Below are 57292 nucleotides of genomic sequence, written 5' to 3'. Positions count from 1 at the left end.
GCGCCGATTTCCTCGGCGGCCTCGGCGCCCGCAAGGCTCATGTGCTGCGCACCGTGATGATCGCGGCCCCGGCCAGCCTCGCGGTCGAACTGCTGCTGTGGCCGCTGCTCGGCGCCTCGTTCAGCACCGCGACCTTCGCCTGGGGCGCGGCCTCGGGGGTCGCCTCGGCCGCCGCGTTCGCCCTGCTCTACCGCACCCTGGCGATCGGCCCGATGAACGTGCTGTCGCCCGTGACCGCGCTGGTGTCGGCCGCGTTGCCCGTCGGCGTGGGACTGCTGCAGGGCGAGCACCTGGCCGCCGCCGGAATGGTCGGCCTGCCGCTCGCGCTGGTGGCGGTGGTGCTGGTCAGCGCCGGGCACGGCGCGAGGTCGTCACGCCCTTCGCGCACTGCGCTGCTGCTGGCTTTCGGTGCGGGCACCGCCATTGCGCTCCAGCTGATCTTCTTGCACCAGGCACCATCCGACAGCGGGGTGGCTCCGCTGATCGTGGGGCGGACGGTCTCGTCGGCCGTCGTCCTGGCCGCGGCGGGGCTGATGCGCCGCAGGCTGGGGCCGGAGCGGCCCGCGTACGCGATATCGGCGGCCGCGGGCACGCTGGACTCGGTGGCGAACCTGCTGTTCCTGCTGGCCGCCCGGAGCGGCGACCTCGCCGTCGTCGCGGTGATCGTCGCCCTCTACCCGGCCGGCACGATCCTGCTCGCCCGCGGCGTGGTCGCCGAGCGGATCCACCGCGGCCAGCTCGTCGGCCTGGGCACCGCAGCCGTCGCCGTCAGCCTGCTCGCCCTGACCTGACCAAGCCCACCCTGTCGACGAGATGACCCCGCCGATCACCTCCGCGACTGATCACGCGGCGATCGCGAGGACCAGCGACGCGACGGCCATGGCGAGGAAGACTCCGGGGCCCGCGATCGTGTTGATCTGCCGGGCGCGCACGTGAGCGACGATCGCGCCCACGTAGAACGCGACGAGCCCGATCGCGGCCGCGACGCCGATGGCCTGGAATCCGAGCAGGCCCAGCAGGAGTCCCACCGCGCCGGCCGCCTTGAGCGTTCCCAGCATCGGCAGCCACGATCGCGGGACGTCCACCTTGGCCGAGTTGGCGAGGACGAAGTCCGCCTTCGCCAGGTCCGCGACGGCGATCCCGGCGTTCGCCGCGATGGTGACGGCCGTGACGACGACGTAGGTGATGAACATGGTTTCCCCTCGCTAGTCGGTGATGTGCAGCCGGGCGAGGCGGGCGGGATCCCCGACGACGTCGTAGTGGACGATTCGCCCGGCCGCGATGCGGAAGAGCAACGCGATGCGCGGGCCGTGATCGGCCATGACCGCGATTCCGGGCCGCCCGTTGATCGACACCACGCGTGCTTGCCGGGCATTGGCCCGCAACGCCCGCGTCTCGTCGACGACGGTTCGCGCGCCCCGCACCCGCAAGTCCGCGCCGGGCGGAAGCGCCTGCGGATCGGCCGTTCTCGTCACCTCGGGGTGCAGGACCTCGACGAGGCCGTCGATGTCGCCCTGCTGCGCCGCTTTCAGGAAGGCGGCCACCACGTGCCGCGCGGCGCCGGGATCGGCGTCCGCCGCACCGGCCGGCCGCACCCGCGCCCGCGCGCGGCTGGCCAGCTTCTTGGCCGACCCCGGCGTCGTGCCCAGCACGTGCGCCACCTCGTCGAACGGCGTGCCGAACACGTCGTGCAGGATCAGCGCGACCCGTTGCGGCGGCGTCAGCTGGTCGAGCAAGATCGCGATGGCCTCGCTCAGGTCTCCGGCGAGGAGCGCGACCTCCTCCGGACCGTCGACGGGGTCCGCCGGTTCCGGCATGTCGGTCGGCTCCTGCGGAACCTCGCGCGATCGGCGCAGGAGGTCCAGGCACAGCCGGGTCACGACGGTGGTCAACCAGGCGGGCAGGTTCCCGATGCCATCGACATCGGCCCGCAGGTACCTGATCCACGCCTCCTGCACGACGTCCTGGGCATCGGCATCCGACCCGAGGAGGCGGAACGCCACCGCGAGCAGGTGCGGCCGCTCGCGGTGGAACACCTCGTCCCCGCCCGACGCCGTTTCGAACCCGAACATGCGTTCCTCGCCTCCCGCCACGCACAGCTCCTACCCGTCTGACGGGCGAGAGGCGCAAAAGGTGACTCACCCCGCGCGGGGCGGTGCTCAGTACTGGGTCTGGGTGCTGGAGACGGCGCAGGAGTCGCACCAGAAGCCGAAGAGCAGCTCCTCGAAGCCCATCCGGCCGAACGGCGTCGGGCCACCTTCGATGGACACCAGGAACGGCATGAAGTTGCCGCACACCGGGCAGATCGGGTGCGTCTCCGGCGACGGCCAGCGCGGCAGACCGCCCACCTGGTGCTTCGTCCTCGGCAGCGCCGGAAGGCTCACGCCGTGCTGGTTGGGGTGCGGCTCCAGGACCAGCGACCGCTCCCCCGGGATCAGGCGGGATTCGCCGCTGCTCGGCCCCTGGGGGTTGAAGTAGACCTCCGTGCCCGCCGAGGTGAAGCGCACGGTGATGCGATCCACTTCGGCGCAGTCGCAGGTGAACCAGTAGAACGACGGGTCCCGGCTCAGCGCGTTCGGCATCGCCTCGGCGGACAGGGTCAGAATCCGCTCTGCGGGCATCCGGCAGTCCGCGCAGAGCGGAACATCCCCGCCGGGGTCTCCGCCCATGACGTGGGCGCTCTCGCCCGCATCCGCCACGAAACCCAGGAAAGCGGGCGGGAAACCCGCGGGCTTCCGGGTGTCCGGCAGGCGGCCGGCCAGCGGCATCAGCCAGTCCCAGTCGACCGGATCCGCGACCTCGTCCACCACGGACTCGATGAGATCGGCGGCGTGCGGGGTGCGGATCAACGCGAGCGTCCAGAGGTCGTTCAGGTCCTGCTCCGCGCGCCACCTCTCCAGCAGCGAGTCGGCGAACTCGTCGGGCGCACCGGACAGCAGACTCCGCTTCATCGAAGCGCTTTCGACGCGGTCGGCGTAGGGCCGGAGGCGTTCCGGGCGGTGCATCGCGATGGTGAAGACGACGCTGGACACCGGGGATTTCGGGTCCGGCGACGCCAGGTGGTCCTGGATGAACGCGTCGATCAGTGCATCCGGCATCCAGGGCACGAGCCTCGCCGCCGACGCCGCGACTTCGCCGGCACCGCGCAACCTCTCCGCCACGCGCGCCTTCTCCTCGCGCGCCCCGTGGATCAGCTCCAGGTAGGCGGCGACGAACTCGGAGACGCGGCGATCGGAGGTCGTCATGAGGCACTCGACGGCCGCCGGCACCCCGCGATCTTCCGACTGCGCCAGGAAGGCGATGATGCGCTCGTCCTTCTCCGGCACCGACAGGGCCGGATCCAGCGCGATCCGTTCGATCTCCTCGGCCGCACCCATGCCCGCCCCACTTCGCCACGTCTGATCGGCATCGAGTCTAGGTCTCCGGTTCATCGGTCACGTTCTCCCTTCGCCAGGTGTCGACGTGGTGGAGTACTTCGAGCGATTCGGGAGGCTGTCTGTGGACGTGTACGAAGCGGTCCGGAGTCGACGGGCGGTGCGGGGATTCACCGACGAGCCGGTGCCGAAAGAGCTGCTTGAGCGCGTCCTCACCGCTGCTGCCCGCGCGCCGTCCGGAGGGAATCTCCAGCCGTGGAAGGCTTTCGTGCTGACGGGCGCAGCGCTGGCCGAGGTGAAGAAGCGAACCGCCGAGCGCCTGGCCGCGGGAGATCCCGGCGACGAGCGCGAATTCGAGATGTATCCGCCCGATCTGAAAGCCGCCTACCGCGAGCGCCGGATCGCCGCCGGTGAGCAGCGCTACGCCGCGCTCGGGATCCCGCGGCGGGACGAGCAGGCGCGGCGGGAAGCCGTTGCCGCGAACTGGAATTGCTTCGGGGCTCCGGCCGCGCTGTTCTGCTACATCGACCGCGGCATGGGCTCGGCGCAGTGGGCCGACATGGGCATGTACCTGCAGACCGTCATGCTGCTGCTCCGCGCCGAAGGACTGCACAGCTGCCCGCAGATGGCGTGGTCGGTCTACCGCCGAACCGTCGCGGAAGTCGTTTCGCCGCCGGACGAACTCGTGCTGTTCTGCGGCATGTCGATCGGATTCGAGGACATCTCGGCGAAACACGCCCGCATAGACCGCGCCCCGCTCGCCGAGACGGTCACCTTCCTCGACTGAGGACGCCTCGGATTCCGCCGCACCGCACCGAGAATCCGCCTTCTTCAGCGTGCGGTTCTGATCGTGGGTTCAGGGCGATCTTGTGGCGTCCTGCCAGGGGCTTCACGCCTGGTCCCCGCTCAGAGCGCGATGAGACCCGCGTTCGTCGGCTCGAATCCGCAGGCGTCGAAGTAGAACGCCCGGAGGTCGTCGTCGAAGTCGACGTGCAGCCATTCGCACTGCGCCGCCCGGGCGCCCCGGACGGCCGCCGCAACGAGTCCGGCCCCGATCCCGGATCGGCGCAGTTCTCCCCTGACCACGGTGTCCAGGACGAAGGCGTGAACACCACCGTCCCACGCCACGTTGACGAAGCCGACGAGTTCACCGGCACGCCGGGCGCACACCCAGCCGAGGCTGTGGCGGTGGACCTGCGCCAGCCAGTCGATGTCCAGGACCGGGTGGTCGAAGCCCTCCGCGTGCAGCGAGTTGACGGCGGTGTTCTCGAAGTCGCCGCGCCACTCGTACGTGATCGTCATGCCACGAGCGTATGCGGCCCCCGGATGCCGCAATTTCCATTGAAATCGAAGGTTCGATTTCAATGGAAATTGCGGACCCGTCAGACCAGCAGCGGGAGGAGGGCGTGGCGGCGGCGGACCACCGCGCCGTAACGGGAGTCCAGGCGGAGCCAGGCGTCCGTCGCGCTGACCCGGACGATCTCGGACTCCGCCGGCTTCGACACCAGGAAACCCATGCCCGACAGCACGAACAGGCAGCGCAGCGGGACCTTCACCTGAAAGCCCGCGCCGCTGACCGTGAAGACCTCCTGGTCCAGCAGGGAAGCCGGTGGTGTCCCCTTCGGACCGACGTTGTCCTTGGCCACGTCGATGCCGCGCTCCGCGACCTCGCCGACCAGCTTCGCCGGCAGGTCGTCCACCCGCTGCCAGCCCACCGCCGGCGGCAGCTCCGAGCGCCACAGCAGATCCCGCGGCGGGCCCGGATCCATCACCGAAGCGCCCGCCACCGTCAGCGCCGCCAGCAGTTCGTTGCCCGACACCGTCAGGTCCGCCGGCTCCACCTCGCCCTCGACCGACCTGGTGGACAGGGCGTCGAACGGCGTCGCCGCCCAGACGTCGACGCGGCCCGTGCCCGGCCGGTTGCGCAGGCGCACCAGCGCCTGGCCGTCCAACCGCACCGCGCGGGCGACGAACGCGCCGAGGTCCTCGCGCTCCACCGCATCGGGCATCCGCAGCTCAGACACGACCCAACTCCGGCTTCTCCGCATCGAGCTGCCACTCCGCCAGGAAGTCGCGCTCCTCCTTGGTCATCCGCCGGGGCCGCCCCGCCCGCAGGTCGTAGGGCACCATCAGCGTTTCCGCGGTGGCGACCGCTTCCTGCGCGTAGGCGGTGTAGTCGACGATGAACGACGCGGCCTTCAGCTCGCGCACCGACATCTGCACCTGCAGCGACTTCGACGCGTAGACCAGCGGGCTGTGGTAGTCGACCACGACCCGGGCCACCACCATGCCCTCCGCCATGCCGAGCAGGCCCTGCCGCTCCGCCTCGGTGAACAGCAGCTCGGCCCGCGCCTCCTCCAGCAGCGTGATCGTCCTGGCGTGGTTGACGTGACCGAACGCGTCCATGTCGGACCAGCGCAGGGCCACCTCGGCTACGAACGCGCCCACCGGCGAGCTTCCTTTCTGCCGTTCGGGTGGCTTGCGGCCGGTGCGACCGCAAGCCACCCGATCATGCCGTCACCGCACCATGCTGCGCAGCTGGCGGGCCGCCACCGACAGCGTGGCCAGATCCAGCCGACCGGAGTTCTTGATCTGCTCCAGCGACGAGTTGGCCCGCGCCAGTCGCGACTCGTTGGTGGATTCCCAACGAGCGATCTTCTCCTCCGGGTCGTCCTCCGGATCGCTGGTCCGCAGGACGTCGATGGTGATCGCACGCAGCGACGCGTAGAAATCATCCCGCAACGCCAACCGGGCCAGCGAGTGCCACCGGTTCCCGCGCTCCAACTCGTTGACCGCCAGCAGCATCCGCTCGACGTCGAGGTGCTCGGCCAGCGAGTAGTACAGGTCGGCGCTCTCCCGCGGGCTGCGCTCGGCCGCGACCCCGGCGTCGCGCTCCGCGAGCTCGGCGATCTCCCGGACGTCCAGCAGCGCGAACGAATCCAGCAGCACGCCGACGCGTTCCGCCAGGTCCTCCGGGACGCCGGCCGCCGTCCAGCGGTCGATCATCTCGGTGGCGCCCTCGGCCGCCCGGCCGCGCAGCAGGCCGCGCACCGAAGCGGACAGCTCCGCGACCACCGGCTGGAAGCGGGCGATCTCGGCGCCGATCGCCAGCGGCTGCGGCCGGTTGGTCAGCATCCAGCGCGCCGCCCGGTCCAGCAGGCGGCGGCTTTCCAGCACCAGCTCGTCGGCCACCGAACTCGGCACCGAGCCGCCCAGCGCATCGATCTGCGCCCACAGCTCCTGCAGCCCGAAGACCTCGTCGACCACCGCGAACGCCCGCACCGCGTCGGTCGTCGAAGCGCTGATCTCCTCGGACAGCCGGTACGCGAAGGAGATGCCGCCGCCGTCGACCATCTCGTTCACCAGCAGCGTCGTGATGATCTCCCGGCGCAGCGGGTGAGCCGCGATCGCGTCGGCGTAGCGCTCCCGCAGCGGCTTCGGGAAGTACTCCGGAAGCCGGTTGCTGAACGCCTCGGTGTCCGGCAGGCCGCTGGCCAGCACGTCGCGCTTCAACGCCAGCTTGACGTGCGCCATCAGCGTCGCCAGCTCCGGCGAGCTCAGGCCCTCGCCGGCCTTCTCGCGGTCGCGGAACTCCTTCGACGTCGGCAGCGCCTCCAGCACGCGGTCCAGGCCGGCGTTCTTCTCCAGCGCCAGGACCTGGCGGGCGTGCACCGACACCATCGGGGCGGCGTGCGCCCGCGAGATGCCCAGCACCGCGTTCTGCGCGTGGTTGTCGGCCAGCACCAGCTCGCCGACCTCGTCGGTCATGTCCGCGAGCAGCTCGTTGCGCTGCTCACCGGTCAACCGCCCGTCGGCCGCCAGGTGGTCGAGCAGGATCTTGATGTTGACCTCGTGGTCGGAGCAGTCCACCCCGGCGGAGTTGTCCAGCGCGTCGGTGTTGACCTTGCCGCCCGCGCGGGCGAACTCGATGCGGCCCAGCGACGTCAGACCGAGGTTGCCGCCCTCGCCGACGACCTTCACCCGCAGGTCGGCGCCGTTGACGCGGACCGCGTCGTTGGCCTTGTCGCCGACGTCGGCGTGCGTCTCGGTCGCGGCCTTGACGTAGGTGCCGATGCCGCCGTTCCACAGCAGGTCCGTCGGCGCCAGCAGGATCCGCTTGATCAGCTCGGCCGGCGCCAGCTTGCGCACCGACTCGTCGATGCCCAGCGCCTCCCGGATCTGCGGGTTCAGCGGGATCGACTTCAGCGACCGCGACCACACGCCGCCACCGGCGCTGATCTTGCTGCGGTCGTAGTCGTCCCAGGTCGACCGCGGCAGCTCGAACAGCCTGCGGCGCTCGGCGAAGGACACCGCCGGGTCCGGGTCGGGGTCGATGAACACGTGCATGTGGTTGAACGCGGCCACCAGCCTGATGTGCTCGGAGAGCAGCATGCCGTTGCCGAACACGTCGCCGGCCATGTCGCCCACGCCGACCACGGTGAAGTCCTCGGACTGGGTGTCCACGTCGAACTCGCGGAAGTGCCGCTTGACGCTCTCCCACGCGCCCTTGGCGGTGATGCCCATCGCCTTGTGGTCGTAGCCCACCGAGCCGCCGGAGGCGAACGCGTCGCCCAGCCAGAAGCCGTAGGACTTGGCGACGTCGTTGGCGATGTCGGAGAACGTCGCGGTGCCCTTGTCCGCCGCGACCACCAGGTAGGTGTCGTCGCCGTCGTGGCGCACCACGTCCTTCGGCGGGGCCACCTCGCCGCCGACCAGGTTGTCGGTCAGGTCCAGCAGGCCGGAGATGAACATCCGGTAGCAGGCGATGCCCTCGTCGAGGGTGGCCTTGCGGTCCACCGCCGGGTCGCCGGTGGGCGCCGGCGGGCGCTTCACCACGAAGCCGCCCTTCGCGCCGACCGGCACGATCACCGCGTTCTTCACCGCCTGCGCCTTGACCAGGCCCAGGATCTCGGTGCGGAAGTCCTCCCGCCGGTCCGACCAGCGCAGACCGCCGCGGGCCACCGAACCGAACCGCAGGTGCACGCCCTCCACCCACGGCGAGTACACGAAGATCTCGAACTGCGGGCGCGGCTCCGGCAGCCCCGGGATCTCCCTGGGCTCCAGCTTCAGCGCCAGGTAGGAGCGTTCCCGCTCCCCGTCGGCGGCGAAGTAGTTGGTGCGCAGCGTGGCGCGGATCAGGCTCAGGTAGCTGCGCAGGATCCGGTCCGCGTCCAGGCTGGTGACCTCGTCGATCAGCTTGGTGACCGCGTCGGTGAGATCCGCTTCGCGGGCCGCCCGGTCGTCGGCCTCCAGCGCCGGGTCGAACCGCGTCTCGAACAGCCTGACCAGCGTCGTAGTGGTGAGGCGGTGCGCCAGGATGGCGTCCTCGATGTAGTCCTGGCTGTAGGCCACGCCGACCTGCCGCAGGTACTTGGCGTAGGCGCGCAGCACCGACGCCTGCCGCCAGTTCAGCCCGGCGCGCAGCACCAGCGCGTTGAACCGGTCGACCTCGGCGTCGCCGAGCCAGGCCGCGCGGAAGGCGTCCTCGAAGCGCTCCCGCAGGGTTTCCAGCAGGCCGTCGCTCGTCGCGGTGTCCAGCGTCGCCGGGTCCAGCCGCAGCCCGAAGTCGTAGATCCAGAACTGCTGGTCGGTGTCGCCGACGATGACCTCGTAGGGCCGCTCGTCCACGACCTCGACGCCCATGCTCTGCAGCACCGGAAGCACCCGCGACAGGGTCACCCGGCCGCCGACGTAGAGCTTGAAGCGGCGCTGCCCCGCGCTGGCGTCGCGCGGCGCGTAGAACGACATCTTCAGGTCGCGCGGACCCGACAACGACTCCAGCCGCCGGAGGTCGGCGAGGCCCTCGCTAGCGGTGAAGTCCTCCTTGTAGGCCTCCGGGAAGCTCGACGCGTAGCGCTGGCCGAGCTGGCTGATCGCCTCCGACAGGCTGCGCCCCGCGTGACCGTCGCGGCCGCCGCCGGACTGCTCGGCGTCGACCTCCTCGATCATCTGGTCGTCCCAGGTGTGGATGGCGTCGGACAGCCGGCGCTGGATGCGCACCAGGTCCGGCTCCACCTGGTCCTCCGGGTCGGTGTGCACCACGAAGTGCACCCGCGCCAGGGTGGATTCGCCGACCCGCGTGCTGTACTCCAGGCCGGTGCCGTTGAGCTCCTCCAGCAGCACCTCCTGCATCGCCAGTCGCGAGCTGGTGGTGTAGCGGTCCCGCGGCAGGTACACCAGGCAGGAGTAGAAGCGGCCGTAGGCGTCGCGGCGCAGGAACGGCTTGAGCTTGCGGCGCTCGGCCAGCGCCAGCACGCCGGTGATGGTGTCCTGCAGCGTGTCCGCGTCGGTGGAGAACAGCTCGGTGCGCGGGTAGTTCTGGATCTCCTCCAGCATCCGCTGGCCGGAGTAGGACTCCATCGGGAACCCGGCGCGGTGGATGATCTCCCGCACCCGCCGCTCGATGAACGGGATGTCCAGCACGTTCTCGTGCAGCGCGGTGGTGGTGAACAGACCGAGGAAGCGGTGTTCCCCGTTGACGTTCCCGGCCTCGTCGAAGGTCTTGACGCCCACGTAGAACGGGTGCACCGGACGGTGCACTGTGGACGGTGCGCTGGCCTGCGTGAGCACCAGCAGGTCCTTGGACAGCGCGCTGGCGCCGGCGTCCGGCCCCGCGGTCAGGCTGCGCGCGGCGACGCTGTCGCTGCGCAGCACGCCCAGTCCGGAGGCCAGCACGGCCTGCAGCGCGGGCTCGGTGCCGTCGTCGACCAGCTCGTAGTGCCGGTAGCCGAGGAACGTGAAGTGCCCGTCAGCCAACCACCGCAGGAGCTCGGCTCCATCGTGGACGTCGGCGCCCGGCAGCGGCGGCGGGGTCCGGTCCAGCTCGTCGGCCAGCGACCGGGCGGTGGCGTGCATCCGCTCGGTGTCCTCGACGACCTCGCGCACGTCGTTGAGCACGTCGGCCAGGCCCTGCTTCAGGTCGGCGATCCGGTCGGTGTCGACGACCCGGTCGACCTCGACGAACATCCAGCTTTCGGCCATCGCGTCGGCGGGCGGGGCCGCCGGGTCAGCGTCCGGCAGCACCTCCAGCAGCTCGCCGGCCACGTCGCGACGCACCACGACGATGGGGTGGATGATGCGCTGCACCTCGGCGCCGTAGCGGCCGAGCTCGGCGATCACCGAATCCACCAGGTACGGCATGTCGTCGGTGACGGTCTGGACCACCGTCGCCTGGCTCGCCCAGCCGTCCTCGGCCCGATCCGGGTTGAAGATCTGCACCAGCGGGCGCCCCGCGACCCGCTCCGCGGCGAGCCGGTGGTGCGACCGCAGTGCCCCGACGAGGTCGGCGGGCTCATCATCGACGAGCTCCTCGGCGGGCACGTGCCGGTAGTAGGCGCGCAACAGCTCGGCGAGTTCCGGTGCGGACTCAACCGCTCTGTCCAGTAGACGGCGCTTGGCCAGTTCGGGGTTCTCGGACCGCTCGCCGACCGCGTCGTCCCCAGCGGCTCGCGGGCGTTCTCCGGTCTTCAACTGTCCGGGATTCGAGGTCATCTTCAGGCAGCTCCACGCTTGACGGCACCTCTTTGTGCCAACAGGTTCCACCTTAAGACTGCCAGTTCCAGCGCCCGGCAGAGGGCGGTAGCGCGGTCGGGCACGTGAAAAGCGGCACAATGATCGATGACTTTGACGTTTCAGAAACGGTCTTGATCGCGATTCCCACCCGGCCACCGGAAGGTGGCGTGGAATGTCGCGCGTCACGTCCGCGCAGGCCGCGGTGCACGTCGGCGCGCGCCTGCGCATTCGGACCAAGTCGTTGCGCCGCTTCGGTGAAACGGCTTCAGAACAGCGGATCCACCGCCGTGGAGTCGCCCGCCGCCCGGCGGTGCCGAGGGGCCACGGCGGGCCCCCGATCGTCCGATGTGGACGAATGAGCGGAGCGGGAAACCTGGGAACGGCCGGTGACTCCGGACACACGCGCTTCGCTGTGCCGGCCCGACGGCGCGGCCTCCTCGACCTCTGGTTGCTCGCGCCGACCGCTCTCGTAGGCCATCAGCGCCTCGGTGAGCAGCTCCGCGAGACCGATCTTCTCCGCTGCCCCCGCATCCGCCGCCGGTGGTTCCACCGCGGGCAGTGTTGCGGGAGGTGTCATTGCGGCGGGCGGTTCCGGGGCCTCGCGGTCGCCTGCCGGTTCGGACGTCCCCGCGGCGGGCAGTGACGGCTGCTGTTCGACGACCGGGAGGTTGGGCTCGGTCGCCCAGTCCTGGCGGTGCCTGCCGAGCAGCTCTGCGGCGGGAGTCGGCGATGTGACCACGGGGGCGGACGGTTCTGGTGGTTCGATCGGTTCTGGTGCTTCGGCCGGTTCGGCGTGCCTGGCGCGGCGGCGTCCTGGGCGGGGCTCCGCGGACAGCTGGAGACCGGCGCGGATCTCGGCCAGCGACTTGCCGCGCGATCGGCGGCCGCCTTCGCGCTGCCCTGTCCCCGCCACAGCAGCCCCAGCCGACTCGGCCGCCGGATCGTCCGCCACCGGTGTGCCCGGGGTCAGGACGTCTGCCGACGATGTCTGGATCGTCGGGGGCTCGGTCGCCGGGGCGGCTTCACCCTCGCCGTAGGACGGTTCGAGCGGCAACGCGTCGTCGGCCCGGTGCCCTCCCCGCCGTTCGGCGGCGGGTTCGGTCGCCGTCGGGTCCTGGCCGTACTGCGATTCGAAATCTGCTCGCGCTTCCGGCGGCGGATCGGCCACCGGAGAATCCGCCGCCGACCCGGTTCCCGACCAGTCGTCCAGCCCAGCCGGAACCCCGATCACCGGCATGATCGCGGTGACATCCGCGGCGCTCGAGTCGCCGCCGGCAGCGGCCGCCGTCCGGCGGAGGTTGTCCAACGTCGCGGCGAGCGCACTCGTCTCGGCCTGGAGACCTGCGTCACCCGGCTGGTCCTGCTGCGGCTTGTACGCCACAGGCACCTCGGGAATGGTGCGCTCGGCGCCGGACGGCTGGTCCGAGGCCTCCGAAGGCCACCAACTCGCCTGCGACGAGGCCGAAGCCTGCTCGGCGTGCTCTTCCGGCTCGGGCTCCCCGCCGGGAAAGCCCTGGTCGGCGGGCGGCGGAAAGGCAACCGTCTCGGTGCGTGCGAACTGGCCGCCCTCGGCCTCCGCCGTCTCGGTCTGTGCGAACTGGCCGCCGCCCTCGGCTTCCGCCGGCTCGGCGGCCAGGAACGCCGCTGCACCGGACTGGTCCGACTCGGGCTCGGCCGGTTGGATCGTCGCCGGGTCGAGCACGACCGTCGGCTGCGCCGACTCCTCGGAAATCCGGGGCTCGGGCATCTCCTGCCGACGGCGCCCGCCCTCGCTCCGTCCTGCGGCCCTGCTGGTGAGGGTCTCCATCAGTCGACGTGCCGCGTCGTGCGCATCCCCGTGCTCGGACTTCGCGTGCTCCGATTCGGCCTGCTCGACAGCGTCCTGCTCGGGCTGACGAGGTTCCGGCGGCCAGTACGCCGGCTGCTCCGGCACGACCGCTCGGGCCCCAACCGGATCGGGGCCCTGCGGCACCGGCTCGTGCGGTGCCGGCCGGGACGGACCGTTCGAACGCGGAGGCGCCTCGACGTCGCCCGCGAGCACCGGGTACTCCGCGAGCAACCGGACCCGCGCGTTGTGCACGGCCGCGCGCCAGCGCCGGTCGGCGGCGTACGCGCCCCTCAGCGCGCGAAGCGCTTCGGGGAACTCCGCTCCCCGTTCGTGCACGTGGGACAGGGCGTTCAGCGCCTCAGCGAGCAGACCGTCCAGCTTGTGCCGCTCCGAGATGGCCGCGGTGTCGTTGAGCGTCCGCACCGCCGCGCCGTGGTTGCCGTCCGGCAGGTGCACGCGAGTCGCCATCGCGAGCCCCAGCCAACCGACCGGCCCGGCCGCCGCGGCGCGAACCGGCTGTGCCAGCACGGATTCCGTCGCCTGGACGGCCTCCGGACGGCGCCCCAGCTCCAGCAACGACTGCACCCGCTCCAGGACGAGACGGGTCCGGATCTCCCCGCTGTCCGCGGCCGGATCGCCGAGTTGCCCGAGCAACGCGAGACCGGCGTCGGCCGCGGCGACGGCCTCGCCGAACTCGCCCAGCCTGCGGTGATGCCCCGCTCGCGCAGCGCGAACCCGAGCCTTGAGCAGCCGGGCGGTGTCCCGGTTGAGGCCGCACGTCTCGTACAGCCGCTCGGCCTCGTCGAGCGCCTCGGAGCGCTGCCCGTCCTGCTGGTGCGCGGGCAGCGACGCGGCCAACGCCAGCAGGGCGTGCGCCCGCACTTCGGGCTCGATCCGCTCCTGCTCCAGCACCGGGTTCAGCACCCGGACCGAGACCTCGCAGTTTCCCGCGCTGCGCGCGCACCACGCCAGCTCGACCCGCAGCTCCGCCACGACCTCGGCGTCGCCCGCCGCCTCCGCGTCGCGGACCGCCGCGAGCGCCCGGACGGTGGCCGGGACGCCCCGGCCCAGCCGGTTCGAGGCGAACAACGCCAGGGCCTCGGCTCTCAGGCGAGCGGCCTGGTCCCCGGTGCGCCTGGCGAGCGCGACCGCACGATCACTGAGCACCAATGCCAACTCGGGCACTCTCCACCGCATCTGCCGTGCGGGTTCGAGCAATCCCTGTGCCGAGCTTGTGTTCGGTGAAGCGGGCACGCTCGCCAAAGCGCCTCCGTTCAGCCCCTGGTCAGCTTGCGATGCGTCACTCGGTGCGGACGGGCCGCCTCCGCGCCCATCCTCTCGATCTTATTCGCTTCGTAGCCCTCGAAGTTGCCTTCGAACCAGAACCACTTCGCCGGGTCCTCGTCGTCGCCCTCCCACGCGAGGATGTGCGTGGCGACGCGGTCCAGGAACCAGCGGTCGTGGGAGATCACCACAGCGCAGCCGGGGAACTGTTCGAGCGCGTTCTCCAGCGAGCTCAGCGTCTCCACGTCGAGGTCGTTCGTCGGCTCGTCCAGCAGGATCAGGTTGCCGCCCTCCTTGAGCGTCAACGCCAGGTTCAGGCGGTTGCGCTCACCACCGGAGAGCACCCCGGCCGGCTTCTGCTGGTCCGGGCCCTTGAACCCGAAGGCGCTGACGTAGGCGCGCGACGGCATCTCGACCTGGCCGACCTGGATGTAGTCCAGCCCGTCGGACACGATCTCCCAGACGTTCTTGGCGGCGTCGATGTTCGCCCGGTTCTGGTCCACGTAGGACAGCTTGACGGTGTCGCCGACCTTGACCGTGCCGGCGTCCGGCTGCTCCAGGCCCACGATGGTCTTGAACAGCGTCGTCTTGCCGACCCCGTTCGGGCCGATGACGCCCACGATGCCGTTGCGCGGCAGCGTGAACGACAGGCCGTCGATGAGGAGGTTGTCGCCGAAGCCCTTCTTCAGCTTCTCGACGTCGACGACGACGTTGCCCAGGCGCGGGCCCGGCGGGATCTGGATCTCCTCGAAGTCGAGCTTGCGAGTGCGCTCGGCCTCCGCGGCCATCTCCTCGTAGCGGCCCAGTCGGGAACGCGACTTGGTCTGGCGCGCCTTGGCGTTGGAGCGGACCCACTCCAGCTCGTCCTTCAGGCGCTTCTGCAGCTTCGCGTCGCGCTTGCCCTGCACGGCGAGCCGCTCGGCCTTCTTCTCCAGATAGGTCGAGTAGTTGCCCTCGTACGGGTAGGTGCGGCCGCGGTCCAGCTCCAGGATCCAGCCGGCGACGTTGTCCAGGAAGTACCGGTCGTGGGTGACGGCGAGGACGGCGCCCGGGTAGGTGGCCAGGTGCTGTTCCAGCCAGAGCACGCTCTCGGCGTCCAGGTGGTTGGTCGGCTCGTCGAGCAGCAACAGGTCGGGCTTGCTCAGCAGGAGCTTGCACAGGGCGACGCGGCGGCGCTCACCACCGGAGAGGTTCTTGACCTCCGCGTCCGGCGGCGGACACCGCAGGGCGTCCATCGCCTGCTCCAGCTGGGAGTCCAGTTCCCACGCGTCCGCGTGGTCCAGGTCCTCCTGGAGCTTGCCCATCTCCTCCATGAGCTCGTCGGAGTAGTCGGTCGCGAGCAGCTCGGCGATCTCGTTGAAGCGGTTGAGCTTCTGCTTGATCTCCCCGACGCCCTCCTCGACATTGCCGAGGACCGTCTTCTCCTCGTTGAGCGGCGGCTCCTGCTGCTGGATGCCGACGGTGTAGCCCGGCGTGAGGAACGCTTCACCGTTGTTCGGCTGGTCGAGTCCCGCCATGATGCGCAGCACGGTCGACTTGCCAGCCCCGTTCGGCCCGACGACGCCGATCTTGGCGCCCGGGTAGAACTGGATGGTCGCGTTGTCGAGGATGACCTTGTCACCATGCGTCTTGCGCACGTTTTTCATGGTGTAAATGAACTCGGCCATGCCATGAATCGTAGTTGCGCCCCGTGGCGGACCGCGCACGCGGTCCCCCAGCACCTCGCCGACGGCGTCCGGCTGCCCCGCAACGGCGGTTATCACCTCCTCGGAACCGAATTCCGCAATGATCGGGAAGAAAAAATCGCAATCAACCGCCGGGCAGCGAGACGAGCCCACGGTCCGTCGCCGACCACGGTCGGGGCACGCCGGGCGCCTCCGGTGGCGCGGCCCGCGCCAGGTCGAGGCCGATCGCGGTGGCCTCCAGCTCGACGACGGTGCGCCACTGCCCGCCCGCCTCGTACTCGCGGGTGCGCAACCGCCCGGTCGCCACCACCGGATCACCCTTGCCCAACGCCGCGGCGACCCCGTCGGCCAGCCGCTTCCAGCAGTTCACCGTCGCGAGGAACCGGTCGCCGTCCACCCACTCCCCGGTGTCCCGGTCGAACCGGCGGGAGGTCGCCGCCACCCGGAAGCTCACCACCCGGTTTCCGTTCTGCGTCTCCCGCACGACGGGCTCGGTGATGACGTAGCCCACCACCGTCACCTGGGTCTCGAACATCTCTGCCGCTCCTCTCGGTCCTGCGCGGCCGACTTCCGGCCCGCGAACCAAGACTGCCCGAAGATCGTCACGCAGCGCGATCGATTTACCGCGTTCCGTGACAATTCCGGCCGATCGGCCAGGTCAACTACGCCGAGGGGTGTCCTTGTCGGAGAGCTGCTTGAGCATTTCGTTGTAGGCGGCCAGATCCGCGTCGCCGTCCGCATCGGCCTTCCGGTCGATTCTCCGGGCGGCCCGGGAATCCGCGCGGGACCACTGGATCAGCAGCGCCAGCATCACCACGACCAGCGGCACCTCGCCCGACGCCCAGGCCAGCCCGCCGCCGAGCCGCTGGTCGGCGAGCAGATCGGTCATCCAGGGCAGGTCCAGGCCGCGGTAGAAGCTCGCCCCGATGACGGTCTGCGACATCATCAGCGCGATCCCGAAGAACGCGTGGAACGGCATGGAGGCGAAGACCAGGCCGACCTTGCCCAGCGCGGGCAGCGGTCGCGGCGCCGGGTCGATGCCGATCACCGGCCAGTAGAAGATGTAGCCCACCAGCAGGAAGTGCGCGTTCATCGCCAGGTGCGCCCAGTGCTCGGTCAGCGCCACGTCGAACAGGCCGGTGAAGTACAGCGCGTAGAAGGACCCGACGAACAGGGCCAACGCGACGATCGGGTTGGTCAGCAGCCGCGTCACCGGCGAGTGCACGAAGGCCAGCAGCCACTCGCGCGGCCCCGGGGGCTGCGACTTCCCTGCGGGCTTGAACACCCGCAGCGCCAGCGAGGTCGGACCGGCCATCACCAGGAAGACCGGCGCCAGCATGGACATCAGCATGTGCTGGCCCATGTGCACGCTGAACACGGCGGGCGCGTACTTGCCGATCCCCGACGAGGTGGCCACCAGGATCGTCGCGCAGCCGCACAGCCAGGCGATGGTCCGGCCGACCGGCCAGGCATCGCCGCGCTTGCGCAGCCGATGGACGCCCACCAGGTACAGCGCGGCCAGGGTCAGCGCGAGCGTGCCGTAGACCAGGTCGAACCGGCCGTCGAACAGCAGGCGGAGGAACGTCGGCGGCTCGTCGAGCGGATAGCCGATCAGCAGCTCGGTCCGGCCGGGCACCTCCTTGGCCCCGTCCGGCGGCGGCGTGCGCCCGAGCGCGACGGCGATGCCGATCGTGGCGAACATGACCAGCACCTCGCCCGCGCCCAACCGCAGCAGCGCCGACCTGCCGGCCCCGTCGTCCAGCCGCTGCACGACGCTGCGGCGCTGGAAGAAGCCGAACACGCCGAGCGCCACCAGCCCGACGGTCTTGAGCACCAGCAGCACGCCGTAGGTGGAGGTGAACAGCTGCTCCGGCGAAACCCGGACCAGCGAGTTGATCACGCCGGACAGCGCCATGGCCGCCCAGCAGACCAGGGCGACCAGCGAGAACCGCCTGGCCACCAGCGGCAGGTGGGCGCCGCCGCGGGCGGCGTGCGCCAGCAGCGCCACCAGGCCGCCGACCCAGATGACCGCCCCGAACAGGTGGAAGAGCAGGCTGTTGGTCGCGATGTCGTGCGCGCCACCGCTGGCCGAGTGGCCGGTGGCGATCACCGGGAACAGCCCGGCGAGCCCCAGGCCGAAGGTCACCACGGTCCAGCCCCAGGACAGCACCACCCGGCAGGCCAGCGCGACCACGAACGCGAACAGCGCGGTCAGCGCCCATGCCTTGGCTTCCTCCAAGGCATCGACGAGGCCGAACAGCACTTCGGCGCTGAGCACATCGGACACCGGGCGCCCGGTGGCGTCGGCGGCGATGAACGGCACCATCAGCGCCGCGCCCAGGCACCAGACGGCCGCCGCCCAGCCGGCGGTCCGCACGGCCGCGTACCCATCGGCGGCCAGCGCGCCCGAGCGCTTCGCCGGGATCCCGAACGCCGCCAGCAGCAACGAGCCGATGCACACCACCGCACCGGACTCCGCCAGCACCCGGACCACCGGCAACCCGTACTTCGTGATCGGCCCGGGATCGGGCAGGCCGAGCAGGGCGTATGAGGCACCGGCGGAAAGCGTGGTGAGGGCGGCGGCGATCAGGGCCGCCAGCACCCCGGCGGTGACGACCAGCACGCCCACCGCGCTGGCCGTGCCGCGCCGTTCCGGTGCTGGTACGGGGGTTTCGGATGGCACACACCGAGCGTAACGGCCGACGCGTGGCGGCCACGCCGCAGGATGGCGCGCGGGAACGTGGTCTGCCGCACCCGCGGGCCGCTACGGTTACCGCGTGACCATTGTCCGTCGCTGTGCGTTCCTGCTGCCGATGTTGCTGCTGTTCGCGGCGACCGCATGCGCCGCGCAGGTTTCCGGCGAGCCGGTACCGGCAGCGGGGTTCTACGACAACACGACGCCGCCTTCGCAACCGCCGTCGACCGTCGTGACCCAAGTGCGCATCGCCACCCCGCGCAACATCGAGGGGATCGACGCCTGCGGGCTGCTGACGCCGGTGGACCTCGCGGAGGTCGGCGGCCCGGTGGGACCGCCGCACGCGGACAACCCGATCGCGGGCGCCTGCGCCCACCTGCTGGCCAGCGGCCCGGAGAACACCGCCGCGGCCGGCTTCTACGAACCCTTCGACGTCGCTTTCCGCCGCCAACCGCGCGGCGTGCCCAGCGACATCGAGGGGCATACGACCTTGTTGTACTGCGAACTCGTGACCAACCACCAGACCTGCACCGCGGCCACCGCGATCCGGTCCGACCGGACGCTGCTGACGATGCTCTCGATGCAGGGCGCCTCCGCGGCCGATACCGCTGACCAGCTGTTCCGACTCACCGCGGCCGCCCTGCACAAGCTGCCGCCCGCCTGATCGGGTCGCGTTCGGCAGTCGATCAGCTTGCCGTTAGGTACCGGCTCGGCAACGGTGCGGCGTCAGTCCCACACCTGCTCCCGCGTACGGCTACCCTGCTTGCTGCAGCTCAGGCGAGCCGCAAACCCGATCGGCCCCCATAGCTCAGCTGGATAGAGCAAAGGACTTCTAATCCTTAGGTCGCAGGTTCGAGTCCTGCTGGGGGCGCAACGGCGCAGGTATGCGTAGCGGGGGTTGCTCCGGTTCAAGATCAACCCCCACTTAATTCGCTTCAGCCACCCGCTCGCAGGTTCGAGCCCCTGCTGGGGTCGCCGGGAACTCCGGCGAGGGGCGATTTCCTTCCTCTGGGCCCACCAGGGGATCAGCGGACCGGTTCGAGTTCTTCCTTGCCGTCGGCTCCGACGACGATGTTCCCGGCCGAGACCGCGCCGACGTAGCTGTAGGTCTGGCCGATGACTCCGGCGGGGGTCGACCGGACGTCGGTGAGCTTCCACGTCGTCGGGGCGACGCCCTGCTCGAACAGGCGCTGGCCCTTGCCGAGCGTCACCGGGAAGGTCAGCAGCCGCAGCTCGTCGACCAGCCGGTTCTTCAGCAGGAACTGGAGGAGCCTGCCGCTGCCGTGGACCTGCAGGGCCCGTCCGTCCTGCGCCTTGAGGTCCGTCACCTGCTGGACCAGGTCACCGCCGGCGAGGATGTGCGTGTTGTGCCAGTCAGCACTGGTCAGCGTGGCCGAGGGGACGTACTTGGGCAGCGTGTTCAGCTTGGCCACCGCCTGGTCCGCCGGGTCGGTGACGTTCGGCCAGTGCGCGGCCATCAGCTGGTAGGTGCGCCGCCCGAGCAGGAACGCGTCCGCGTCCTCGAACCACGGCCCGACGATGGCGTTGAAGCCCTCGTCGACGTGCGGTACGAGCCAGCCACCCAGGTCGAACCCGAGCGAGTTGTCCTCCGCCGGCCCGCCCGGGCTCTGCAGCACCCCGTCGAGGGAGATGAAGGTGGTCGCGGTGAGCTTCATCGTTGGTTGATCCTGTCCTTGTTTCCCGAGAGATGACGATCGGCAGAACGGGGCGCCCGAGCCGGGGTCGGCACGGTCCACCACCCGCCGCTCGCCGTCCCGATCGGCTGCGCAGCGGTTGTTCCGATGGAGGGCGGTTACCCGGCGGAATCCGCTAGCGCGGACCACGGCTGACGCCCTCCTGCCGTGCGATCGCCGATGCTGCGCAAAGCCTGCGGAATCGCGATGCGTCCGAACAAGACGACAAATCGAAACGTCCGTTTAGCCGCGATCAACGATCGGCACGTGCCCGAGCCGCGCTGGAGAAACCGGACCTGGCTGCATCGTTGAGTTCGAATTCCCGATCGCGCATTGATCGTTCCGACCCCGGACGCGATCGTTGGTCCCGGCAGCGAAAGATCCGGTCGGAGGAGGGACGTCGCCACCGGGCGGCCGGGCCGTTCGAACAGCGGGGCGCCGATCCGGCGTTCCTGCTCCTTCACCGATCGGCTGATCCGGGCCGGGGTCAGGTGCAGCCGATCGGCCGTCCTGCCGAAGTGCGGTTCCTCGGCCGAGGTGAGGAAGATCTCGATCTCACGCAGTTCCACGCCCCATCGGTTCGAGAAATGCACCCAGCCGATTCCGGCGTTGTCCCTGGCAGATCCGCTGAAGTCCGCGGCACGGCCACCGCTGGAACGGGCCCGTCCGGATTGGGAAGTTCCTCGCGCGGAAACGCCTACGTCGTCAAGGCAACACCGCGGAGGAGGGCAGTCGTGTGACGCACGACCATTCGGATCGACTGGGCGGGATCGCGTTGTCCGTGACGCGGATCGTCGTGTCGTTCATGTTCATGCTGCACGGTGTGGCCGGCCTGTTCGGCGTGCTGGGCGCGCCGTACGCCGCGCCGCTGTTCGCTTGGCCGTCCTGGTGGGCGGGGGTCATCCAGTTCGTCGGCGGCGGCCTGGTCCTGCTCGGGCTCTTCACCAGGCCGGCCGCGCTGGTCTGCTCGGGCGCGATGGCGTACGCGTACTTCTCCGTGCACCAGCCCCGGGGCCTGTTCCCCATCCAGAACGCCGGCGTTCCGGCCGCGCTCTACGCCTGGTTCTTCCTGCTGATCGCCGCGCTCGGTGCCGGACCGTTCGCGCTCGATGCGCTGTTCCGCCGAGTCCCGCGCACACCCGAGCACGCGGCGCGCTCGGACTGAGCGCGTCAGGCGTTGACGCCGGTGAGGGCGAAGAACTCCTGCCGGGAGCGCGCGTCCTGCCGCAGGGTGCCCAGCAGCGTCGAGGTCACGGTGTTGGAGCCGGTGGCCTGCACGCCGCGCAGGGTCATGCAGGTGTGCTCGGCTTCGATCACGACGCCGACGCCCTTGGGGTCGAGCTGCTCGCACAGCCAGTCGGCGACCTGCTTGGTCAGCCGCTCCTGGACCTGCGGGCGGCAGGCGAAGTGCTCGACGATCCGGGCCAGCTTGGACAGCCCGAGGATCCGGTCGCCCGGCAGGTAGCCGACGTGCGCGACGCCGACGAACGGCAGCAGGTGGTGCTCGCAGACCGAGCGCACCGGGATCGACCGCGCGAGCACGAGCTCGTCGTACTGCTCCTCGTTCGGGAAGGTCGTCAGGTCGAACGGCCGCGGCGAGAACAGCTCCGCGTACGCACGGGCCATACGACCGGGCGTGCCGACCAGGCTCTCGGAGTCCGTGGAGATCCCCAGCGCCCGCAGCAGGTCGCCGGCGGCCTTCTCGGCGGCGGCGAGGTCGATCTCGCCATCGGGCTCGTGGACGACGTGCGGGGAGAGGGCGGACATCGGGCGTTCCTCCGGTCGGTTGCGCCAGGCCGGACCTGGTTTCACCAACGAACGTTAGTCTTATTCCGGAAGCCGGGTCAATGCAGCAGCATGCCGATGTTCCGGAGCGATTTCGGACACCGCAATGGGCGCGGGAAGCGTTACCGTTAGGACATGGTGCCCAGCGACGAGCCGGTGGCGGGCTCGATGGCGGCGATCGCCGTGTTGGCGGACGACCTGCGACGCGGGATGTACGAGTTCATCCGCCGCGCCCGGCGGCCGATCGGCCGGGACGAGGCCGCCGCCGCGGTCGGCATCTCCCGCAAGCTCGCCGCCTTCCACCTGGACAAGCTCGTCGACGCGGGGCTGCTGTGCGCGCGGTTCGAGCCGGTGGGCGGCATCCGCAAGGTCGGCCGCACGCCGAAGGTCTACGAGCCCACCGATGCCCACATCGGGGTGAGCATCCCGCCGCGGCGCCCCGACCTGCTGGCCGACATCCTGCTCGACGCGGTGCTCACCGAGGGCGACCAGGAGACCGCGATCGAGGCGGCGATGCGCACCGCGCACGAACGCGGGCACCGCCTGGGCACCGAGGAGCGCATCCGCAGCCGCCCCGGCCGGCTCGGCGCCGAACGCGCGCTGACCAGGACCGAGGACGTGCTGGCCCGCTACGGCTTCGAACCGGACCGGGAGACGCCGACCTGCGTCCGGCTGCGCAACTGCCCGTTCCACCCGTTGACCGCCAGGTCGCCGCAGCTGGTGTGCGGGCTCAACCACGCCTTCCTGCGGGGATTCCTCGCCGGCCTGGAGGCCCGGTCCGTGGAGGCGGTGCTCGAACCGCGGCCCGGGGAGTGCTGCGTCGCGTTGCGCAGCACCTGAGGGTTCACCAGCGGGCGCGAGACTGGGGGTGCGCCCGCTGATGAACGGCTCAGCCCGCGGACGCCGGCTCCTTCACCTCGGGTTCGGCGACCTCGCGCCGGAAGGGCGCGGCGAGGGTCGGCAGGATGTGCCTGCGGTTGCGGATGAGCGCGGCGATCGCGATCACGGCGTAGATGCCGCACAGGACGTAGCGAGCGGTCTGGCCGGGCAGCGCGAACTGCGCCGCGAACAGCGCGAGCAGCGTCCACGCCGCCCAGCGCGGGAAGCGCAACGCCAGCAACGCGGCCACGCCGAGCACCGTTTGCGTCGCGGTGAGCAGGAACTCCTCCACCTGGCGGGCATCGAGGTGCAGCGCCGTTCCGCCGCCGCCGAGCAGGTAGGCCACCGGCAGGCTGCCCACCAGCAGGGTCCACTGGTTGACCTTGCTGGAGATCAGCGTCCCGATGGCGTCGGCGCCCTTGCCGCGGACCGCGAACAGGATCGCCACGATGAACTCGGGCGCCTCCGAGGCCAGCGGCGCGAGCCACTGCACCAGCAGGAACTGGTCGATGCCCAGTTGGGTGCCCGTTTCGATCAGCGAGTGGGCGAACGGTTCGGCGCAGGCGACGATCACCGCGGCAGAGAACACGAACAGCGCGATCACCAGCGGCCGGCGGACGTGCTTGGGCAGCCCGCCGATGGTGGCCGCGGTGCCGACCAGGTCGGGTTCTTCTGCCTCGGCGCGCGAGACCTTCCACAGGTAGAACACGAAGAAACCGAGCAGCGCGAACCCGAGCAGCAGGGAGATCTGCCCGGTCGCGGGCACCACGAAGGCGACCACCGAGGCGATCGCGAGGAACCCGAGCTCCACCCGGTTTCCGGACTCCAGGGTCAGCTCCCGCACGGTCTTGCCGGTGCGCCGCTTGGCCAGCGCGAGCGCGACGATCACCACCAGCGGCCAGCCCAGGCCGAGCAGCAGCCGGTTGGAGCCGGTCATGTTCGCCGCGGCGTAGGCGACGTAGGTGGGATCGCTGCCCGCGGTGTAGGCGAAGAAGAGGTCGACCGCGTACTCGGGCAGCACGGCGATCACGGCGAGGATGGCGATCGCCAGGCCGCCGGAGATGTCGACCTGCGCCGCCTCCGCGGCCCAGGCCAGGACGAACGACGAGGCGACGACGGCCATGCCAAACAGCAGCAGGCCGAGCACCGGGCTCACCGGCAGCCCGGCGAACCGGATGATCAACGCGGGCACCGCCAGGGCTCCGCAGAGCGCGAGCGGACGCAGCAACTTGGTGGACATCGAGCACCTTCCCGGACCACGGCCTGCCTCGGCCGGGACGTCCAGGGGTCTCGGCCAGGCACAGATCAGCTGGCCGAAGGTCTCGTCCACCCGCATCGCGGGCGCCACCGCCGGAGACGGATCTCAGCGTGTCGACGGTGGTCTTGCGGACTACTCCCCTTCGGAACGAGGAGCACCCTCGCAGTCATTTCGTAGTTTTCGCAACCAACGAAGTGTTTGCGCGACGGCCACCCCGGGGTTGTGCGATGCGGAAGAATCGAACTCGCCATGCCGAAAAATCCCGCGCTGCCCACCGCAGAACCCGGCCTGCCCAGGCAGGAAGCCGAACCGACCGAGGCCCAGCTGGCCGCCGCAGCGGCGACGTTCGCCCTGCTCGCCAGCCCGCCGCGACTCCACCTCGTGTGGTTGATCACACACGGCTCGTACGACGTCGGCACGCTGGCGAAGCGGGTCGGCATCAGCATCGCGACGGTCAGCCAGCACCTGAGCAAGCTCCGGCTGGCGGGCGTCATCACGGCGCGCCGCGACGGCCGCCGCCACCTCTACACCGTCGACGACCCGCACGTGGTGGCGCTGGTGGACCAGATCTTCGACCACATCGCCCCGGACGGAACCCTCGCCCCGGACCCGCCGCAGGAGCGCTGAACCGGCCCCGAGCCATAAGCGCGGCTTATGCCCACCTCGGGAATCGGCCCCTACTCGGGCCCGGCGGCCGGAGGTTTGATGCCTGCTATCCCTACGAGGAGGTAGCGCGATGGCATCACCCCCGGACACGGCATCGGCGGAGCACGTGGTTCCCGCCGAGCGGCACCGGTCCATCTGGTCGGTCCGGATCGGCGTCATCCCGCTGCCGTTCTACGCGCTGCTGGTCGCCGTGCTCGCGGTGCTCGCCTGGCAGGACGACCTGAAGGCCGACATCCCGACGATGGCCGCGCTGCTCGGTGTCTGCAGCTACACCTGCTACGAGGTCGGCAGGCGCATTCCCGGCTTCCGCTCGATCGGCGGGCCCGTCATCCTGGTGACCTTCCTGCCCGCCTTCCTCGTCGCCGCGGAGTGGATCCCCGCCGACCTGGCCAAGAACATCTCGACGTTCTACAAGTCCACGAACTTCCTGTACGTGTTCATCGCCGGGATCATCGTCGGCTCCATCCTGAGCATGAACCGCACCGTGCTGATCAGGGGCTTCCTCAAGATCTTCGTGCCGCTGGCCGCGGGCTCGGTGGCCGCGCTGGTGGTCGGTTCGCTGGTCGGCTGGGCGATCACCGGCGACCTGCACCGCACCGTCTTCTTCATCGTCGTGCCGGTGATGGGCGGCGGCCTCGGCGAGGGCGCCATCCCGCTGACCCTCGGCTACTCGCAATCCGGCGCGGGACCGGCGGAAACGCTGCTGGCGCAGGTGCTTCCGGTGGTGCTGCTGGCCAACGTCTGCGCGATCGTCTTCTCCAGCGTGCTGTCCATGATCGGGCAGCGCTTCCCGCGGACCACCGGCTTCGGCAAGATCCAGCCCGCCGAGGGCGACGGGCTCGACGTCGCCGCGAGCGAGCAGCCCGCGTTCGACATCCGGCAGCTGGCGGCCGCCGGGTTCATGGCCGTCGCGCTGTACCTGCTCGGCGAGGCCACGCACGCGCTGTTCGGCTGGCCGGCGCCGATCGTGATGCTGGTCGCCGCGATCGCGCTGAAGCTGACCCGCTGGCTGCCGCGCAGCCTGGAGCACCACTCCGGCCTGGTCTACGGCTTCATGTCGACCGCCGTGACCTACCCGCTGCTGTTCGCCATCGGGGTGTCGTCCACGCCGTGGAACGAGCTGCTCAAGGCGTTCACCGTCGGCACCGTGGTCACGATCGTCGCCACCGTGATCACCATGATGGCCACGGCATTCCTGGTGGGCCGGTGGATCGGCATGTACCCGGTGGACACCGCGATCGTCGTCGGCACCCACACCGGCATGGGCGGCACCGGCGACGTCGCGATCCTCAGCGCCACCCGCCGGATGGCCCTGATGCCGTTCGCGCAGATCGCGACGCGCATCGGCGGCGCGATCACGGTGACCATCGCGCTCATCGCGCACGCCAACCTGTCCTGAGAGGTGGAAAGCCAGTGCAACCCCTCCGCGGCGTGACCGTGGTGGCCCTCGAACAGGCCATCGCCGCGCCTTATGCCAGCAGGCAGCTCGCGGACCTCGGCGCGCGGGTGATCAAGGTCGAGCGGCCGGGGGCCGGCGACTTCGCGCGCCAGTACGACTCCCGCGTCAACGGGTTGAGCTCGCACTTCGTGTGGGTCAACCGCAGCAAGGAATCGCTGACGCTCGACATCAAGGACCCGCGCGGCATGGCGGTGCTGCGGCAGCTGCTCGGCACCGCGGACGTGTTCATCCAGAACCTCGCCCCGGGCGCGGCGGCCCGCATGGGCCTCGGCGCCGAGGAGCTGCAGGCCGGCAACCCCGGGCTGGTCGTGTGCGACATCTCCGGCTACGGCAGCGGCGGCCCGTACGAGTCGATGAAGGCCTACGACCTGATGGTGCAGAGCGAGGCCGGGCTGCTGTCGGTGACCGGTTCCGGCGAGGACATGGCCAAGGTCGGCATCTCCGTCTCCGACATCTCCGCCGGGATGTACGCCTACAGCTCGATCCTCGCGGCGCTGCTGGAACGCGCGAACACCGGCAGGGGCGCGCACATCGACGTGTCGATGCTGGAATCCACGGTCGAGTGGATGGGTTTCCCGCTCTACTACACCTACGACGGCGCCCAGCCGCCGCCGCGCGCGGGCGCGGCGCACGCCACGATCTACCCGTACGGCCCGTTCACCGCGGGCGACGGCAAGGTCATCATGATGAGCATCCAGAACGAGCGGGAATGGCGGGCGTTCTGCGACCGGTTCCTCGGCAGGCCGGAGCTCGCCGAGGATCCCGACTACGCGGGCAACGCCAACCGCAACGCCAACCGCGAGGAGCTGGGCCGGATCATCGCCGCCCGCTTCGCGGCCCTGACCGGCGACGAGGCGACCTCGCTGCTGACCGCCGTGCCGGTGGCCTGCGCCCGCGTCAACACCCTCGCCGACGTGTGGGAGCACCCGCAGCTGGCGGCGCGCGGCCGGTGGCACGAGGTGCAGACGCCGCGCGGCCCGGTTCCCGCCCTGGCGCCTCCCGGGCCGGTGAATCCCGCGCCGCGGATGGATCCGATCCCGAACGTCGGCGAGCACACCAGGAAGATCTTGGCCGAGCTCGGCCATGGCGAGTCCGATGTGGACGAACTCGTTCGAGATGGGGTGGTGTGATGGAGAACGCGGTCACCTGGCTGTTCGTGCCCGGGTCGCGTCCGGAGCGGTTCGCCAAGGCCGTCGGCGCGGGGGCGGATGCCGTCATCGTCGACCTGGAGGACGCGGTCCCGGCGGACGCCAAGGCATCGGCGCGGGAGAACCTGCGCGCCGCGTGGCCGATCGGATCCGGCGTGGCGGTGCGCATCAATGCGCGCAGCAGCCCGGAATTCGACGCCGACGTGCAGCTCTGCCGGGAGCTCGGCCCCGACGCGGTCGTCCTGCCGAAGACCGAGAGCGCGGAGGACGTGCGGGTGACGGCCGAGGCCACCGGCCGGCCGGTGCTCGGGCTCGTGGAAACCGCACGTGGATTCGTGAACCTCGGCGAGATCTGCGCGGCTCCCGGCCTGGCCAGGCTGGTGTTCGGGAGCATCGACCTGGCGCTGGACCTCGGCGTGACGGCCGACGCGGCGCTGGACGCCTCGCGGGCGGACCTGGTCCGCTGGTCCGCGGCGAGCGGACTGCCCGCGCCGGTCGACGGTGTCACGCCGTCGATCAAGGACACCGAGGCCGTCGAACGGGATTCGCGCCGCGCCAAGGAATGGGGCTTCGGCGCGAAGCTGTGCATCCACCCCGCGCAGCTGCCGATCGTCCGCGATGCCATGCGCCCGAGCGTCGACGAGATCGCGTGGGCGCGACGCGTGGTCGACGCGGACGAGCAGGCGAACGGCGCGGCGGTGTCGCTGGACGGCGCGATGATCGACCGACCCGTGGTCGAGCGCGCCCGGCGGTTGCTGCGCGCGGCGGAGTAGCCGAGCGGAGATCGGTTCGGCGGTTTCGCGCGAAACCGGCGTCCTGGGACGGCGCGGGCGATGCGTGGTTGAATCCCGGACGAGTGGACAGGCGGCTGGAACGGGGGCGACGTGGACATCGCTCACCTGCGCGACTTCATCACCGTCGTCGACTCCGGCAGCCTCACCCGCGCCGCCGGCCGGCTCTACGTCTCGCAACCGGCGCTGAGCCAGCGGATCGCCCACCTGGAGGCCGAGCTCGGCGTCCGGTTGCTGGAGCGCGGGCCGCGCGGCGTGACGCCCACCGCCGCCGGCCGCGCCCTCTACCGCGACGCACAGCGGCTGGTGCGGCAGTTCGACCGGATCGCCGGCGACGTGCTCAGCGGCGACCAGATCCACGGCCCGGTCGCCGTCGGGCTGCCGACGACCGTCTCGGTGCGCCTGGCGCCGGCGCTGTTCTCCTGGACGAAGGCGCACCACCCCGGCATCCACCTCCAGCTGTTCGAGTCGATGAGCGGCTACATCCAGGAACTGCTCACCCTCGGCCGCCTCGACCTGGCGGTGCTCTACCGCGACGACGACACCGTCCGACCGGCCGAAACCCCGCTGTACTCGGAAGACCTCTTCCTCATCGGGCAGCCGAAACCGCCCGCGGCCGACGAGGACGAGATCCGGCTGGTGGACCTGCACGACACGCCGCTGGTGGTGCCCGGCGGCCGCAGCAACCTGCGGGCGCTGATCGACCGGGCGTTCGCCGCGCAGGGCCTGGTGCCGTCGATCGTCGCGGACGTGGACTCGCTGGGCTCGATGATCCGCATCGCGGCCGGCGGCGAGGCGTGCACGATCCTGCCGCTGTCGAGCGTCGCGGACCAGGAGAACCACCGGGAGCTCGGCGTTCGGCGAATCCGCAACCCGGTCATCTCGCGCAGCGTCGCGGTCTGCAACGCCGTCGAGTACTACCCGTCCCGGGACGCGGTGGCGGCGGTGCAGGAGGGCATCACGGTGGTGACGCGGCAGATGGCCGCCGCCGGTGAGTGGCCCGGGATCCGGCTCGCCTAGCACTTTTCCGCGCACCGGTCTGGCAGTCTGTTCGGGTGCTGGAGATCGCGGACAAGCTGGGCTCGGTGCTCTCGGCCCTGATCGGGGTCGTCGGACTGGTCCTGACCGTGTACGGGCTTCGGCTGCAACGCCGCGCCTCGCGGCCGACCGCTCCCCCGCCGATCGCGAACGCCCCGCTTCCGTCAGACCCGACCCGGCTGGAGATCCCGGACCGCTCCGCCTGGGTGCCGTCGTCGGAATACCTGCCACCCGGGCAGTCCACGGGGATGGATCAGGGCTTCGGCTACCCGCCGATGCAGCAGCCGTACGCCCCGGGGCAGGCGGCGCCGCGCCGAACGGTCCTGGTTATCGGCCTGGTCCTGCTCGCCATCGCGATCGCGCTCGGCGTCGCCACCTGGCTCCTGTAGCGATGCCGGCAGATGTGCCCGGAGGCGGCTTCCCACCGCTGAGCCTGCTGCACCGAACGCTCAAGGCCAGCCAGATCATCGGCGGCCCTGCATGGGCTTGCACCGTTCAGGGCTTGCGGGCTACTCCGCCGAGGAGGTTGTGCTCCGCGTCGGAGGGTTCGTTCAGGCGGGGGCCGTCGGGCCACCAGTCGAACAGGTACGTCAGGCCCGGTTCGATCATTTCCAGGCCGTTGAACAGCGCCTGGATCTCGTGGCGCTTCCGGTAGAAGCAGGTGCCCATGGTCTCTTTGAAGGCGGCTTGGGCGTCGTCCGCCAGCTTGCCCCGGGATGTGCCGTCGTCCGGGTGGTAGAGGTGCGAGATCGCGAGGAACGAGCCCTGGGCCAGGGCGTCGACGTAGGTCGACATGATGCCGGCCGGATCCCGGTCGGTCGCCACGTGGTGCAGGGTGTTGCCCTGGATCAGCGCCACCGGGCGGCTCAGGTCCAGGTACTTGGTCACCACCGGGTTCTGGAGGATCTCCGCGGGGTTTCGCATGTCCCCGAACTCGAAGTGCGTGTACTCGTTGTCGACCAGCAGCGCCCGGCCGTGCGCGACGACCGACGGGTCGATGTCGAAGTAGACCACCCGCGCCTCGGGGTTGATGCGCTGCGCCGCCTGGTGGGTGTTCTCCGCGCTCGGCAGGCCCGAGCCCAGGTCGAGGAACTGGTCGATGCCGGCCGGCCCCGCGAGGTAGCGGACCACCCGGATCAGCCAGCCCCGGCACTGCTTCCCGACCTGCACCGCGTCCGGGGCGATCTTCAGGATCTGCTGCAGGACCTCGCGGTCCACCTCGAAGTTGTCCTTGCCGCCGATGAAAGCGTCGTACACCCGCGCGATGCTCGGCTTGGAGGTGTCGATCTGCGTCCTGTCAACAGCTGCCATGGTCGAATCCGCTCGGTCCGGGTGGCGATGATCACGACAGGTTAAACCCGTTCGGACGATTCCCAAGGCGTTTCGGGAGAAATCCTGCGCACTTGGCAAGGGCGGGTAGGCAGCGCGGCCGGGCAGCCGTCATGGGCCGACGGGGTCTGCGCGCGTGTTGCGGGAGGCAGGATCGAAGAGGGCGGCGTGACGCAGGTGTTCGGCGAGCGAGGCGACGGCCGTCGAGGCGGCATGGTCCTTGACGCCCCAGGCCAGCAGATGGTGGCGGCGAGCCCAGGGGTCTTGCAGTTCGCACACCTCGAGTGGCTGGTGGGGGTCGATGGCGGGACGCGGTACGACGGCGAGTCCGACTCCGGCGGCGGCGAGGGCGACGAGGACGTTGAGATTGGCGACAGTGGTGCGGTAGCGCACCACCGGGGCGTGCGGCGCGAGGTGCTTCTCGATCCAACGGCGCAGCGAGGAGTCGGCGTTGAGTCCGATGAGAGGGTGTTCGGCGACCTCGCTGTAGGTCAGCGCGGTCCGCTCGGCGAGGATTCCTCCGGCCTGGCCGATCACGACGAGGGAGTCGTCGCCGAGGGGCTCCATGTGCAGGCCGCAGGCACGGGCCTCGCCATCGAGGACCACGCCCAGGTCCGCCTCGCCGTCGGCGAGCATCCGGACGGTCTGCGGGGTGCGGCTCTCGGACACCGTGACGTCGACGTCCGGGTGTGCTCGGAGGAACGAGACCAGGGCCTTCGGCACGAGCCGGTGCATCGCGGAGCCACCGCCCAGCAGGGTCAGGGGAGCGGTGGGCGACCGGGTATAGCTCGCGACGGCACTTTCGAGTCGAGCGGTCTGGGCGAGCACGTCCCGTGCGTGGCGGGCCAGGGTCGTCCCGGCCGGTGTCGGCCGCACGCCCCGCCGGCCGCGGATCAGCAGTGCCACGCCGGCCTGGCCTTCCAGCGAGCGCACTCTCGCGCTGGCCGAAGGCAGGCTCAGGTGCATCCGGCGAGCACCCGCCGTGATCGACCCCTCGGTCACGATGTGGAGGAAGAGCCGCAGGTCGTCCAGGTCATAGCGCACCGCCTCAGCCTAAGTCCCAGCCTTAGGCCGGGTACGTCGATTACGCATTGTGGACCCACTGGTCACGGGACGATGCTCGGGCTGTGATCGAGATTTTGCTCGTCCTGCTGACCGGCATCGCCGCAGGAGCGCTGAACGCCATCGGTGGCGGGGGCACGTTCGTCGCGCTGCCCGCTCTCGTCGCGTTCGGCCTGCCACCGGTGACCGCGAACGCGTTGTCGCGGGTCGCCCTCGTGCCTGGGGCCGTGGCCAGCGCGTGGGTCTACCGACGCGAGCTCACCCCGGTCGGGGGAACGTCCACGAAGGCGCTGACGGCGATCAGCATGGTCGGCGGCGGGGTCGGCGCCGGCCTGCTGCTGGCACTGCCGGCATCGTCGTTCGACGCCGCGGCGCCCTGGCTGCTCGCCTCCGCCACGCTGATCCTCGCTTTCGGGCGGCGCCTCCCCCAGGCATTGAGCACCGTGCTGGGACGCTCGTTCCGCATGAGTCCCCGAGCCGTCCTGATCGGTCAGTTCTTCCTCGCCATGTACGGCGGATACTTCGGCGGTGCCGTAGGCATCACGATGCTGGCACTGTGGAGCATCGGGCTCGGACTCGACGCCGCGGCCAGCAACCCGATGCGGGTCGTGCAGCTCGCGGCCGTCTTTCTCAGCGCGGCAGTGCTGTTCCTCTTCGCTTCGGACGTGCTGAGCGCTCCGCTCGTCCTCGCCGCCATGCTGGTCGGCGCGGTGGCCGGCGGCTGGGCCGGCGCCCACCTCGCCCGCCGTCTCCCCGCCTCGCTGCTGCGGGGCAGCATCCTGGCCATCGCTGTGATCATGACTGCCATGTACTTCTTGCGCGGCTGAGCATGCGGGGAGCGAGCTACCGCACCGAGAGCCGGCCGTTCCGCGCGTAATGCCGATCCGATCGGTGAGCGCGAGCAAAAGCCCGACGGCACCACCTGTTCCCCCTGTCACCGCGCCGATTTTCGCCGGCCCGGTCCCAAATCGACGACATACCGGGAAGCACTCCTGATCGCTCGGAGGAGAGAGATGGCCACACCGTCGTCCGGCACACCGTCCGATGTTGCCCGGCTGCAGCGACAGTTCGCCGTGCGCGCTTTGGCCCTCGCGCTCCTCCTCGGCATCACGGGCGAAATGCTGCTGACCATTCTCGCCGCGCTCATCGGTCTCGGACTCCTCGTGCTATCGGCCGAGTGACCCGCGGGCGACCGACCCCGCCCGAGGCGTGCCCATGCGTCTGAGAGCACCGGTACCTCCGCCTCGGCCGAGACCGGTTCGAAGCGCACCGGCAGGCTGCTGATCCCGGCGCGGAGGTTGGAGCAGATCGGCGGACTGACCGGCGATCCCCGTGGCTTTTCGGGAGAAACCCGGCCCGGGAGGTTCCCGGGCCGGATCTCACAACCCTTCAGCGAGGCACGCTGTAGAGCACGCGTTTGCCTGGGTGCTCCGTCACCGTCCAGACCTCGTTCTTGCCCGGCCAGTACGACAGATCCTCCACGCCGATCGCCACCTCGCGATCCGGACCGTCCACTGTGAGCACTCCTGCTCCGGTCGCCTTGTCCGGCAACGCGGCCTGGAAGTGGCCCGGACCGGTTGTTCCTCCGCCGGTGCTGCTTAGGTACCAGCGGCCGTCCGTCGCCGTCGCGCCTTGCACGCGCGGTTTCGGCAGGCGGAGCGCCGACTTCGCTCGCCAGATGCCGTCGCCGTCCGGGCTCGGCAAGCCCGTTGCCCCGTCCAGGTTCCAGCGCGCTACCCGGCCGTTCAGGTTCGGGTCGCCCTGGTCACCGCAGTACTCGCCGGTCAGCAGCGTGTCCGGGTTGGTGCTGCGGTCCAGCGACACGTACGAGTAGCGCTGCCTGCCTCCCGCCAGGCATTTGTAATCGGCCGGGTGGTCGACCACGCCCTCCGGGTTCGACCAGCCCGCCACCTGCGGCATCACGTAGCGGTAGCCGAAGCCGTAGTACACGTTGTTCTGGCGGCCCACCTGGTTCTGGTCGGCCGTGTCGCCGTTCGTCGCCGACTTCAGGTCGAAGATCGACCGCATGTCGAACACCCGGATGCCGCGGGCCGTGTCGACGAGGTAGAGGTAGTTGCCGTACCAGACGATCCCGCCCGCGTGGACGCTGCCGCCGTTGCCCGCCTGCGGCGTGGTGACCGCCTCGTAGGACGGGTTCCCGTTGCTGTTGATGTACGGGTAGACGAGCAGCACGTGCTGGTACTTGCTGGTCGCCGGGTCCAGGAAGGAGACCCGCACGCCCTTCACCGGGCTGGTGTCCTTGTTGTACCAGCTGACCAGCAGGGCCTGCTTCGTCCCCCACTGCTGGTCTTCCTGCGCGTCCGCGACGGTCGTGACGCCCTGCGGCATCCACTCCGTCGTATCGGTGTCGCCCGCGTTGAAGCAGAACTTGCGCAGCGTCGGTTCCTTCATCGTGTCCAGCGCCGGGGAGGTGCAGGCACTTCCGGTGCTGCCCTGGCGGTTGGCCTGGTCCAGGATGTTCTGCACGCCGAGCTTCGGCAGTTGGGCGTCCAGCTTGTCGACCCTCGACTGCAGGTCACCGCTGGTGTTGTTGAGCACGAAATCGTTGAGGTTGGGCGCATCCGCCGGGGCCGCCGCGGCGGGTGAGGCGGCCAACGTCGTCGTCACCACGGCCGCCGATAACGCCGCGGCCAACAGGTTTCGTCTGCTCACCGGTGTCTCCTTCTGGTCGAGAGCGGCGAACATCGGGAGGCTACGCGGACAAACGCTGCGACAGAACGGAATTCACCTGTTCGCCCGCCACCGTTCGGCCGCGTGGCGGGCGCCGGTTGGGTGCCTGGCTGGTCCCCATTCCGCAATTTCCATTGAAATCGAACCTTCGATTTCAATGGAAATTGCGGACCGACCTCGGGGTGGGGGCGTCGGCGGGGCCTTAGGGTGGGTTCTCGATCGGTTCGGGGAGGTTCGGTGACTGGCGATCCGGCGGAGCTCGACGAGGCCATCGCGCAGCGGTACGCGCAGCTCACCGAGGAACTCGACGACGAAACCGCCTACCAGGTCCTGGTGGAGCTGGCGGACTTGCTGCTGCACCGTGCCGAGAGCGCCGACATCGACGACGTCATCGAGGTCGCCGGGAACCTGCTCGACGCCCTCGCCGACGACTCCCCCGCCCGCGCCGCGCCGCTCTACCAGCTGGGCCTGGCGCACGCGATGCGCGCCGAGCGCGGCGCCCAGGAGGAATTCCGCGCCGCCGTCGGCTACCTGCGACAGCTGCGGCCGCTGCTGCCCGACGATTCCGCCGAGATCGTAGCCCGGATCGGCCTGATCACCGCGCAGGCTGCGCTCGTCCTGGAAGCCTTCGAGCACGTCGACGACGCACTGGCCGATCTCGACGCTGCCTTCGGACAGTTACCGGACTCGTTGCTGCGGAACCAGATCCGCTTCCGGCGCGGCGCGATGCACCTCACCCGGTACCTGTCGATGGGCGGCGGCGAAACCGATCACCGGACCGCCACCGAGGACCTCACCGCGACGCTCGACGTGCCGTCCGACGTGCGCACCTCGGACGCCTGCCACATCGGCCTCGCCTTCCTGCTGCTGACCGCGGAAATGCCCGCCGAGCTGCGGCAGGGCCCCATCGCCGCCGATGTCGCCGACCGGATCACGCTGACGGCCCCGGCCGAGGACCTCGCGGAGGTGCGCCGCCACCTGGACGCGATCTCCCCCGACGGAGCCGGCGACGGCTCCGTGACCACCTTGAAGGTCATCGTCAACGCAGTGGGGAACCTGGACGGCTCGACCACCGAGGACTGGACGACCGCGATCGGCGAACTCGACGACGCGAAGAGGTCGTGGCCCGACGAAGAACCCGGCAAGCGGGAAATCGCCGCGCTGCAAGCGGGTTTGGCCACGAAGCTCGCCGAGGTCAGCGGCAGCGCCGAGGACGCCGACGCCGCGACCGCCCAGATCGCCGCGGCAGCCGCGGCCTTGCCCGCCGACCACCCCATGCGTTCGCTGCTGCTCACCGGGCTGCGCTTCGCCTCCAACCCGCCCGGCAAGGCCGCCCCGGACCTCGATCCGGCCGAGAACGCCGCGGTGATCCGGCGGCTGGAGCAGGCGCTGGAGCAGTTCTCGGACGACGACCCGGACCGGGCGACCGTGCTCACCCAGCTGACGTCGACGCTGTTCAGGTCCGTCGCGACCGACCGCGCGCAGTCGCCGGCGTCCCTTTCCCGGGTCCGGGAGCTGAGCGAACAGGCGATCCGCCGCGGCGGCGCCGACCGGGTCAACGCCGGGATCAACCACTTCCTGCTGGGCGCCGCCGAGAGCTTCCAGGTGATCAACGACCGCGCTGAGGAGAAGCTCGGGGCCGCCGTGGCGAACATGCGGCGCGCCGACGAGCTGCTGCCCGCCGACCACAAGTTGCGGCCGCTGATGATGCCGTGGCTGAGCTGGCTGCTCACCCAGCGGTTCATGGCCTTCGGCGGCCAGGAAGACCTAGACGCCGCCCGCTACTACGCGGCGGCCAACGACGGGAACGACCAGGTCACGCGCTTCGCCGCGGCCGTGAGCCGGCTTTCGCCGAACCGGCTCGACGCCGCCACGCTGGACGGAGTGGCCGCAGAGCTCGAAGCGCTGGCATCGGAGATGTCGCCGGGGGACTTCCTCCAGCCCAGGATCGCGAGCGCACTGGGAACGGCGCGAATGCTTCGGAACCTCCTCGACGGCGACGAGTTGAGCTTCGACGGTGCCCGCTCCGGCGAGGCGCGCGACGCGATGAACGCCGTCCTCGACGCCGTGGCCCGGGTTCCGGAGCACCACGTCGACCAGCCGAACGAGACCCTCGGCGCCGCGAACGCGCTGGTCGTGCAGGGCATGGCCACCCGGGATCTCGCGCTGCTCAACCGCGGTGTCGGCTTGATGGTCGAGGTCTGCGGGAAGACCGACCTGTTCCCGCGCGAACGTCGGCACGCGCTGGACATGCTGGGGACCGCGTTGCGGGTCCGCTACGAGTTCACCCGCGATCCGCGCGATCTCAACAACGCCGTCGACCGGTTCGAGCAGGTGCTCCGCGAGTTCGAGCTGGAGCCGGGCGCGTTCGAGACCGCGAACCTGTTGAACTCGCTGGCCGACTGCTACGCGACCCGCGGCGACGTGGTGCGCCGCGATCCGCAGCGCGCGGTGCAGAACGGGCTTGAGGCGTTGCGCGAGCGGGCGCGCAACGTGCTGCTGCAATCCAGCGCCCGCCGCGCGTTGGACACCGCGAACACCGCGTCCGGCGAGGCGGTGCAGGTGAGCCGGTGGTGCCTGGCGTCGGGCCGGCCGGAGGCCGCGGTGCAGGCGCTGGAGCTGGGGCGCGGCATGGTGCTGCACGCCGCGACGGTCGACGCGAACATGCCGGCCCTGCTGCGGGAGAACGGCCACGCGGACCTGGCCGAGCGGTGGGAATCCGAGGTGGGGCAACAACAACCGTGGGATGTCGGTGGTGCCGGCACGGCCAGCGTCGCCGATGCCGCGCTGCCCAGCGACCTGCGGTACCGGGTGCTGCGGGCCTTCGACGGCACCGCCGCCGAAGCGCACCTGCTCGCTCCGCCGCCGGTCGCGGAGATCGCCGCCGGGTTGCGCGCCGCGCGCACCCAGGCCCTCGTCTACCTGCTGCCCGGGGCCGCGGTGCTGGTCACCGCCGATGGGCGGGTCGAGCGGGTGGAGTCGCCGCAGCTCACCGAGGACGGCCCGGTCGCCCGGTTCGACCGGCTGCAGCGGGAGCGCGCCCGGGGCGACGACGTCGAGGAGCAGTGGCGCGCGGCGTTGGCGAGCGTCTGCGACTGGGCGTGGACCGCGGTGCTGAACCCGGTGCTGGACCTGGTCGCCGCCGGTCCTCGCGAGCGACCGCTGCGAATCGTGCTGGTACCGACCGGAAAGCTCGGAACCGTGCCGTGGCACGCGGCGCGACGGCGGGTGCCCGGCGGCAAGGTCCGGCACGTCTGCCAGGACGCCGTCATCTGCTACGCCGCGTCGGCGCGGCAGTTCGTCGAGGCCGGTCGGCGCGAAACCCGTTCCTGGGCAAGCGAACCGGCGCTGGTGCGGACGCCGGACCTGCACTTCAGCCGGCACGAACTCGGCCACATCCACGAGGCGCACTACGGGCACGGCACCTACCTGGGCAAGCCGCCCGACCCGCGGCGCCGCCGGCAACGCCGCGAGCCGCCGAAGCCCGCCGAGGTGCTAGCGCTGCTGCCCACCGCCTCGCTGCTGCACCTGGCCTGCCACGCCACCCCGGCCGAGCTGCCGATCGAGTCCGCGCTGCTGCTCGGTTCCGGAGAAGTGCTGCCGGTGCAGGACATCCTGCGCCAGGCGCGGGACCGGCCGCGGGATGCCGCCGGGGCGCTCGTCGTGCTCGCGGCCTGTGCCAGCGACCTCACCGACCGGCAGCACGACGAGGTGCTGACGCTGTCCACCGCGTTCCTCGCCGCCGGTGCCGCCGGCGTCGTGGGCACGCGCTGGGAGGTCGAGGACCTGCCCACGGCCATGTTCATGATCGTGTTCCACCACTACCTCAACGCCGGCTACGCCGATCCGGCGAGCGCGCTGCGGGCCGCGCAACTGTGGATGCTCGACCCGCGCCGCCGCCCGCTGCCCGGCCTGCCCGAAGAACTCTCGCTGTTCTTCGCCGACATCGACCCCGCCGAGCTCGCGCACTGGGCAGGATTCACTTACCAAGGCCGGTAAACGTCGGCCCTGATCGAGAGGAGTCCCATGGCGTCGGCGACGTTCGGCATCGACCTCGGCACCACGCACTCGTGCATCGCGCACATCGACGAGGCCGCTCGCCCGGTGATCGCCAAGAGCGCGGTCGGCGAGGACACCACGCCCTCGGTGGTGTACTTCGAGCGGCCCGGCACGGCGCTGGTGGGCACGGCGGCGAAGAACTCCGCGCTGCTCGCCCCGCACCTGGTGGCGCAGCTGGTCAAGCGCGACATGGGACGCAAGAACACCGAGTTCACCTACCACGGGAACCGCTACACGCCGGAGAAGATCTCCGCGCTCATCCTGCGCGAACTCGCCCGCGCGGCCGAGGAGAACACCGGGCACACCGTGCGCGACGTGGTCATCACGGTGCCCGCCTACTTCGGCATCGCCGAGCGCGACGCGACCCGCAAGGCCGGTGAGATCGCCGGGCTGAACGTGCTCGACGTGCTGGACGAGCCGGTCGCCGCCGCGCTGCACCACCACGCGCTGGACAACGCGCCGCAGACCCGGCACGTGCTGGTCTACGACCTCGGCGGCGGCACCTTCGACACCACCGTCATCCGCGTTTCCGGCGACGACATCAAGGTGGTGTGCACCGACGGCGACGGCCGGCTCGGCGGCGCGGACTGGGACGAGCGGATCACCGACCACCTGCTGGCCGCGTTCCGGGACGCGCACCCGAACCTGGATCCGAGCGCGGACGAGCTGGCCATGCAGGAGTTCGCCGACCGCGCCGAAGAGGCCAAGAAGGCGTTGAGCGCCACCATGTCCCGCAACGTCGCGCTGCGGGCCGCGGGTGCCGCGGTGACGGTGCCCTTCACCCGGGATCAGCTGGAGGAGCTCACCGCCGACCTGCTCGACCGGACGATGACGATCACCGAGCGGATCATCGAAACGGCGCGCGGCAAGGGCGTCGAGCGGTTCGACGAGGTCCTGCTGGCGGGCGGCATGACCCGGATGCCCGCCGTGGCGGCGGAGCTCAAGCGGCGGTTCGGGCTCGACGCCCGGCTCTCCGAACCGGACCTCGCCGTCGCCAAGGGCGCGGCGCTGTTCGCGCTGATCAGGCAGGCCAAGAAGGTCCAGGGCGCGCCGGCCGAACGGCAGCTGGGGATCAGCGCGGCCGACGTCGATGCGATGGCCAGGAAGCGGGTCGCGACGGTGGTGCCGCGGGCATTCGGCGTCAAGGCGCTGGATCCGCGGGACCCGCTGGCGCTGACGGACCCGATGCGGGCGCGGCAGATGGTGGCGCACCTGCTGCACGCCAACACCGAGCTGCCCGCCGACACCGGCCCGTACCCGTTCCAGACGGCCATCGACAACCAGCGGATGGCCGAGATCGAGGTGTGGGAGCAGGCCGGATCGACGCCGTCGGACGAGCTGGCCGACAACACCAAGGTGGGGCACGGCATGCTCACCGGCATCCCGGCCCGGCTCGCAGGGTGCCGGATCGAGATCACCTTCCACATGTCCGAAACCGGGGCGCTGACGGTGCACGCGAAGGAGTTGGAGAGCGGCAACGACGTGCGCTTCGAGCTCGAGATCGGCGGCATGGACCAGAAGGCGGTGGCCAAGGCCCGCACCGACATCGCAGGCCACCAGGTGAGCGGCTAGAGAGTGTTTCGAAGTTCGTTTTCCACCGCAAGCGGCGACCGCCGCTTGTAAAACACGATCTAGCCCAGCAGCGCGGACAGTTCCGCGACCTCGGCCGTCACGCGGCTTTCCGCCTTCGCCAGCGAATAGCCCTCCGGATGGTGCGTGAGCACCACGACGATGTACCGGTCGCCGCTGCCGACCAGCCCGCTGGTGTGCACGTCCACGCCGCCGCGCCCGGCCGCCCACGCCTGCTTGACGCCCCACTCCTCGCCGGGCAGCGCGCTGGGGATGCCGAAGTGCTGGTCGGTGCCGTCGGCGGCGGTGCGCGCGGCATCGCGCAGCGGATCGAGCAGCAGGGCGCGCTTCTCCTCCGGCAGCTCCAGGACGTGCTGGTACACCTTGACCACGTCGTTCGCGGTGATCAGCGTGTCGCCCCAGCGGCCCGGCGTGTCCGGGGGTTCGGTGTCCGACAGGCCGAGGTCGGCCGCGACGCGGGTGACGATCTGCGGCCCGCCACCGGAGGACCACAGTTCGCTGGCGATGCCGTCGTCGCTGTGCGAGAGCATCCGGGTCATCCGTGGACTCGGCCGCTTCGGCGTGACGATCCCGCGCTCGACCAGGTCGAGCCCGATGAGCAGCTTCACCAGCGACGCCGACCGGAACTGCCGGTCCGCGTGGTCGGTGTGCAGCGTTTCCTGCTCGACGCGGTCGAAGACCACCGTGCTGGAGTCGGTATCCCCGGATGCCTGGCCGAAGCCGAACGCGATGGCAAGGGTCGCCACCACGACCAGCGCTGCGACGACCGGCCACCTGCTCCGCCGCCGGGGGCGCTGTGCCCGCAGCGGCCTGGTCTTTGCTTCCAACATGGCTCCAGCGTCGCGACGCGATGTCGGCGTCAGGCCTTGGTCATGTCATGGTTTCGCTACAGAACCACATGGGTGCCGCGGTGGAGATCCATAATCGGCCGGTGCCGAATGTGCTGCTGATAGAGGACGACCCGGCCGTCCGGGCGGGACTTTGCCTGGGCCTTCGCCGGCACGGACACGCGGTGGAGCCGGCGCCCGACGGGGAAGGTGGCCTGCGGCTGCTGGGCGCCGCGGACATCGTGGTGCTGGACGTGATGCTGCCCGGGATCGACGGTTTCGAGGTGTGCCGCCGGATCCGGGCCGCCGGCAACCTGCCGATCATCATGCTCACCGCCCGCGGCGACGACATCGACGTGGTCAGCGGCCTGGAGGCGGGCGCCGACGACTACGTGGTGAAACCGGTGCAGGCGCGGGTGCTGGACGCGCGGATCAAGGCGGTGCTGCGCCGCAACGGCGGTGGCGCGGACCAGGACCGGGAACGGCACGGCGACCTAGTGATCGACCGCGCCGCGCTGGAGGTGTCGAAGGCGGGCGAGCCGGTCCCGTTGACGCCGACCGAGCTGCGGCTGCTGCTGGAGCTGTCGAAGGTGCCCGGCCACGTGCTCAGCCGCCAGCAGCTGCTGAACCTGGTGTGGGAGCACGAATTCCTGGGCGATTCGCGGCTGGTCGACGCCTGCGTGCAGCGGGTGCGCATGAAGATCGAGGACGTGCCGGGCTCCCCCGTCTACATCCGGACCGTGCGCGGTTTCGGCTACCGGTTCGGCCCCCTGTGATCGGGCGCTTGCTCGGCAGGACGCGGGGAATCCGGCCGCGGATGGTCCTGATCGTCACGTTCGTCGCACTGCTGGCGACGGTCGCGGCGACCGGGGCGAACTACGTCTCGGCCCGCCGCACCGTGCTCGCCACGACGCAGGACCACTTCATGCAGCAGCTGCGCGACGACGTCGACCGGCTGGCCCCGGACCTCCGGCTGCCCCTCGACCAGGCCGCCCTCGACGAGCTCGCCGGCCGGCTCGGCAGGCACACCGTCGTCGTCCAAGGGAACCTGACCACGAAGAACGCGATCTACCCGGAACTGGAGATCCCGGCCGACCTGCGGGCGACGGTGCGCGACGGTACGAGGATCGTGTTCCAGCGGGTCGAGGTCCGCCGCACCGTCATGCTCGTCGTCGGCATGCCCGTGCTGACCACCGACGAGCACTTCCAACGCCACCCGTCCGGGCTGGAGGTGTACGGCTGGCTCCCGCTCTACGAACAGCAGCGGCAGATCCAGGAGTTCGCGACGAACGGCTGGCTGACCGGCGCCGTCGCGGTGCCGCTCGCGGTGATCGTCGCCTGGCTCGCCGCCAGCGCGGTGCTCCGGCCGGTGCGCCGGCTGCGCGATGGCGCCCGCAGCCTCGCCCGCGGCGACCTGACGACGCGGCTGCCCGCCCGCGGCTCGGACGAACTCGCCGAGCTGGCGCGGACTTTCAACGACAGCGCGGCCAGCCTGGAGGCTTCGGTCGGCGAGCTGCGGCGGATGGAGGCCGACTCCCGGAGGTTCGTCGCCGACGTGTCGCACGAGCTGCGCACTCCGCTGGCCGCGATGACGGCGGTCAACGAGGTGCTCGACGAGGAAGGCGCGGGGCTTCCCGGCGACGCCGGCACCGCCGCCCGGTTGATCAGCTCGGAGACGAAGAAGCTCGCGCGGCTGGTGGACGACCTGATCGAGATCTCCCGGTTCGATTCCGGCACCGCGCGGCTCGACCGGCAGGGAACCGACCTCGGGGAGCTGATCACCGGGACGCTGCGCACCCGCCAGTGGGGCGACCGGGTGGAGGCGGACCTGCCGTCGGGGATCGTCGCCGAGGTCGATGGCAGGCGGGTGGACGTGATCGTGGCGAACCTGGTGGGCAACGCGCTCCGGCACGGCGAGCCGCCCGTGCGGGTGCGCCTGCGCAGCGCCGACGGGCAGGCCGTCGTCGAGGTCACCGACAACGGCCCGGGACTGCCGGAAGCCGTGCTGCCGCACGTTTTCGCGCGGTTCTACAAGGCCGACGCGGCGCGCACCCGGTCGGAGGGCAGCGGGCTCGGACTGTCGATCGCGATGAAGAACGCGGCGTTGCACGGCGGCACCATCGAGGCGGGCAACCAGCCCGGCGGTGGCGCGAAGTTCACGCTGCGGTTGCCCCTGGAGGTCTCGTGAAACGCATCGCCTTGGCGGCCGTGCTGCTGGTGCTCGCCGGTTGCGGCGTGCAGCCGACGGACGTGGTGCTCGCCGGGAAAGCGCCGGACGGCATCGCGCGGGGGCCGGTGCTGTACTTCGTGACCGGCGAGCCCGGCCAGGTCAGGCCGACGATCCGGGAGACCGGCCGGCTCGGCACCGTGACCGAGGCGCTCCGCCTGCTCGCCGCCGGGCCCACCCCCGCCGAAGGCGCGGCCGGATTCCGCACGGAACTGCCGTTCCTCACGACCGAGCAGGTGTCGGCCGGCACCCCGGACGACGGGATCGTGACCGTGCAGCTCCCGGTGCCGCCGAGCACGTTGTCCGCTCTCGCATCGACGCAGCTGGTCTGCACGGCCGTCGGGGTCAGCGCGATGGCCGGGGCGAACGCCAAGAAGCTCATGGTGCAGCTCAGCGGTTCGGGCGAGGTCGGGAAACCGGTGCTCTGCCCGGCCGACGGCTAGGCCGCGCCCGGAACTCCCAAGCCCGGCGGCAGGGGCTGTCCGGGAAATCGCCACAGCCCACGCGCCACTTCGAGGGCACAAGCCCCTACCCGCCACAGCCTCTATAGCCTCGCGGTCATGGCGGACTGGGAGCTTCGGGACTCGTCGGCGGCGGACGTCGAGGCGGTGGCCGAGCTGCGGGCCGTCGTGCTCCGAGCGGATCTCCAGCGGCTCGGCCGGTACGACGAGCAGCGCGTGCGGCAGCGGCTGCGGGACGGGTTCGAGCCGGCGCACACCTGGGTGATCGAGGTGGGTGGCGCCTTCGCCGGCTGCGTGGCGCTGCGCCCGGCCGAAAGCGCCTACTGGCTGGAGCACTTCTACCTGGCCCCGGACCTGCAGGGCAGGGGCATCGGATCTGCCGTGCTGGGCAGCCTGCTGGAGCGGTGCAACCGGGAGGACGCCTTGGTCCGGCTGAACGTGCTGCAGGGCAGCCCGGCCCGGAAACTGTACGAGCGGCACGGGTTTTCGGTCGAGACCGAGGACGCCGTGGACGTCTTCATGGTGCGCGCCCCGGCATCGCGAGCGCCCGGCAGTCGGCCGGGCTTCCGCGATCCCGGCCCCGTTTCGTCGGATCTTGGTGTTGACTGAACCGCGGACACCGGACGCGCACCGGAGAGGAGGTCGACGTTGAGTCAGCAGCGGATGTTGGACGTGCTGGCGACCGAGTGGGACGACGTCGCCGACCGGCTCGACCCCGAGACGTTCACCAGGCTGGTCGCGCTGGTCGCCGAGCTGCAGGACGCGGCGGATTCGGAGACTTCCGCGCTGATCGCCGAGGACATCGCCTCGCTGCTCGGGGACGTGCTGCCGGTGACGCACCCGGTGCGCCGGGCGCTCGCCGAACCCGTGTCGCGGTTCCGCCGGCCGGAGGTGGACTGGCAGCGGCTGAGCACGGACCTGAGCGACCGGCTGGCGGATTCCGCGCCGCGCGCCGACCTGGACCGGCTGCGCGCGGCGGATTCGCTGGACGCGCACCAGGTTTCGGCGGGCGGCGGCGACCCGGCCGACCCGGACCTGATCCGGCTGCCGGGCGCCGACGGACCCGCCCGGTGGCCCGCGTTCCAGTTCGACGCCGCGGGGGCGCCGCGCGAGCTGGTGCGCACCGTGAACCGGTACCTGCGCGCCGCCGACGACCCGTGGGGAGCGGCGGACTGGTGGCTCGGGATCAACGACTGGTTGGGCGGGGTGCCTGCCGAGCTGATCGGCCGGGTCACCGACCGGGCGTTGATCGACGCCGCCCGCGAAGACTCGGCGGAGGTGTGACCGTGCCGATGGCCACCCCACCGCTGGAGTTCGAGGCCGCCCCGACCCGGTACGTGCTGCCCGCCGACACCACTCTGTTCCGGCTGCACGACCGCAGGCGGCACGCGGCCGAGTTCAAGCCCGCCCAGGCCGGCAACGCGCCGGGCGGCCGGTTCGACGGCACACCGTCGGACCCGTTCCCCAGCTACTACGCCGGATTGCAGGTGACGACGGCGTTGGCTGAAGTGCTGCTGCGCAACCTGGGCTTCGGCGGCAACGGGCAGCGGCTGATCCGCCGGGCGCAGATCGCCGAGCGACGGCTCAGCGCCGTCCGCACCGCCCGCGAGCTGACCCTGGTCAGCCTGCTGACCGGACCCGATCTGGCCGCGGTCGCGCAGGATTCCTGGCTGGTCGACACCGAGGGCAAGGACGCCTACGAGCGGACCCGCGACTGGGCGGCGTGGATCCGGGCGCAGGCGGAGTGGGCGGACGGGCTGATCTGGCCGTCCAAGCGGGACACCGGTAATCCGGCCCTGGTGCTGTTCGGCGACCGCTGCGGAGCGGACGGCCTGGACGGCGAAGAACCGGAACTGCAGATCGACCTGGACACCCCGATCGGAGAGGCCTGGCTGGCCAAGATGCTCGCCCCCTACCGCGCAGTGGTAGCCCCCAGACCGAACTGACACCCCGGCGGCCACGAGCCCGTGGGGCGCTGCCGTGCGGAACGAGCGAACGGCCCGTCCACCTCGTCCGTCGAGGCGAACAGGCCGTTCGCGAAGTGGGTATTCGGCAGGTCAGGAAGGTTCCGTCAGGCCTGTGGGGACCTGCCATTCGTAGCGGCGCCCCTTGTTCGTCATGCGCAGCCCTTCCTTGAGCGCCACCCGACCGAACTCGCTGGCGAGCGTTCCGGCCAACGGCACCTTGTCGCCGGTCTTGCCGTAGCCGAAGCTCAGGCCGGACTGCAGCTGGAGCCCCAGGGACGTCCAGTCCGCAGGCGGCACCGCGAGGATGTCGGCGGTCCGGTCACCGGCCAGGTGGCGCATCAGGCTCGGGCCCACGCCGGCGAAGGCCGGGCCCGGGAGCACTTCGCGGATGAAGTCCAGCAGGGCCTTGGTCATTTCCCTCCCGGCTTCGGAAGGGGCCTGCTGCCGTTCGAGGATCCGGTCCTTCAGCGCCACCGCGGAGTCGAAGTCGGACGGGTTGAGCCGCTCGTCGACGCCCAGGACGTGGCCGATGACGCGCCAGATGTGGAAGAAGTCGTCCCGGTCCCGGGCGGGCAGCTCCACGCCCAGCCGCTGCAGGCCGAGCGGGATCACGACGGCGAAGCTCAGCAACGTCCCGGCGAGGTCTTCCTGGTTGATCGGGATGCCACCGTTGTTGTCCCAATCACCCAGGCTGGAGACGTGGTAACGCATGGTCGCGTGCAGCAGGCGGATCTTCTGCGCGGATCGCACGCCCCGGCCGTCTGCGCCGAGCCCGCCTTCGTCGAGCACGTCGACCACGAACTGCGAGGTCTCCACCAGTCGCCGGTAGACCTGCCCGGTGAGCCGCTGCGACCGGCGCAGGACCTGCACGCCGTTGGCACAGGCGTAGCAGAGCGGGAGCGATCCGCACAGCAGGGTCGAGAGCACGTGCGGCTCGTAGCGGCCCAGCAGATCGTTGCCGCGCTCCATCCGGGCCGGATCCGCCCAGTCCGGCAGCACCGAGGACCGGTCGAGGTAGTCCCGCAGCTTCGGCGGCAGGCCGTCGGGTATCGCCTGCCCGTTCCGGCCGAACCCGAGCAGTGCCTGTCTGACCGGTTCCTCCTGCCCCGCCGCGTAAACCTCGGCGATGGCGTCGTCGGCTCCCGGGTCACCGGCACCGCGCATCCGGTCCAGCAGGTCATCGGTCCAACGGACATCCGGCATCTCGAACTCCCGTCACGTGCCGCCCGGCCCGACCCGCTGCCGGGCCGTTGCTCACACGCGGGGTCCTACCGGCAACCTGAGGAGGGCGCGCCCCACAACACCTGATCCAGCGACCGGAAGCCACCGGGGTTGGGGACGCGGGAGTTCAGCGCTGGGACCAGGTTCCGCCGTGTTGGAGGAACGCCCATTCGCGTTCCCAGGCGCGCATGCACATGCGGCGGGCCAGGTGCTGGGTTCCCGTGATCAGGGCGATGCAGGCCAGCTCGATCACCAGCAGCATCAGCAGTGCCGCGAAGATCGCCGACGCCGTGATCGCTCCTCCGCTGGCCGGGGCCGGTACCCGGTTGCCCGCCTGGTCGACCCACACGGTCACGGTGTCGCCCGGCGCACTGTCGGCCGGGACCTGCACCGTCGCGCTCTGCGTCCGGGCCAGCCCGGCGCGCCACTCGACGACCGCGGTCGAGTTCAGGGCGTCCTGGCTGTAGGCCTCGGAGACCGGGACGCTGAGGGCGGGGCGGGTGGTCAGCACCGCGTCCACCGGCCGCGTGGTCTCCGCCGCCGTCGCCGCACGCTGCGTGAGATCGGCGTGCAGGGACGCGCCGAACAGGCCCGACGCGGGGATCGCGATCAGGGCGACCATGAGCAGCAGCACCGAGATGCCCGCCGCGAGCCGATCGATGGGCCTTCGCAACGGGTTCCGGTTCACCCCCAGTGCGTTGACCAACCACGCTGCGTGCGCTTTCAGCGCCGCGACCATCGCCGACCTCCAGACATCCGGTGCACCAAAGAGCCGCGAACGACCGTCGTCTTGTTTTGCCTCGATGGTTGTGCGCAGCATCCGCCAATACGAGTATCCTCCCCACCCGCCCCATCGTTATCACAACGTGACCAGACATACACCAACGGTGTAACAGATCACGTTATTCACAATCTGTTATCCCACCGACCGGGACAAGCGAGTCGGACTATTGGTGCGCGGGAATTCAATTCCGGCAATTCGAACGACGACCGGCAGGCGTTCGGTGGTCCCGCGACCGGCAGCCGCGGGACCACCGGGTCAGCCCTGCGTCCTCAGTGGACGGAAGAAGGCGCGCAACTCCTCCGCCACCTGCGCCGGTTCCTCGTGCGGCATGAAGTGCCCGCCGCGCCCCGGCCTGCTCCAATGGCGCAGGTCGCGGTAGATGCGCTCCGCGAGGCTCTTCGGGAAGTCCGCGAAGATCGGCTCCCGGCTCAGCGTCACCGCCCCGGGCACCTCGATCGGCGGGACCGGCGCGTTGCGGTGGTAGTCGTAGTACTGCCGGAACGACGTGCCGATGGTGCCGGTGGCCCAGTACAGGGTCGCGACGGTCAGCAGCGCATCCTTGTCCCAGCGCCGCTCCAGGTCACCGCCGCAGTCGCTCCAGTCGCGGTACTTGTCGGCGATCCACGCGACGAGACCGGCCGGCGAGTCCACCAGCGCCGCCGCGACCGTGTCCGGCCGGGTCAGCATGATCTCGCTGTACCCGCCGTCCGACTCGTCGTAGGCGGCCACCGCGTCGAGGTATGCCTGCTCCTCGGGCGTCGGCGGCCGTTCGCCGAAGTCGGTGGCGATCACCGCGGTGGTCACGTGGACTCCCGCCACCTCGCCCGGGTAGAGCGCGCCGAGCCACTGGGTGACTCCGCCGCCGATGTCGCCGCCGAAGGCGCCGAACCGCCGATAACCCAGGGTGCCGGTCATCAGCTCGTGCCAGATCTCGGCGACGCCGCGGCGGGTGAACGGCCCCGCCGGCAGCTCGGAGAACAGGAAACCCGGCAGCGAGGGGATGATCACGTCGAAGGCGTCGGCCGGATCGCCGCCGTGCGCGGCGGGATCGGTCAGCGGCCCGGCGACCCGCAGCATCTCCACGAAGCTGCTGGGCCAGCCGTGGGTCAGGACCAGCGGCAGCGGCGCGGGCGCGCCTTCCGCTCGCTTGCCGCGCAGGTGCACGAAGTGCACCTTCCGGCCCGCGACCTCGGCGAGGTAGTGCGGGTAGGCGTTGAGCGCCGATTCGGCGGCGCGCCAGTCGAACCCGTCCGCCCAGTAGGCGACGAGCTCGCGGAGGTAGTCGGGATCCGTCCCGCCGGCCCACCCGGCGCTGTCGGACGCGGTCGTGAAGCGGGTGCGCGACAGGCGGATGCGCAGGTCGTCGAGGACTTCGTCGGGAACGGAAATGCGAAAGGGCTGAACAGTCATTTTTTCCTTCATCCAGTGCACGTTTCGTGGAACGAGCTCTCCTGGATGTCGGTCAGACCGCCGCCGCAGCCAGGAGCGCCCGGATGGAACGGGTCGTCGTCATCGGGCTCACCTCCTCGCTTTGTCGCGGCTGACACGACCTTACCGCAGCGATCGCCTCGCACGATCAGCTCATCGGCCGCGACGAGCGGACAGGCCGGTGGCCATCGAGGCGATGCCCGCCGCGACACCCGCGGCGTCGTCGATCCGCTGGTCGGCGTCCGGAACCCCGGGGCAGGCCAGGTCCGCGAGCGAATCCGCGGCGTCCGACCCGAGGCCGCGGACGACGATGCGGATGCCCATCGCGCAAGCTTTCCGCGCCAGGTCACGAGCCTTCGCGTGGTCCCCGAGCGCCCCGTCGCTGAAGATGCAGAGCACGCGGTCGCCCGGGTACTTCGGCAGCACGTCGATGCCGAGCCGCAGCGCGGATGACAGCACGGTACCGCCCCACGTCTTCGCCTTCCGGAGCGCGGAAACCACGTCGTCCAGCCGGGCTTCCGGTGGCACGTACTGCTGCACGACATCGGACCAGAGCACCAGCCCGCTCTTGTAGTGCGCGCCGTCGGCTTCGGCGAGGAACCGCTCGCCGCCGGCGATGGCCTGCTCCAACCGTTGCCCCCGCATCGACGCGCTCACGTCGATGCACAGCAGGACGTGCCCGCCGTACCGCTCCTGCAGCCTGGGCAGGTACTCGCCCGGCGGTGCCTGCGTCAACCCGATCCCGCCGAAGTCCCGGCGAATCCACGAACTCATCGCTCCCCCGAACTCAGCACCGCACGGTCAGCCCGGCGATGGTCTCGGCCAGCCGCTCGGTCGCCGCGCCGTCCACGACACCGTCCACATAGGCCTCCAGCTCCAGCGCCGCGCCGCTGAGCGGCTCCCGAGCGGTCACCGCGAGCAGGCCGTCCGCGCTGACGCGCAACGTCAGCTCGATCACCGATCCGGCGGGCAGCGGCGGCAGCCCGGCGAACTCGCCGTCCAGCACCCGGCGGTTGTGCTCGACCTCCGCCGACGGCACGTCGCCTGCCTGCTCGAACACCTGGATGCGGACCGACCGCTGCCGGTTCACGATGGTGGCGAACCGGGCCGTCGCGATGGCGGGCAGCGGATCGTTGCGCTGCACGAGGTGGTCGACGAAGCTCCGCAGTCCTTCGTCGTGGCTGTCCTCGACCAGCACGCCGAAGCTGCGCGGCACCACCGCCGCCGACGTGCCGGCCTGCGCCGTGGCGAGCCGGTGCGCGCGCACCGCGGCCCCCGACACGACGGCCAGGTCGGGATCGACGATCTTCGGCGCCCGGCCGAGATGTGCTTGCAGCGCGGCACGAATCATCGGTGCCTTCGTGACGCCGCCGACCAGCAGCACCTCGTCGATCCGCGAGACGCCCTTCGCCGCCGCATCGGTCAGCACCCGGTCGACGATCAGCAGGGTGCGCTCCACCAGGTCCGCGCCGAGGTCTTCCAGCGTCGCCCGGTCGATCTCGAAGCTCCCCGAGTCGTCGCCGCAACGCAGCTTCACCCGGCGGCTGGTGACCGTGCTGAGCTGGCGTTTGAGGTGCTCGGTGACGTCCTGGAGCTGTTGCCGGAACTCCTCGTCGTCCGGGTCCGCGTCCGGGAACTCGCGGGCGAACGCCGCCGCCAGGTGCTCGGCGATGCGCTCAGTCCAGTCGGCACCGCCGAGCCTGCTGTCGCCGTCGGTGGCCACCACGTGCACTCCGTCGTCGGCGACCCGCAGCACGGTCGTGTCGAAGGTGCCGCCGCCGAGGTCGTAGACGAGCGCGGCGCCGGGCTCCGCCTGGGCGGAGTAGTGCAGCGCGGCCGCAACCGGTTCGCTCAGCACCTCCAGCACCTCGATGCCGGCCAGCCGCGCCGCCTGCAAGGTGGCTTCGCGCTCCCGGATCCCGAAGTACGCCGGAACCGTGATCACCGCGTGGACCGTCCCATGTGGACCGAAGCGCGCGACGGCGTCGTCGACGAGGCTGCGCAGGATCAGCGCCGACACCGATTCCGGCGTGTGCCGCGCGCCGTGGAACAGCAGCTCGAACTCGGTGCCCATCCGGCGCTTGATCAGCTCGACGGTGTTCTCCGGGTCGAGGTTCTCCCGCGCCGCCGCCCCGACCACGGCCGTGTCGGCGGACGCGAAGTGCACCACCGACGGCGTGGTGAGCTCGCCGAGCCGGTTGCGCACCACCTCGACCTCACCATCCACGATGGACGCTACGGCGGAGTAGGTGGTGCCCAGGTCGATGCCGAGCACCAACTCGTCAGGCACCGCCGAACACCACCGTCGTGAAGTCGGCGCAGCTGACCGCAGAGCTGAGGATCGTGAGCAGCATCGCGATCGCGAAGACCGCGATCAGCAGCCAGCGGTACACCCGGTAGTTCGCCGGGGGTCGGATGGTCATACCGCCTCCGTGGTCGGCTTCTCGTCGCGGCCGAGGGCGAAGCCGCCGCGGCCCATCAGCCAGCGGAACGGCGCCGCCGGGGTGAGCCGGTGTCCTGGCCTGATCCCGGTCACCGAGGACACCACGAAGTAGCGCACCTCGGCGAAGTCCCGCTCCGCGGCCAGCACCAGGTTGTCCAGGCCCGCGGTGTTCAGCCACTCCCGCACCGCCCCGGCGCACAGGTCCGCGGCCCACGGCAGGTCGGTCAGCAGGTCCGCCTTGACCACCGTGACCGCCAGGGCCCGGCGCTCGGTCTGCACCCCGTAGTCGCGCAGCCGCCGGGCCGTCACCTGGTAGACCTGCTCGGGGTCGCCGCTGGCCGGATGTGCTTGCGCCAGGCGGGATTCCAGCGCGCCGCCGAGCTGGTCGCGCACCCAGCCGATGGCGAACGGGTCGACCACCAGCACCAGTCCCCCGGCGTGGTCGAGGAACTCCAGCTCGCTGTTGTCGTCCCGGTCGACGTAGAACTCGCCGGCCGCGTCGAAGAGGTGCACCAGCGCCTGGTCGCGGGCCTTCGCCGAGCCGCCGCGGGTGAACCGCACCGTGATCGCCGCGGGCAGCTGCCCGGCCGGCGTCTTCGCGGTGTCGCCGCCGGTGGTGATCAGCTGCTCGCCGTGCTCGAAGGCCTGCTTGCTGGCGCCGTCGACGAAGTCGAGCACGACGCCTTCGGCGGCGGCCCGGTCCCGCAGGGTGACCAGGCCCGCGTGCACGAGCCGCGTCTTGCCCGCCGACACCGGGCCGAAGACCGGCATCCGGATGTCGGTGACCGCGCCCGAACCGCCCCGCAGCGGCCGGTCGCAGCGCTGGCACAGCGCCTCCAGCCGCTTGGACGCCCGCAGCACGGTCGTCGGCAGCTTCGCGCCGCACCCGCAGGTGCGCGACGCCGCGCCCAGCGCGCCGGGCCGGATGTCGTGGTGCACCACCTGGCAGCCGTCGCAGCGGTAGGCGGGTACGGCCATCACGTGGTAGCACACCGGGCAGCTGCCGCTGGCCTTCCGCAGCCGCCGCACGACGAGGTCGTAGCCGCGCAGCAGCCCGACCAGCGCACCCCGGCCGAGCCATCCGATGCCGAGCACGACAGCCCCGATCACCAGCACTTCCGCCGCGCCGAGCAGCGCGCCCAGGGTGACACCCGACCAGATCAGGGCGGTCAGGCCGATGCTCGCGAATCGGAGCTTGCTGCCGGTGCCGTAGTTGAAGCCCCACTGCCAGCCGCGCACGATGAAGGCGAGGCCGTTCTGCCATGCCGCGACCAGGTCGCGGCGCCACTGCGCGGCGAGGTAGCCCGGCCAGGCCCAGTCGTGCGGGAACGGCCCCTTGGGCTTGCGCAGCCCGGCGGTGCCGTTGACCACGTCGTTCGGCGTCACCAGCTGCGGCTGCACGGCGCCGCGACCCGCCAGCACCAGGCACGTCGAGACGAACGCCCACGAGCTGCCGAACAGCACGAACAGCGGGAACAGCCAGGCCAGGATCCCGATGACCACCGTGGCCAGCCACAAGCCCAGGCACAGCACCAGGAGGGCCCCGATCACGTAGGGCATTACTTCTCCCGTCTGCCGAACAACCGGCGCGCGAACTCGCGGGTGCGGGCCGGTTTGGGCTTCTGCTGCGAGAACTCCTTCAGCCACTCGTGCCAGCCCGCGGCGTACTCGGCCGCCACGCCGCGCAGCACCTTGCTGATCCGCCGGTAGTCGGTCGGCTTGTGCTGGCCCGCCCAGCGCTCCAGGGCCTTGTCGAACGCCGTCCGCACCTGCTCCGAGGCGGCGTCCTCCCAGCCGGTCAGGAACGCCAGCACGACCGCGTGGTCGCGCCGCGACTGCGCGGCCTGCTCGTCGTTCCACACCGCGGGCAGCGCGTGCACCAGCATCTGCTGGAGCTGGTCACCGCCCCGCACGGTCAGGTCGAGCGCGGCCGGCAGGTCCATGTCGAGCAGCACCGCGATGATCTGGTCCGCGCGGGCGGTGAACACCGACTCCGAGATGTCCTTCAGCGTCGCGGCATCGGCTTCGGCGCCCTTGCGGGCGAAGTTGCTCAGCCAGGACCGCAGCCGGCCGTCGTCCTCCCACACCTTGCGCAGGTCGTCCCGGTCGCCGAGGTGATGTCCCAGCATCCGCAGGACGTCCAGGTAGCGACCGGACACCTTGGCCTTCTCCAGCACCGTGAACGCCCGCTGCGCCAGGGAATCCGAGACGGCCGTCGACGGCAGCGCGGTGAGGAAGTCCTTGAGCTCGGCCATGGTGGGCGCGGAGTTCCGGTACAGCGCCTCCCACACCGCTTCGCCGGTGCCCGGCCGGTCCGGCGCGCGCAGCTGCTCGCGGAACCGGGCGGTGGTCTCCTGCCGCACCGAGCCGCCGGAGGCCACCGCGGCGGCGGCGACCGCCGCGTCCAGCGGCATGAACGGATCGCTGATCGTCGGCGCCAGCAGCCGCCACCAGCGGGCGTCGATCGCCTCGGCGACCTCGGCGGCGCCGGGGCCCGCCAGGCGGCGGGCCAGCACGTCGCGCAGCAGGTCGATCATCTCCGGACCGCACGTCCAGCGCGCCGGGTCGACGCCGGCGTGCGGGTGCTCCGCCCACCACTCGACGAACCGCCCGGCCGCCTCGGCGAACCGGCCCACCCGGGGCCGCACGCCGAACCTGGTCGCGGTCCGCAGCAGCAGGTCCATCCGCTCCGGGGCGACGGCGCCGGCGGCCGCCTCGACCAGGATGCAGGCCTCCTCCACCTCGTCCGGGCTCCACGGCCGCGGCGACAGCGGAGCCCGGGAATCGGCCGGGGTGCCGCGCACGATCTCGTCGATCTCGCCGCGCAGCAACGCGATCCGCACCCGGCCGGCCTGCGCCGCGTTCGCCTCGGCCAGCTTCGCCAGCACCGGCAGCGCGGGCGACGAGGCCAGCACCGCGTCCAGCACCGGTTCGACGACGTCCGATGTGGACACCGGCGGCGGGGACACCAGCCAGTCCGCCAGCGCCATCGCGGAATCCTGCCCGGACACGGCCTCCTCGAGCATCAGCACGCCGGCGGCCAGCCGGTCCGCCGTGCCCGGCCGCCGGTCGTCGCGGTTGCGGGCGAACTGGTGCGACAGCTCGATGGCGTCGACCACGTCGTAGGGGTCGGCGCCGAGGAAGCGCGGCACCCAGTGGCGGGCGGCGGCGGTCGGCTCGTCCTTCCGGCGTTCCCCGGTGACCAGGTTGAACACCACGTAGTCGGAGTTGCGGTCCGGATCGGCCAGCGACCCGGCCCAGTCCGGGTGCACCGCCAGCACCTCGTGGCGGCTGTACTGCGGGTTGGTGGCGAACACCCGGAAACCCACCCGCAGCGCCCGTTCCTGGGGCAGCAGGAGCGTTCCGGCCGCGATCCAGCGCACCGCGGTCTCGGCGTCCTCGCTGACGAACACCACCCGCGACGCGTTCTCGCCGTGCAGCCGGTCCATCGCGGAATGCACTGCGAGCAACCAGGATTCGCCGTCCTGCCGGCTCAGCACCCAGTCCCGCAACGCCTCGACGCCCAGCGGCCCTGCCTCGGGTTCGGCCGACACCGCCGCGCATTCGGTGCTCTCCGCGGGCTGCTCGACCCACCACGGCGCGGCCCACAGCTGCGCGGGCCGGATCGGCCCGTACAGCTGCGGATCGGTGGTGGCCAGCGCGTGGGTGAACTGGTTGCCCTCCCGGACCCCGCCGGTCTCGGCGCCCAGGTAGATCCCGCGGGCCGTCGCGTAGACGCCGTCGTGCACGTGCACCAGCGACGGCGGGTACTGCGAGACCTCGCGCTTCTCGCGCATCCAGCCCACCGGGGCCTCGTAGAGCGCCGAGCGCTGCACCGCGGTCATCATCTCGTCCGTGGTGCCCGGCGAGACGGCCTGGAACTGGAATCCCGCGCCGCCGCGCAGGCCCTGGCCCGGCCGGCAGTCGGTGTAGAACAGCGACTGGAACTCGCGCCCGCTCATCCTCGGCTCCGTTCGATGATCCGGAAGTGGCTGAGCAGCCACAGCAGTGGTTCGTCCACGCGGAACGGCCGCACCCCGGCCGGGTCGATCTGCTTGCGGCCATAGTCCGGTTCCGCGCCGAGCGAGGAAACCGCGAAATAGCGGAACGTCTGGTAATGCGCGCGCAGGTGCCCGTCGATGTCGTCGGCGCCGAGGTCGGCCAGCAGCGCCCGCAGGTGCTCGTCGGTGTCCTGCCCGCCCGCCTCGTCGTACTGCGGGCCGGTGGCCGGCGGGCGGAGCAGCGGGTGGTTCGCGCCGAGCATCCCGAAGAAGGCGTCGATCTTGGAGAACACCACGGCGATCGGGGTCTCGACCTTCTTGCGGTCGCTGAGCCCGACGCTGGTGCGCAGCATCTCGGTGACCCGGGTGAGCACGTTGATCGGCGGCTCGGTCCCCTGCCGGCTGGCGTCGGGCACCGCGATCCGGTCCGCCGCGCCCGGCAGCTGGAACGGGTCGAGCAGCACGATCAGCCCGTCCGCGGCGGTCAGGTACGCCTGGCTGTTGACGAACTCCTGGGTCGTCATGTCCTCGCCGGCGGCGTCGTAGAACGACAGCGTCGTGGTGTTGTGCACCTCGCGGCCGAACTGGACGCGCGGCTGCCGCCACTGCATGACCAGCGGGACGCGGATGCCGTCCGCTGAGCCGGCGGTCGACTCGAACAGCGATCGGTCGTCGAACAGCGCGTGCTCGTAGTCCGCCAGCCACTGCGCGGTGCCGACCCCGGCCTGCTCGCCGGCGAAGGAGATGTCGGCGCCGAAGCGGCGGCGGATGTTGTTCCGCAGCTCGTGCACCAGCACCGTGGTGTAGACGGTCTTCCCGGCGTCCTTGCCGCCCACCACCCCGATCAGCGGGCTGCGGCCCTCGGCGAAGTTGGCGGGCAGCGGCGTGTGGCACACCGGGCAGGCGCGGATGCCGCTGACCGTGCCGCAGTCCGGGCACGGTGCCTTGCGCGGCGTGCGCCCGAACCGCGACGACGGGGGCGCGAAGGTCGGCCAGGACGCGGGCGCGTAGCCGGTGAGCCGCTGCCGCTCGGCGTCGACGGCCTTGCGGCACTTCTCGCGGCCGGGCGCGGGCCGGCCGGTGCACTGGAACCGCAGGTTGCCCGCGGGGAACCGGTGGTAGCAGTAGGGACAAGCGACCTTGGCCATCAGCAGCCTTCCGCGTTCCGCCGCAATTTCCATGGAAATCGAAGATCCGATTTCCATTGAAATTGCGGTCCTCCGGCGTGTCGGCCGACCGACATGCCGGAGGTTGTGGACAACTTCCGCAATTTCCATTGAAATTGCGGAACTCCTCGCCCGGAGGCGACGGCGGGGCCGGGGGGCGGTTGCGCCGCGTCGGGGATGGACATCAGGACACCTTCAGCTGGGAGATCGGCGGGTCGATCAGCTGGACGCCGGGGGCGTTGACGAAGCACCGCAGCCAGTAGGGCTTCCGGCGCGGCAGCTCGACGGTCAGCTCCAACGGGTCGCCGAGGTCGTGGACGTCGCGGTGCACGACCTGGCCGTCGTCGGGTTTGAGCGGCATGACGCGGCCGGGCGCGAGGACCACCAGCACCGTGCAGTCCGGGACGGGCTGGTCGGCGGTCACCACGATGCGCGCGGTGCTCGCGCCGAAGAGCCGGTTCTGCCGTTCGATCCGGTAGCTGACCTGCGGCGGAGCACCGGGCAGCACCAGCGCGACGGGATCGGACCGGCTTTCGCCGTTGTCGGCGGACGCGATCGCGGACACCTGCACGCGCACGTCGCCGGGCCCTGCGTCGATCCGGCAGCCGCCGCCGGCCTGGTACTGCTGCCGGGTCAGCCGCACCCGCCCGGCCTCCGCGCCGGCCGCCGGGTTCGCCCAGGTCACCTCGGCCATCCGGACGCCGCCCGGCCACACCCAGGACAGCACCAGCTCGCGGCCGAAGCGCCGCGCGTCGAGTGAGGTGACCGGCGGCAGCGTCGCGGCGACCCGGGCGGTGTGCCGCACCGGCACGGTCTCGGCGGCGACCTCGGTGCCGTCCGGGCGGCGGTAGCGAGCGGTCAGCAGGTAGGTGAAGTCGCCATCGACGTCCACAGTGGAGTCGCGAAAAGCGGTGCTGCCGTTGGTGGGGACGACGACGTC

General features: G+C 71.0%; 50 protein-coding genes and 1 tRNA gene (2 of these 51 only partly in view). 22 read left to right on the top strand and 29 right to left on the bottom strand.

Going from position 1 to position 57292, the window contains the following annotated elements; genetic code table 11:
* Nucleotides 1-791, top strand: the 3' portion of a protein-coding gene (locus AB0H93_RS27915; protein WP_358576277.1) for a DMT family transporter. 46 nt of this gene lie to the left of the window's left edge; the window shows 791 of its 837 coding nt (coding positions 47-837); its start codon lies off the left edge, out of view; its stop codon occupies nt 789-791.
* Nucleotides 792-842: 51 nt separating this feature from the next.
* Here the strand turns inward: AB0H93_RS27915 and AB0H93_RS27910 are convergent, their stop codons facing one another.
* From AB0H93_RS27910 to AB0H93_RS27900, 3 genes are all read right to left on the bottom strand, one after another.
* On the bottom strand, nt 843-1193 hold the full coding sequence (locus AB0H93_RS27910) for a DoxX family protein (RefSeq protein WP_358576275.1): 351 nt from the start codon (nt 1191-1193) through the stop codon (nt 843-845).
* 12 nt (nt 1194-1205) lie between these two features.
* Entirely contained in the window at nt 1206-2093 is an 888-nt protein-coding gene (locus AB0H93_RS27905) for a sigma-70 family RNA polymerase sigma factor (protein WP_358576274.1), read from the bottom strand.
* A 66-nt stretch (nt 2094-2159) separates the two neighbouring features.
* On the bottom strand, nt 2160-3377 hold the full coding sequence (locus tag AB0H93_RS27900; protein WP_358576273.1) for a hypothetical protein: 1218 nt from the start codon (nt 3375-3377) through the stop codon (nt 2160-2162).
* 121 nt (nt 3378-3498) lie between these two features.
* Here AB0H93_RS27900 and AB0H93_RS27895 point away from each other — a divergent pair, with 121 nt between their 5' ends.
* A complete protein-coding gene (locus AB0H93_RS27895) occupies nt 3499-4161 on the top strand; it encodes a nitroreductase (RefSeq protein ID WP_358576304.1) in 663 nt (220 codons plus the stop codon).
* 119 nt (nt 4162-4280) lie between these two features.
* On the opposite strand, the gene AB0H93_RS27890 is transcribed toward AB0H93_RS27895, so the two are convergent.
* From AB0H93_RS27890 to AB0H93_RS27855, 8 genes are all read right to left on the bottom strand, one after another.
* Complete coding sequence (locus AB0H93_RS27890; RefSeq protein ID WP_358576272.1) at nt 4281-4676, bottom strand: GNAT family N-acetyltransferase; 396 nt, start codon at nt 4674-4676, stop codon at nt 4281-4283.
* Nucleotides 4677-4756: 80 nt separating this feature from the next.
* Nucleotides 4757-5398, bottom strand: a complete 642-nt coding sequence (locus tag AB0H93_RS27885) for a hypothetical protein (RefSeq protein WP_358576271.1) — start codon at nt 5396-5398, stop codon at nt 4757-4759.
* Nucleotides 5391-5822, bottom strand: a complete 432-nt coding sequence (locus AB0H93_RS27880) for a thioesterase family protein (protein ID WP_358576270.1) — start codon at nt 5820-5822, stop codon at nt 5391-5393. Before AB0H93_RS27880 ends, AB0H93_RS27885 begins: the two co-directional genes overlap by 8 nt.
* 69 nt (nt 5823-5891) lie before the next feature.
* A complete protein-coding gene (locus AB0H93_RS27875) occupies nt 5892-10865 on the bottom strand; it encodes an NAD-glutamate dehydrogenase (protein WP_358576268.1) in 4974 nt (1657 codons plus the stop codon).
* A 286-nt stretch (nt 10866-11151) separates the two neighbouring features.
* Complete coding sequence (locus tag AB0H93_RS27870) at nt 11152-13890, bottom strand: hypothetical protein (protein ID WP_358576267.1); 2739 nt, start codon at nt 13888-13890, stop codon at nt 11152-11154.
* Nucleotides 13891-13988: 98 nt separating this feature from the next.
* Nucleotides 13989-15665, bottom strand: a complete 1677-nt coding sequence (gene ettA, locus AB0H93_RS27865; RefSeq protein WP_358576266.1) for an energy-dependent translational throttle protein EttA — start codon at nt 15663-15665, stop codon at nt 13989-13991.
* A 142-nt stretch (nt 15666-15807) separates the two neighbouring features.
* On the bottom strand, nt 15808-16218 hold the full coding sequence (gene ssb / locus AB0H93_RS27860; RefSeq protein WP_358576264.1) for a single-stranded DNA-binding protein: 411 nt from the start codon (nt 16216-16218) through the stop codon (nt 15808-15810).
* A gap of 123 nt (nt 16219-16341) precedes the next feature.
* Nucleotides 16342-18306: a cytochrome c oxidase assembly protein gene (locus AB0H93_RS27855; RefSeq protein ID WP_358576303.1), complete on the bottom strand. Its 1965-nt coding sequence runs from the start codon at nt 18304-18306 to the stop codon at nt 16342-16344.
* 154 nt (nt 18307-18460) lie between these two features.
* Here AB0H93_RS27855 and AB0H93_RS27850 point away from each other — a divergent pair, with 154 nt between their 5' ends.
* Both AB0H93_RS27850 and AB0H93_RS27845 read left to right on the top strand, forming a co-directional pair.
* A complete protein-coding gene (locus AB0H93_RS27850) occupies nt 18461-19042 on the top strand; it encodes a DUF3558 domain-containing protein (RefSeq protein ID WP_358576263.1) in 582 nt (193 codons plus the stop codon).
* Between the two features lie 133 nt (nt 19043-19175).
* Nucleotides 19176-19249 (top strand) — tRNA-Arg (locus AB0H93_RS27845).
* Between the two features lie 154 nt (nt 19250-19403).
* Here AB0H93_RS27845 and AB0H93_RS27840 read toward each other — a convergent pair.
* Together AB0H93_RS27840 and AB0H93_RS27835 are read right to left on the bottom strand one after the other, a co-directional pair.
* Complete coding sequence (locus tag AB0H93_RS27840; protein WP_358576262.1) at nt 19404-20054, bottom strand: dihydrofolate reductase family protein; 651 nt, start codon at nt 20052-20054, stop codon at nt 19404-19406.
* 137 nt (nt 20055-20191) lie between these two features.
* On the bottom strand, nt 20192-20641 hold the full coding sequence (locus tag AB0H93_RS27835) for a LysR family transcriptional regulator (RefSeq protein ID WP_358576260.1): 450 nt from the start codon (nt 20639-20641) through the stop codon (nt 20192-20194).
* 167 nt (nt 20642-20808) lie between these two features.
* Between AB0H93_RS27835 and AB0H93_RS27830 the strand changes: the two genes are divergently transcribed.
* Entirely contained in the window at nt 20809-21237 is a 429-nt protein-coding gene (locus AB0H93_RS27830; protein ID WP_358576259.1) for a DoxX family protein, read from the top strand.
* Nucleotides 21238-21242: 5 nt separating this feature from the next.
* Here the strand turns inward: AB0H93_RS27830 and folE are convergent, their stop codons facing one another.
* Nucleotides 21243-21839, bottom strand: coding sequence for a GTP cyclohydrolase I FolE (gene folE / locus AB0H93_RS27825; RefSeq protein ID WP_358576257.1), 597 nt, complete (start codon nt 21837-21839; stop codon nt 21243-21245).
* A 153-nt stretch (nt 21840-21992) separates the two neighbouring features.
* Here folE and AB0H93_RS27820 point away from each other — a divergent pair, with 153 nt between their 5' ends.
* Entirely contained in the window at nt 21993-22697 is a 705-nt protein-coding gene (locus AB0H93_RS27820) for a transcriptional regulator (protein ID WP_358576256.1), read from the top strand.
* Nucleotides 22698-22746: 49 nt separating this feature from the next.
* Here AB0H93_RS27820 and AB0H93_RS27815 read toward each other — a convergent pair whose 3' ends face one another.
* Nucleotides 22747-23976 carry a sodium:proton exchanger gene (locus AB0H93_RS27815; protein ID WP_358576255.1) on the bottom strand — a complete coding sequence of 410 codons (1230 nt, stop codon included), beginning with the start codon at nt 23974-23976 and terminating at the stop codon, nt 22747-22749.
* Nucleotides 23977-24243: 267 nt separating this feature from the next.
* Here AB0H93_RS27815 and AB0H93_RS27810 point away from each other — a divergent pair, with 267 nt between their 5' ends.
* The 6 genes from AB0H93_RS27810 to AB0H93_RS27785 all read left to right on the top strand — a co-directional run bounded on the left by AB0H93_RS27810 (nt 24244) and on the right by AB0H93_RS27785 (nt 29485).
* The gene (locus AB0H93_RS27810; RefSeq protein ID WP_358576254.1) at nt 24244-24621 is read left to right on the top strand and encodes a metalloregulator ArsR/SmtB family transcription factor; all 378 of its coding nucleotides are present in this window, start codon (nt 24244-24246) and stop codon (nt 24619-24621) included.
* Between the two features lie 109 nt (nt 24622-24730).
* Complete coding sequence (locus AB0H93_RS27805) at nt 24731-26059, top strand: 2-hydroxycarboxylate transporter family protein (RefSeq protein WP_358576252.1); 1329 nt, start codon at nt 24731-24733, stop codon at nt 26057-26059.
* Nucleotides 26060-26073: 14 nt separating this feature from the next.
* Entirely contained in the window at nt 26074-27249 is a 1176-nt protein-coding gene (locus tag AB0H93_RS27800) for a CaiB/BaiF CoA-transferase family protein (RefSeq protein ID WP_358576251.1), read from the top strand.
* A complete protein-coding gene (locus AB0H93_RS27795) occupies nt 27249-28040 on the top strand; it encodes a CoA ester lyase (RefSeq protein ID WP_358576250.1) in 792 nt (263 codons plus the stop codon). Before AB0H93_RS27800 ends, AB0H93_RS27795 begins: the two co-directional genes overlap by 1 nt.
* Nucleotides 28041-28151: 111 nt before the next feature.
* A complete protein-coding gene (locus AB0H93_RS27790) occupies nt 28152-29078 on the top strand; it encodes a LysR substrate-binding domain-containing protein (RefSeq protein WP_132486975.1) in 927 nt (308 codons plus the stop codon).
* A gap of 35 nt (nt 29079-29113) precedes the next feature.
* Nucleotides 29114-29485, top strand: coding sequence for a hypothetical protein (locus tag AB0H93_RS27785; RefSeq protein ID WP_358576249.1), 372 nt, complete (start codon nt 29114-29116; stop codon nt 29483-29485).
* Nucleotides 29486-29591: 106 nt separating this feature from the next.
* Here AB0H93_RS27785 and AB0H93_RS27780 read toward each other — a convergent pair whose 3' ends face one another.
* Together AB0H93_RS27780 and AB0H93_RS27775 are read right to left on the bottom strand one after the other, a co-directional pair.
* The gene (locus tag AB0H93_RS27780; protein WP_358576247.1) at nt 29592-30407 is read right to left on the bottom strand and encodes an SAM-dependent methyltransferase; all 816 of its coding nucleotides are present in this window, start codon (nt 30405-30407) and stop codon (nt 29592-29594) included.
* Between the two features lie 129 nt (nt 30408-30536).
* Nucleotides 30537-31469 (bottom strand): LysR family transcriptional regulator, encoded by a 933-nt coding sequence (locus AB0H93_RS27775; protein WP_358576246.1) that lies wholly within the window; start codon nt 31467-31469, stop codon nt 30537-30539.
* Between the two features lie 83 nt (nt 31470-31552).
* Here AB0H93_RS27775 and AB0H93_RS27770 point away from each other — a divergent pair, with 83 nt between their 5' ends.
* Together AB0H93_RS27770 and AB0H93_RS27765 are read left to right on the top strand one after the other, a co-directional pair.
* Nucleotides 31553-32314 (top strand): sulfite exporter TauE/SafE family protein, encoded by a 762-nt coding sequence (locus AB0H93_RS27770; protein ID WP_358576245.1) that lies wholly within the window; start codon nt 31553-31555, stop codon nt 32312-32314.
* A 186-nt stretch (nt 32315-32500) separates the two neighbouring features.
* The gene (locus AB0H93_RS27765) at nt 32501-32668 is read left to right on the top strand and encodes a hypothetical protein (protein ID WP_358576244.1); all 168 of its coding nucleotides are present in this window, start codon (nt 32501-32503) and stop codon (nt 32666-32668) included.
* A gap of 208 nt (nt 32669-32876) precedes the next feature.
* On the opposite strand, the gene AB0H93_RS27760 is transcribed toward AB0H93_RS27765, so the two are convergent.
* Nucleotides 32877-34160, bottom strand: a complete 1284-nt coding sequence (locus AB0H93_RS27760; protein WP_358576243.1) for a hypothetical protein — start codon at nt 34158-34160, stop codon at nt 32877-32879.
* Nucleotides 34161-34415: 255 nt separating this feature from the next.
* On the opposite strand from AB0H93_RS27760, the gene AB0H93_RS27755 reads away from it, so the two are divergent.
* Together AB0H93_RS27755 and AB0H93_RS27750 are read left to right on the top strand one after the other, a co-directional pair.
* Complete coding sequence (locus tag AB0H93_RS27755; RefSeq protein WP_358576242.1) at nt 34416-38177, top strand: CHAT domain-containing protein; 3762 nt, start codon at nt 34416-34418, stop codon at nt 38175-38177.
* Nucleotides 38178-38204: 27 nt separating this feature from the next.
* Entirely contained in the window at nt 38205-39809 is a 1605-nt protein-coding gene (locus tag AB0H93_RS27750; protein WP_358576241.1) for an Hsp70 family protein, read from the top strand.
* A gap of 59 nt (nt 39810-39868) precedes the next feature.
* Here the strand turns inward: AB0H93_RS27750 and AB0H93_RS27745 are convergent, their stop codons facing one another.
* Nucleotides 39869-40657: a hypothetical protein gene (locus tag AB0H93_RS27745; protein WP_358576240.1), complete on the bottom strand. Its 789-nt coding sequence runs from the start codon at nt 40655-40657 to the stop codon at nt 39869-39871.
* A 101-nt stretch (nt 40658-40758) separates the two neighbouring features.
* Between AB0H93_RS27745 and AB0H93_RS27740 the strand changes: the two genes are divergently transcribed.
* The 6 genes from AB0H93_RS27740 (at nt 40759) to AB0H93_RS27715 (ending at nt 45288) form a co-directional block, all read left to right on the top strand.
* Entirely contained in the window at nt 40759-41430 is a 672-nt protein-coding gene (locus tag AB0H93_RS27740) for a response regulator transcription factor (protein ID WP_358576239.1), read from the top strand.
* A gap of 41 nt (nt 41431-41471) precedes the next feature.
* Nucleotides 41472-42842: a HAMP domain-containing sensor histidine kinase gene (locus tag AB0H93_RS27735; RefSeq protein ID WP_358576238.1), complete on the top strand. Its 1371-nt coding sequence runs from the start codon at nt 41472-41474 to the stop codon at nt 42840-42842.
* Entirely contained in the window at nt 42839-43324 is a 486-nt protein-coding gene (locus AB0H93_RS27730; RefSeq protein ID WP_358576237.1) for a hypothetical protein, read from the top strand. The genes AB0H93_RS27735 and AB0H93_RS27730 overlap by 4 nt, the downstream gene beginning before the upstream one ends.
* 117 nt (nt 43325-43441) lie before the next feature.
* Nucleotides 43442-43951 (top strand): GNAT family N-acetyltransferase, encoded by a 510-nt coding sequence (locus tag AB0H93_RS27725; RefSeq protein WP_358576236.1) that lies wholly within the window; start codon nt 43442-43444, stop codon nt 43949-43951.
* 39 nt (nt 43952-43990) lie between these two features.
* Nucleotides 43991-44626, top strand: a complete 636-nt coding sequence (locus AB0H93_RS27720) for a hypothetical protein (protein WP_358576235.1) — start codon at nt 43991-43993, stop codon at nt 44624-44626.
* An 8-nt stretch (nt 44627-44634) separates the two neighbouring features.
* Nucleotides 44635-45288 carry an RES family NAD+ phosphorylase gene (locus AB0H93_RS27715; RefSeq protein ID WP_358576234.1) on the top strand — a complete coding sequence of 218 codons (654 nt, stop codon included), beginning with the start codon at nt 44635-44637 and terminating at the stop codon, nt 45286-45288.
* Nucleotides 45289-45399: 111 nt separating this feature from the next.
* Here the strand turns inward: AB0H93_RS27715 and AB0H93_RS27710 are convergent, their stop codons facing one another.
* The 10 genes from AB0H93_RS27710 to AB0H93_RS27665 form a co-directional block, all read right to left on the bottom strand.
* A complete protein-coding gene (locus AB0H93_RS27710) occupies nt 45400-46512 on the bottom strand; it encodes an oxygenase MpaB family protein (RefSeq protein ID WP_358576233.1) in 1113 nt (370 codons plus the stop codon).
* Between the two features lie 145 nt (nt 46513-46657).
* Nucleotides 46658-47269 (bottom strand): hypothetical protein, encoded by a 612-nt coding sequence (locus tag AB0H93_RS27705; protein WP_358576232.1) that lies wholly within the window; start codon nt 47267-47269, stop codon nt 46658-46660.
* Nucleotides 47270-47569: 300 nt separating this feature from the next.
* Entirely contained in the window at nt 47570-48724 is a 1155-nt protein-coding gene (locus AB0H93_RS27700; protein WP_358576231.1) for an epoxide hydrolase family protein, read from the bottom strand.
* Nucleotides 48725-48895: 171 nt separating this feature from the next.
* On the bottom strand, nt 48896-49516 hold the full coding sequence (locus AB0H93_RS27695) for a vWA domain-containing protein (protein WP_358576229.1): 621 nt from the start codon (nt 49514-49516) through the stop codon (nt 48896-48898).
* Nucleotides 49517-49529: 13 nt separating this feature from the next.
* Nucleotides 49530-51032 carry an Hsp70 family protein gene (locus tag AB0H93_RS27690; RefSeq protein WP_358576228.1) on the bottom strand — a complete coding sequence of 501 codons (1503 nt, stop codon included), beginning with the start codon at nt 51030-51032 and terminating at the stop codon, nt 49530-49532.
* Nucleotides 51025-51165, bottom strand: coding sequence for a hypothetical protein (locus tag AB0H93_RS27685; RefSeq protein ID WP_358576227.1), 141 nt, complete (start codon nt 51163-51165; stop codon nt 51025-51027). The genes AB0H93_RS27690 and AB0H93_RS27685 overlap by 8 nt, the downstream gene beginning before the upstream one ends.
* Nucleotides 51162-52745: a hypothetical protein gene (locus tag AB0H93_RS27680; RefSeq protein ID WP_358576226.1), complete on the bottom strand. Its 1584-nt coding sequence runs from the start codon at nt 52743-52745 to the stop codon at nt 51162-51164. Before AB0H93_RS27680 ends, AB0H93_RS27685 begins: the two co-directional genes overlap by 4 nt.
* Nucleotides 52745-55147: a GTPase-associated protein 1-related protein gene (locus tag AB0H93_RS27675; RefSeq protein WP_358576225.1), complete on the bottom strand. Its 2403-nt coding sequence runs from the start codon at nt 55145-55147 to the stop codon at nt 52745-52747. The genes AB0H93_RS27680 and AB0H93_RS27675 overlap by 1 nt, the downstream gene beginning before the upstream one ends.
* Entirely contained in the window at nt 55144-56367 is a 1224-nt protein-coding gene (locus AB0H93_RS27670; protein ID WP_358576223.1) for a zinc ribbon domain-containing protein, read from the bottom strand. Before AB0H93_RS27670 ends, AB0H93_RS27675 begins: the two co-directional genes overlap by 4 nt.
* Before the next feature lie 169 nt (nt 56368-56536).
* Nucleotides 56537-57292: the final stretch of a hypothetical protein gene (locus tag AB0H93_RS27665; protein WP_358576221.1), read on the bottom strand. Its footprint extends 1605 nt past the window's final position; the window shows 756 of its 2361 coding nt (coding positions 1606-2361); its start codon lies beyond the right edge, outside the window; its stop codon occupies nt 56537-56539.

This window comes from Saccharopolyspora sp. NPDC050642 (genome assembly GCF_040654735.1).
GTDB lineage: Bacteria > Actinomycetota > Actinomycetes > Mycobacteriales > Pseudonocardiaceae > Saccharopolyspora > Saccharopolyspora elongata.
Note: the sequence above shows the minus strand (reverse complement) of the source record. Positions and strands in the feature narration are given on the sequence as shown.

Excerpts from the sequence above, each read along its gene's own strand:
- AB0H93_RS27910 (WP_358576275.1), bottom strand. The coding sequence starts at position 1,193 with ATGTTCATCACCTACGTCGTCGTCACGGCCGTCACCATCGCGGCGAAC.
- AB0H93_RS27900 (WP_358576273.1), bottom strand. The coding sequence starts at position 3,377 with ATGGGTGCGGCCGAGGAGATCGAACGGATCGCGCTGGATCCGGCCCTG.
- AB0H93_RS27890 (WP_358576272.1), bottom strand. The coding sequence starts at position 4,676 with ATGACGATCACGTACGAGTGGCGCGGCGACTTCGAGAACACCGCCGTC.
- AB0H93_RS27875 (WP_358576268.1), bottom strand. The coding sequence starts at position 10,865 with ATGACCTCGAATCCCGGACAGTTGAAGACCGGAGAACGCCCGCGAGCC.
- ettA (WP_358576266.1), bottom strand. The coding sequence starts at position 15,665 with ATGGCCGAGTTCATTTACACCATGAAAAACGTGCGCAAGACGCATGGT.
- ssb (WP_358576264.1), bottom strand. The coding sequence starts at position 16,218 with ATGTTCGAGACCCAGGTGACGGTGGTGGGCTACGTCATCACCGAGCCC.
- AB0H93_RS27840 (WP_358576262.1), bottom strand. The coding sequence starts at position 20,054 with ATGAAGCTCACCGCGACCACCTTCATCTCCCTCGACGGGGTGCTGCAG.
- folE (WP_358576257.1), bottom strand. The coding sequence starts at position 21,839 with ATGTCCGCCCTCTCCCCGCACGTCGTCCACGAGCCCGATGGCGAGATC.
- AB0H93_RS27820 (WP_358576256.1), top strand. The coding sequence starts at position 21,993 with ATGGTGCCCAGCGACGAGCCGGTGGCGGGCTCGATGGCGGCGATCGCC.
- AB0H93_RS27815 (WP_358576255.1), bottom strand. The coding sequence starts at position 23,976 with ATGTCCACCAAGTTGCTGCGTCCGCTCGCGCTCTGCGGAGCCCTGGCG.
- AB0H93_RS27810 (WP_358576254.1), top strand. The coding sequence starts at position 24,244 with ATGCCGAAAAATCCCGCGCTGCCCACCGCAGAACCCGGCCTGCCCAGG.
- AB0H93_RS27805 (WP_358576252.1), top strand. The coding sequence starts at position 24,731 with ATGGCATCACCCCCGGACACGGCATCGGCGGAGCACGTGGTTCCCGCC.
- AB0H93_RS27795 (WP_358576250.1), top strand. The coding sequence starts at position 27,249 with ATGGAGAACGCGGTCACCTGGCTGTTCGTGCCCGGGTCGCGTCCGGAG.
- AB0H93_RS27780 (WP_358576247.1), bottom strand. The coding sequence starts at position 30,407 with ATGGCAGCTGTTGACAGGACGCAGATCGACACCTCCAAGCCGAGCATC.
- AB0H93_RS27765 (WP_358576244.1), top strand. The coding sequence starts at position 32,501 with ATGGCCACACCGTCGTCCGGCACACCGTCCGATGTTGCCCGGCTGCAG.
- AB0H93_RS27750 (WP_358576241.1), top strand. The coding sequence starts at position 38,205 with ATGGCGTCGGCGACGTTCGGCATCGACCTCGGCACCACGCACTCGTGC.
- AB0H93_RS27745 (WP_358576240.1), bottom strand. The coding sequence starts at position 40,657 with ATGTTGGAAGCAAAGACCAGGCCGCTGCGGGCACAGCGCCCCCGGCGG.
- AB0H93_RS27735 (WP_358576238.1), top strand. The coding sequence starts at position 41,472 with ATGGTCCTGATCGTCACGTTCGTCGCACTGCTGGCGACGGTCGCGGCG.
- AB0H93_RS27725 (WP_358576236.1), top strand. The coding sequence starts at position 43,442 with ATGGCGGACTGGGAGCTTCGGGACTCGTCGGCGGCGGACGTCGAGGCG.
- AB0H93_RS27715 (WP_358576234.1), top strand. The coding sequence starts at position 44,635 with ATGGCCACCCCACCGCTGGAGTTCGAGGCCGCCCCGACCCGGTACGTG.
- AB0H93_RS27710 (WP_358576233.1), bottom strand. The coding sequence starts at position 46,512 with ATGCCGGATGTCCGTTGGACCGATGACCTGCTGGACCGGATGCGCGGT.
- AB0H93_RS27705 (WP_358576232.1), bottom strand. The coding sequence starts at position 47,269 with ATGGTCGCGGCGCTGAAAGCGCACGCAGCGTGGTTGGTCAACGCACTG.
- AB0H93_RS27700 (WP_358576231.1), bottom strand. The coding sequence starts at position 48,724 with ATGACTGTTCAGCCCTTTCGCATTTCCGTTCCCGACGAAGTCCTCGAC.
- AB0H93_RS27695 (WP_358576229.1), bottom strand. The coding sequence starts at position 49,516 with ATGAGTTCGTGGATTCGCCGGGACTTCGGCGGGATCGGGTTGACGCAG.
- AB0H93_RS27685 (WP_358576227.1), bottom strand. The coding sequence starts at position 51,165 with ATGACCATCCGACCCCCGGCGAACTACCGGGTGTACCGCTGGCTGCTG.
- AB0H93_RS27680 (WP_358576226.1), bottom strand. The coding sequence starts at position 52,745 with ATGCCCTACGTGATCGGGGCCCTCCTGGTGCTGTGCCTGGGCTTGTGG.
- AB0H93_RS27675 (WP_358576225.1), bottom strand. The coding sequence starts at position 55,147 with ATGAGCGGGCGCGAGTTCCAGTCGCTGTTCTACACCGACTGCCGGCCG.
- AB0H93_RS27670 (WP_358576223.1), bottom strand. The coding sequence starts at position 56,367 with ATGGAAATTGCGGCGGAACGCGGAAGGCTGCTGATGGCCAAGGTCGCT.